At 41.0% G+C, this 57671-nt stretch carries 43 protein-coding genes and 3 pseudogenes (1 of these 46 running past the window's edge); 20 read left to right on the top strand and 26 right to left on the bottom strand.

Annotated features, from left to right (window positions below):
• The 13 genes from ACKTT2_RS28475 to ACKTT2_RS28415 form a co-directional block, all read right to left on the bottom strand.
• Positions 1-1965: the 5' portion of a heavy metal translocating P-type ATPase gene (locus ACKTT2_RS28475; protein ID WP_407892944.1), read on the bottom strand. It extends 321 nt beyond the left edge of the window; only the first 1965 of its 2286 coding nucleotides appear in the window; the start codon lies at positions 1963-1965; its stop codon lies beyond the left edge, outside the window.
• A gap of 209 nt (positions 1966-2174) precedes the next feature.
• A complete protein-coding gene (locus tag ACKTT2_RS28470) occupies positions 2175-2456 on the bottom strand; it encodes a peptidase (RefSeq protein WP_407892942.1) in 282 nt (93 codons plus the stop codon).
• 111 nt (positions 2457-2567) lie between these two features.
• Positions 2568-2762, bottom strand: a complete 195-nt coding sequence (locus ACKTT2_RS28465) for a heavy-metal-associated domain-containing protein (protein WP_407892940.1) — start codon at positions 2760-2762, stop codon at positions 2568-2570.
• Between the two features lie 12 nt (positions 2763-2774).
• Positions 2775-3311 carry a Crp/Fnr family transcriptional regulator gene (locus ACKTT2_RS28460; protein WP_407892938.1) on the bottom strand — a complete coding sequence of 179 codons (537 nt, stop codon included), beginning with the start codon at positions 3309-3311 and terminating at the stop codon, positions 2775-2777.
• A gap of 102 nt (positions 3312-3413) precedes the next feature.
• Positions 3414-4433 (bottom strand): alcohol dehydrogenase, encoded by a 1020-nt coding sequence (locus tag ACKTT2_RS28455; protein WP_407892936.1) that lies wholly within the window; start codon positions 4431-4433, stop codon positions 3414-3416.
• A 22-nt stretch (positions 4434-4455) separates the two neighbouring features.
• Positions 4456-4869 (bottom strand): DoxX family protein, encoded by a 414-nt coding sequence (locus ACKTT2_RS28450; RefSeq protein ID WP_407892934.1) that lies wholly within the window; start codon positions 4867-4869, stop codon positions 4456-4458.
• Between the two features lie 23 nt (positions 4870-4892).
• Positions 4893-6227, bottom strand: coding sequence for a cupin domain-containing protein (locus ACKTT2_RS28445; RefSeq protein WP_407892932.1), 1335 nt, complete (start codon positions 6225-6227; stop codon positions 4893-4895).
• A 149-nt stretch (positions 6228-6376) separates the two neighbouring features.
• Positions 6377-7654, bottom strand: coding sequence for an FAD-dependent oxidoreductase (locus ACKTT2_RS28440; RefSeq protein WP_407892930.1), 1278 nt, complete (start codon positions 7652-7654; stop codon positions 6377-6379).
• A gap of 113 nt (positions 7655-7767) precedes the next feature.
• Entirely contained in the window at positions 7768-8793 is a 1026-nt protein-coding gene (ltaE, locus tag ACKTT2_RS28435) for a low-specificity L-threonine aldolase (protein ID WP_407892928.1), read from the bottom strand.
• A gap of 69 nt (positions 8794-8862) precedes the next feature.
• Entirely contained in the window at positions 8863-9732 is an 870-nt protein-coding gene (locus ACKTT2_RS28430) for a class I SAM-dependent methyltransferase (RefSeq protein WP_407892926.1), read from the bottom strand.
• A 122-nt stretch (positions 9733-9854) separates the two neighbouring features.
• Positions 9855-11297, bottom strand: a complete 1443-nt coding sequence (locus tag ACKTT2_RS28425) for an NAD(P)/FAD-dependent oxidoreductase (protein ID WP_407892924.1) — start codon at positions 11295-11297, stop codon at positions 9855-9857.
• A 168-nt stretch (positions 11298-11465) separates the two neighbouring features.
• Positions 11466-12506: a 3-deoxy-7-phosphoheptulonate synthase gene (gene aroF / locus ACKTT2_RS28420; protein WP_407892922.1), complete on the bottom strand. Its 1041-nt coding sequence runs from the start codon at positions 12504-12506 to the stop codon at positions 11466-11468.
• Between the two features lie 667 nt (positions 12507-13173).
• Positions 13174-14133, bottom strand: coding sequence for a helix-turn-helix domain-containing protein (locus ACKTT2_RS28415; RefSeq protein WP_407892920.1), 960 nt, complete (start codon positions 14131-14133; stop codon positions 13174-13176).
• A 1124-nt stretch (positions 14134-15257) separates the two neighbouring features.
• Between ACKTT2_RS28415 and clpP the strand changes: the two genes are divergently transcribed.
• The 3 genes from clpP (at position 15258) to ACKTT2_RS28400 (ending at position 18277) form a co-directional block, all read left to right on the top strand.
• The gene (gene clpP / locus ACKTT2_RS28410; protein ID WP_407892918.1) at positions 15258-15911 is read left to right on the top strand and encodes an ATP-dependent Clp endopeptidase proteolytic subunit ClpP; all 654 of its coding nucleotides are present in this window, start codon (positions 15258-15260) and stop codon (positions 15909-15911) included.
• Between the two features lie 223 nt (positions 15912-16134).
• Positions 16135-17160: an NAD-dependent epimerase/dehydratase family protein gene (locus ACKTT2_RS28405; RefSeq protein WP_407892916.1), complete on the top strand. Its 1026-nt coding sequence runs from the start codon at positions 16135-16137 to the stop codon at positions 17158-17160.
• A gap of 514 nt (positions 17161-17674) precedes the next feature.
• Positions 17675-18277 carry a hypothetical protein gene (locus ACKTT2_RS28400; RefSeq protein WP_407892914.1) on the top strand — a complete coding sequence of 201 codons (603 nt, stop codon included), beginning with the start codon at positions 17675-17677 and terminating at the stop codon, positions 18275-18277.
• A 176-nt stretch (positions 18278-18453) separates the two neighbouring features.
• Here the strand turns inward: ACKTT2_RS28400 and ACKTT2_RS28395 are convergent, their stop codons facing one another.
• A complete protein-coding gene (locus ACKTT2_RS28395; protein WP_407892912.1) occupies positions 18454-20424 on the bottom strand; it encodes an ATP-binding response regulator in 1971 nt (656 codons plus the stop codon).
• A 410-nt stretch (positions 20425-20834) separates the two neighbouring features.
• On the opposite strand from ACKTT2_RS28395, the gene ACKTT2_RS28390 reads away from it, so the two are divergent.
• Positions 20835-24368 carry a DUF7379 domain-containing protein gene (locus tag ACKTT2_RS28390; RefSeq protein ID WP_407892910.1) on the top strand — a complete coding sequence of 1178 codons (3534 nt, stop codon included), beginning with the start codon at positions 20835-20837 and terminating at the stop codon, positions 24366-24368.
• Between the two features lie 338 nt (positions 24369-24706).
• Here ACKTT2_RS28390 and ACKTT2_RS28385 read toward each other — a convergent pair whose 3' ends face one another.
• The gene (locus ACKTT2_RS28385; protein WP_407892908.1) at positions 24707-25090 is read right to left on the bottom strand and encodes a hypothetical protein; all 384 of its coding nucleotides are present in this window, start codon (positions 25088-25090) and stop codon (positions 24707-24709) included.
• A 23-nt stretch (positions 25091-25113) separates the two neighbouring features.
• On the opposite strand from ACKTT2_RS28385, the gene ACKTT2_RS28380 reads away from it, so the two are divergent.
• Both ACKTT2_RS28380 and ACKTT2_RS28375 read left to right on the top strand, forming a co-directional pair.
• Positions 25114-25665 (top strand): SAVED domain-containing protein, encoded by a 552-nt coding sequence (locus tag ACKTT2_RS28380; RefSeq protein WP_407892983.1) that lies wholly within the window; start codon positions 25114-25116, stop codon positions 25663-25665.
• Positions 25666-25796: 131 nt separating this feature from the next.
• On the top strand, positions 25797-26618 hold the full coding sequence (locus tag ACKTT2_RS28375; protein WP_407892906.1) for an Rpn family recombination-promoting nuclease/putative transposase: 822 nt from the start codon (positions 25797-25799) through the stop codon (positions 26616-26618).
• Between the two features lie 409 nt (positions 26619-27027).
• Here ACKTT2_RS28375 and ACKTT2_RS28370 read toward each other — a convergent pair whose 3' ends face one another.
• Together ACKTT2_RS28370 and yidD are read right to left on the bottom strand one after the other, a co-directional pair.
• Positions 27028-28497 carry a Uma2 family endonuclease gene (locus ACKTT2_RS28370; RefSeq protein ID WP_407892904.1) on the bottom strand — a complete coding sequence of 490 codons (1470 nt, stop codon included), beginning with the start codon at positions 28495-28497 and terminating at the stop codon, positions 27028-27030.
• Between the two features lie 150 nt (positions 28498-28647).
• Positions 28648-28827 (bottom strand): annotated as a pseudogene (yidD, locus tag ACKTT2_RS28365) (membrane protein insertion efficiency factor YidD); the annotation flags it as partial.
• A 206-nt stretch (positions 28828-29033) separates the two neighbouring features.
• Here yidD and chlP point away from each other — a divergent pair.
• Together chlP and ACKTT2_RS28355 are read left to right on the top strand one after the other, a co-directional pair.
• On the top strand, positions 29034-30254 hold the full coding sequence (chlP, locus tag ACKTT2_RS28360; RefSeq protein ID WP_407892902.1) for a geranylgeranyl reductase: 1221 nt from the start codon (positions 29034-29036) through the stop codon (positions 30252-30254).
• Positions 30255-30741: 487 nt separating this feature from the next.
• The gene (locus tag ACKTT2_RS28355; protein WP_407892900.1) at positions 30742-31494 is read left to right on the top strand and encodes a choice-of-anchor K domain-containing protein; all 753 of its coding nucleotides are present in this window, start codon (positions 30742-30744) and stop codon (positions 31492-31494) included.
• A 167-nt stretch (positions 31495-31661) separates the two neighbouring features.
• On the opposite strand, the gene rpaA is transcribed toward ACKTT2_RS28355, so the two are convergent.
• Positions 31662-32408: a two component system response regulator RpaA gene (gene rpaA, locus ACKTT2_RS28350; protein WP_017743794.1), complete on the bottom strand. Its 747-nt coding sequence runs from the start codon at positions 32406-32408 to the stop codon at positions 31662-31664.
• A gap of 156 nt (positions 32409-32564) precedes the next feature.
• Between rpaA and ACKTT2_RS28345 the strand changes: the two genes are divergently transcribed.
• Together ACKTT2_RS28345 and ACKTT2_RS28340 are read left to right on the top strand one after the other, a co-directional pair.
• Complete coding sequence (locus tag ACKTT2_RS28345; protein WP_407892897.1) at positions 32565-33665, top strand: YheT family hydrolase; 1101 nt, start codon at positions 32565-32567, stop codon at positions 33663-33665.
• A 49-nt stretch (positions 33666-33714) separates the two neighbouring features.
• A pseudogene (locus tag ACKTT2_RS28340) lies at positions 33715-34155 on the top strand (WD40 repeat domain-containing protein); the annotation flags it as partial.
• A 327-nt stretch (positions 34156-34482) separates the two neighbouring features.
• Here the strand turns inward: ACKTT2_RS28340 and ACKTT2_RS28335 are convergent.
• Positions 34483-35430, bottom strand: coding sequence for an NAD-dependent epimerase/dehydratase family protein (locus ACKTT2_RS28335; RefSeq protein WP_407892895.1), 948 nt, complete (start codon positions 35428-35430; stop codon positions 34483-34485).
• A gap of 585 nt (positions 35431-36015) precedes the next feature.
• Between ACKTT2_RS28335 and purD the strand changes: the two genes are divergently transcribed.
• Positions 36016-37290 carry a phosphoribosylamine--glycine ligase gene (purD, locus tag ACKTT2_RS28330; RefSeq protein ID WP_407892893.1) on the top strand — a complete coding sequence of 425 codons (1275 nt, stop codon included), beginning with the start codon at positions 36016-36018 and terminating at the stop codon, positions 37288-37290.
• 616 nt (positions 37291-37906) lie between these two features.
• A complete protein-coding gene (gene nblS / locus ACKTT2_RS28325) occupies positions 37907-39838 on the top strand; it encodes a two-component system sensor histidine kinase NblS (RefSeq protein WP_407892891.1) in 1932 nt (643 codons plus the stop codon).
• Positions 39839-40013: 175 nt separating this feature from the next.
• Here nblS and trxA read toward each other — a convergent pair whose 3' ends face one another.
• Both trxA and rbp read right to left on the bottom strand, forming a co-directional pair.
• Entirely contained in the window at positions 40014-40346 is a 333-nt protein-coding gene (trxA, locus tag ACKTT2_RS28320) for a thioredoxin (RefSeq protein WP_407892981.1), read from the bottom strand.
• 501 nt (positions 40347-40847) lie between these two features.
• On the bottom strand, positions 40848-41147 hold the full coding sequence (rbp, locus tag ACKTT2_RS28315) for an RNA-binding regulator (RefSeq protein ID WP_038078962.1): 300 nt from the start codon (positions 41145-41147) through the stop codon (positions 40848-40850).
• Between the two features lie 451 nt (positions 41148-41598).
• Here rbp and ACKTT2_RS28310 point away from each other — a divergent pair, with 451 nt between their 5' ends.
• Together ACKTT2_RS28310 and ACKTT2_RS28305 are read left to right on the top strand one after the other, a co-directional pair.
• A complete protein-coding gene (locus tag ACKTT2_RS28310; protein ID WP_407892889.1) occupies positions 41599-41904 on the top strand; it encodes a P-II family nitrogen regulator in 306 nt (101 codons plus the stop codon).
• Positions 41905-42007: 103 nt separating this feature from the next.
• The gene (locus ACKTT2_RS28305; protein WP_407892887.1) at positions 42008-42181 is read left to right on the top strand and encodes a SulP family inorganic anion transporter; all 174 of its coding nucleotides are present in this window, start codon (positions 42008-42010) and stop codon (positions 42179-42181) included.
• On the opposite strand, the pseudogene ACKTT2_RS52390 reads toward ACKTT2_RS28305, so the two are convergent.
• Positions 42137-42347 (bottom strand): annotated as a pseudogene (locus ACKTT2_RS52390) (transposase); the annotation flags it as partial. The gene ACKTT2_RS28305 and the pseudogene ACKTT2_RS52390 sit on opposite strands and share 45 nt — an antisense overlap.
• Positions 42348-42545: 198 nt before the next feature.
• Here ACKTT2_RS52390 and ACKTT2_RS28295 point away from each other — a divergent pair.
• The 3 genes from ACKTT2_RS28295 to ACKTT2_RS28285 all read left to right on the top strand — a co-directional run bounded on the left by ACKTT2_RS28295 (position 42546) and on the right by ACKTT2_RS28285 (position 47599).
• Positions 42546-44375, top strand: a complete 1830-nt coding sequence (locus ACKTT2_RS28295; protein ID WP_407892885.1) for an NAD(P)H-quinone oxidoreductase subunit F — start codon at positions 42546-42548, stop codon at positions 44373-44375.
• Positions 44376-44455: 80 nt separating this feature from the next.
• A complete protein-coding gene (locus ACKTT2_RS28290) occupies positions 44456-46018 on the top strand; it encodes an NADH-quinone oxidoreductase subunit M (protein WP_407892883.1) in 1563 nt (520 codons plus the stop codon).
• Positions 46019-46471: 453 nt separating this feature from the next.
• Positions 46472-47599 (top strand): CO2 hydration protein, encoded by a 1128-nt coding sequence (locus ACKTT2_RS28285; RefSeq protein WP_407892977.1) that lies wholly within the window; start codon positions 46472-46474, stop codon positions 47597-47599.
• Between the two features lie 108 nt (positions 47600-47707).
• On the opposite strand, the gene ACKTT2_RS28280 is transcribed toward ACKTT2_RS28285, so the two are convergent.
• The 4 genes from ACKTT2_RS28280 to ACKTT2_RS28265 all read right to left on the bottom strand — a co-directional run bounded on the left by ACKTT2_RS28280 (position 47708) and on the right by ACKTT2_RS28265 (position 54593).
• Positions 47708-50359 (bottom strand): two-partner secretion domain-containing protein, encoded by a 2652-nt coding sequence (locus ACKTT2_RS28280; RefSeq protein ID WP_407892881.1) that lies wholly within the window; start codon positions 50357-50359, stop codon positions 47708-47710.
• Positions 50360-50455: 96 nt separating this feature from the next.
• Positions 50456-51085, bottom strand: coding sequence for a hypothetical protein (locus tag ACKTT2_RS28275; RefSeq protein ID WP_407892879.1), 630 nt, complete (start codon positions 51083-51085; stop codon positions 50456-50458).
• A gap of 218 nt (positions 51086-51303) precedes the next feature.
• A complete protein-coding gene (locus tag ACKTT2_RS28270; protein ID WP_407892877.1) occupies positions 51304-54129 on the bottom strand; it encodes a two-partner secretion domain-containing protein in 2826 nt (941 codons plus the stop codon).
• 35 nt (positions 54130-54164) lie between these two features.
• Positions 54165-54593, bottom strand: a complete 429-nt coding sequence (locus ACKTT2_RS28265; RefSeq protein ID WP_407892875.1) for a hypothetical protein — start codon at positions 54591-54593, stop codon at positions 54165-54167.
• 313 nt (positions 54594-54906) lie between these two features.
• Between ACKTT2_RS28265 and bchI the strand changes: the two genes are divergently transcribed.
• The 3 genes from bchI (at position 54907) to ACKTT2_RS28250 (ending at position 57524) form a co-directional block, all read left to right on the top strand.
• Positions 54907-56022 (top strand): magnesium chelatase ATPase subunit I, encoded by a 1116-nt coding sequence (gene bchI, locus ACKTT2_RS28260; RefSeq protein ID WP_407892873.1) that lies wholly within the window; start codon positions 54907-54909, stop codon positions 56020-56022.
• 96 nt (positions 56023-56118) lie between these two features.
• A complete protein-coding gene (locus tag ACKTT2_RS28255) occupies positions 56119-56415 on the top strand; it encodes a hypothetical protein (protein WP_407892871.1) in 297 nt (98 codons plus the stop codon).
• A gap of 80 nt (positions 56416-56495) precedes the next feature.
• Positions 56496-57524 carry a cyclic nucleotide-binding domain-containing protein gene (locus tag ACKTT2_RS28250; RefSeq protein ID WP_407892869.1) on the top strand — a complete coding sequence of 343 codons (1029 nt, stop codon included), beginning with the start codon at positions 56496-56498 and terminating at the stop codon, positions 57522-57524.
• Positions 57525-57671: the final 147 nt, after the last annotated feature.

Raw genomic sequence — 57671 nt, 5'->3', positions numbered from 1 at the left:
TTGTGCAAGGGCGGGTGCATCATTAATCCCATCTCCTACCATCGCGACAAGGGATTGTCGCAATTGCTCGCTCTGTAGAGACTGAATAACTTGAGCTTTTTGCTCGGGTCGAACTTCTGCAAACACTCGCTTGATACCTAGCTGTAAGGCGAATGCGATCGCAGATGCACGATTGTCTCCAGTCAGCATGATAACTTCTAAACCCATTTTTTGGAGGTTTTTGACAACTTCTTTTGATGAAGGTTTTAAAGCATCAGAGATTCCAATTAAGCCTTGAAGAGAACCATCTATCGCAATCCATACTAAGGTTTTACCTGTTGCTTCTAAGATGGTTTTTTGTTTGTGAAATCTATACGTATTAATACCTTGTTCTTCTAACCAACGTTGCGTTCCTATTTGAACGAGACAACCTGAAACTCCACCTTGAATACCCATCCCTGGAAATACTTGGAAATTTCTGGCTCGTAGAGACTGGATTTTTCGCGTGTCTATACCTTGGGATTCAGCATACTTTACGATCGCTTCCGCTAGAGGATGTTCGGAATCCTGTTCTACTGCTGCAACCATTTGCAGGAGTTTAATTTCGTTATTGAATTGCGTACCTTTAGTAGTGAAAAAGTCTGTAACAGTAGGTTTTCCCTCTGTTAAAGTTCCTGTTTTATCTAGCACAACAGTTTGTATTTTGTGCGCTAGTTCTAGGCTTTCAGCCCCTTTGATTAAAATCCCATGTTCTGCGCCTATACCCGTTCCTACCATAACTGATGTGGGAGTTGCTAAACCTAAAGCGCAAGGACAAGCTATAATCAGCACGCCTATAGCTGTTATCAAGGCAAGGGTAAAGTTACTTGCAATACTAAACCAAATCAGAAAAGTGGCGATCGCGATCGCAATAACTGCTGGTACAAACCATCCTGTGACTCGATCTGCCAAGCGTTGAATTGGTGCTTTTGAGGCTTGAGCGTCTTGAACTAGCTTCACGATTTGGGATAGTACTGTATCGCGTCCCACTCGCGTTGCTCGGAATATCAAACAACCTGTTTTGTTAATTGTAGCACCAATAACTTCATCTGGTGGCTGCTTTTTGACAGGCATACTTTCACCTGTAATCATAGATTCATCCACAGAAGAAATTCCATCAATGACTTCTCCATCTACTGGAATTTTTTCTCCCGGTCGTACCAAGATGACATCGCCAACAGGTACTTCTTGAATTGGGATATTAATTTCTACATTATCGCGGATAACACAAGCTGTTTTTGGTTGTAAGCCAATTAATTTACGTATAGATTTATAGGTTTGACTTTTGGCATGATGTTCCAACAACCGACCTAATAAAACTAAGGTAATAACAACTGTTGCCGCTTCGTAATACACATCCGCTACTAAACCATGAGATGTAAATAGTTTTGGAAATACCGTCACAAATAATGAATAAAAATAAGCCGCACTCGTTCCTAAAACAATTAATGTATCCATTGTTGCTGTACGACGTTTCAAAGCTCTCCAGGCATTACGATAAAAGAAAGCCCCACACCAGAATTGTACGGGTGTAGCTAATAGTAACTGTACCCAGGGATTACTTAGAACTGGTGGAATAAAAGATGAATGCAATCCTATCATATGTGGTAGCGACCCCAAGATAATTTGAAAGCTGTGAATACTTGCAAATATCAATTTACGTGTAATAATGCGCGATTGAACTAAATAGGCTGCACTTTTTTTATCTTCTTCAACAGAATTTATAACCCCATCTGATTGAGGGTAGGACGAGTATCCAGCATTAGCGATCGCTGCTTGAATTTTTTCCAAATTAGTTCGCCACTTGTGATAACGAATGGTTGCAATTTCTGCACCAAAATTAACATTGCATTGTAATACGCCAGGTACGGCACAAATTGCTTTTTCAACGCTGTGAGCGCAAGCGGCACAACTCATACCACTTAATTTTAATGTGATAGTTTCCATATAAGATTCAACCCTTAATCAGTATTGTAGGGTGGGCATTACCCACCACATGAAACTTTTGGTGGGCAATGCCCACCCTACTAGGAATGACTAATTGTTTAGTAGTACCAAATGACCAAGTACAATGTTTACTTTAGAAGCAACTAACTTGATTTATATAAACAAGAAACGGTTACATTCTTAACTGGTTACTGGTCACTGGTCACTGGTCACTGTCTCCTACGTCTATTAAATGGTCGTAGCATAATAAAACCTGTTACGAGTAAGCCTAACAACGCCAAACCACTTAAAGCTGAATAAACTACATAACCAGACCCAAAAAATATCTTGCCACTATGGATTTTCCGGATGAATTTGACTGCAGTATCAAAATGCATCTCTTCCAAGATAGGCGAAACAGTTCCTGTCAAAGCCATCAACATGAGAGGTAAGGATACCATGATTGATATCTGTCGATGATATTTACGAAATAAAGATGAAACAGTTGCCATAAATTATTTGGCTCCTTCAAGGGTGAAAACTGAAAAGTGAAGAGTAAAGTATATAATATGAAGTACGAAAGTTAATATTTACATTCTTTTATCCTTTACTCTTCATATTTTTTAAATAGCAGGATAACCAATTGTGACTAGTGCTTGCCTAATTGTGACTTCTGATGTTTTTGTAGTAATACTTACAAGCTTTAGTCTTGGGTCTGTTTGTACTTTAGCATTTGCATCAATAGCTTTAATAGCTTTGATAATCTTGTTTGCACAGGTAGAACAAGCCATTTTTGGAATTGTTAATTGGAATGCCATAGTCATACCTAATTAAGATTGCGAACCGTCATCAAAACTAATGTCATTGCATTTCAAGGAAACTGTATCTTGATGAACAAGCATAGCGGCTAGTGCTGTCTCAGTCTCGCGTAAACGTTGTGCAATCAAATAACTAAAACTTCGCTTTAAAGCGATACCAAGATTGATATTTCCATTCATAAATCGATGGAAAGCTTCAGCAGTCAATTCCCATACCACACAAGATGTTATAGCGACTACAGAAGATGAATGAGGTCTACTCTCAAGAAAGGACATTTCACCAAAAATTGCAGGAGCAAGTGTACGCCGTAAAGTAATTTCTCGAAATTGGCTCAATTCATGTTCTGGTGTAAGTTTGCGAACCTGACAAACTCCTTCAAATAGGATGAGAAGAATTGGCTCTGTGGTGCCTTCTTCAATCAATCTTTCTCCAGATTGAACTTTGCGTACTTTACCATGAGAAAATAGCTTTTGTCTCTGATTTTGTGGTATTGAGAAAAAAGGTAAGTCGTTGAATTGACTGAGTAAATTGATATCTACTGCGTTCATGATTCTTGTCAATTGAAGTGTAAGTAATTGAGTAAGAGGTGTAAGTCTGAGTAGAAAATACGAAGAATAAAATTTTATTTTTACTCTTATCTTTCATATTTTCTAGGAAGAAATTTGTAAAACTACTCGAAAACGAGCTTTGTTGTAGAGCATTCGTTTGTAAGCTTCTGCCACATTTTCTAATGAGAAGACTTCAATTAGAGGTCGGATTTCACTTATCATGCAAAAGCTTAAGGTTTCTTCTGAATCTTTAGCGTGTCCGCTATGCCATCCTTGAACGGATTTTCTGCCTTTAATTAACTGTATTGGAGATATTTCTAGTGGTTCTCCTGATGCCCCTACAATTAACAACTTACCATTGACAGTTAACCCATTTACTAAAGAAGATATTGCTTTGCTATTTGGTGCTGTAGCTAAGATAACCTTTGCTCCCCCCATATCAATGAGTGTTTGTGCGGGATTAACTAATTCGGTATCGATGTAATCAGTTGCACCCATTTCGAGGGCAAGTGTTTTCTTATCTTGTCCGCGTGATATTGCCACAGTCTTAAAACCCATCTTACGGGCAAATTGAAGGGCTAAATGTCCCAATCCACCTACTCCTTGTACGGCAACAATATCGCCAACTCTGGCTCCAGAATTGCGTAAGGCGTTAAAGGTCGTAATTCCGGCACATAATAAAGGTGCTGCTTCAATTGAACTCAAGTCGTCTGGAATTCTAGCTAGTGCTGAGCTTGGTACAACTGTGTACTCTGCATAGCCGCCATCGAAATCTATTCCTGTGATGGCAGAATTTTGGCAATTGCTAAAGTCGCCTTGAAGACAAGGTTCGCACTGGAAACAATGTCCACCATGCCAACCAACACCTACACGTTGCCCTTGTTGCCAAGTAGTAACTCCTTCTCCAACTTTATCAATAGACCCAACAATCTCATGACCTGGTATGCGAGGATATTTTAATCCGTGCCAAAAACCTTCTTTGACAAAGACATCTCCATGGCAGATACCACAAGCTTCTATTTTGACGCGGACTTGATTGTGTTGAGGTTCGGGAATTTCTCGTTCGACAACTTCAAAATCACCACCAGGTCTGCTGACCTGAACTGCTTTCATTAAAGCCATAGTAGTATTCTTTAATTCTGTGTCAATACCGGACAATTTGTCTCTTTGAATTTGCTAAAATGCTGCGACGGTCAAAACTTACTGCGCCCGATCCGTATTGAACGACCATCATCAATCCTCCTAAAATAGCCAAATTCTTCATGAAATGACCTACTTGCATATGGTCGGAAAAATTTGTATGGAAAATGAATGTGACGGTAATAAGAAACTTAATAAGTGCGATCGCACCCCAACGAGCTTTGTAACCCAGTAACACTGATAGTCCAGCAGTTAGTTCAAGGACAATCGCGCTGACTAAGAAGAACCTAGTGAAAGGTATTCCATAAGCAGCCATAAATTGTTGCGTTACAACGGGATGCAAAATCTTATTAACGCCAGATTCAAGAAAAACGGAGGCGAGTGAAGCACGTGCAATAAGTGGAATATACTTGAGCATATTCTGTACTACAAGCGATAAACTTAAACGAAAGACTCTGTTGAAATCATTGTACTGAGGTCAGATGTTAACGGAGGTTCCATAATAGACAGAGAATTAGCTCGGTCATTACCGCTCCCGGTACTTGCAATATATGTCTCAATTTCTGGAGATGTAGAGAATGCAAGTGTTCTTGCAGGTAACGTTCCTTGATTTGTCAGTGCAAAGGAGTTACCTTCAGGTAGGAAGACAAAAGTATCTTGGGCTGCTGTAAATGATTCATCGCCCAGTTCAAAAGTGACATTCCCATCTACGACATAAAATCCTAGATCGGTTGGAGCAGAGAGTAGAGATTCGTTTTGAGTTCCCGGTTGAACGGAAACATCAAATAGGGATATTTTGCCATCTGTATCTGCAGCAGTTGCAACGAAAGTATAGTCGTCGTTTCCTAAAGTAACTTTCAGACGTTCTTCATCGTTTGGTAGTATTGTTGGAAAACTATCGGGTTTATCCCCATTTTCCAAAGTGTAGGTATTGTCCTCTCCAAAAGTAAGAACAAGTTCATCTTGCAATAATCCAACAATAGCACCATTGGTAGGATTGGTAATAGCTAATTCAAGAGTGTCTCCAGGTAATTCAGAACCATCTACAGGAATCTCTACGGTTTTTGTTCTTTCTCCAGCAGCAAAATCAACTGGAATTGCAGTACCGTTACTCAGAGCTAGTGTCGCACTTACATCTGTATCTGCTTGACCGGGACGTAGTAATGTTACTTCAGGAGTACCAGTGAGTGTCTGATTGAGTCCAGCAGAAGGAAAGATGATTGAATTTTGAGCCTCTACTCCATATTCAGCTAAAACCTCTGTGTAATTATCTAAGATTTCGCTAGGAGGAATTTCGTTGGGAGGTGGTTCTAAAATTGAGCCAGGTACGCCAACTGTTGCAAATGCTTTCTCTAAGCCTGATGGTAAAGTAAACTCTAGATGTCGTGATGGTGTGTCACCCAAGTTGACAAATCCATGAATGTCATCTTGATGTTTGTAGAGAAATGTTCCGGGAGTTGCCGTGAGCACTTCATCGTCTAATTGGTAAGAAATTTCTCCTTCTAGGATATAAGCAAACTCATTTTCTGTCCGGTGGATATGGGGAAAGGGACCACCTTGGGGAAGAGTGTAGAAGTCAAAGAGAGAATATTGCCCGTTAGTATCTTCACCATCTGCCACAAAAGTAGCATGGTCTCCAACCAACCAGTATCCCGGTCTATTTTGGTCGGGTAGTACGACTGGTTCTTGAGAATTTCCTACCAATGTGTCTTCTGTGAGATCTTGTTGACTTGTGTTGTACGGATCTTGAAGTGTTGTTGTTCCATTATGTGCCATGGTCATTGTCCTTAAAAAATTTACAAAGTTAAACTAATACCAATTTGAAAAAAGAATGCGGTAGATAATTTGGTAAGAGTTAAGTCTAAGTAAGGCTTTCCCAATCCAAAATCTAAAATCTAAAATCCAAAATGGTATATTGCTTACTACTAATTTGAGAAGTTAGAGTAACTACTCGTAGTATTTTCAACTGTTGTCTGCATACTAGTTTTAAGCTTTAAATGAGATGGAAAAAGACCAAAAGCTAGTAATCGAGCCGGAATATCGCGTAAAATTGGTAAATGCAGGTAGTGTGGTAGTTTTAATGTGTTGTCCGATTGAAGGGCTTTTGCCGTGATATTAGTTTGGATAAAGGACTGAAAAGCTTGAAGGATTCGCACTGATGATTCGCGACGGCGCTGTACTTGCGAGAGGTGGCTCAGTCTTAACTGACCTTTTTTGAGTGGTTCGCCAAGGATGTTCGCTGCTGTTGCTGCATCCTGGATTGCATAGTTAATGCCAACTCCACCAACAGGTGAGATGACATGGGCTGAATCCCCAATGAAAAGAAGCCCAGGACGGAACCATTGCTTCAAACAACCAATGTCAACAGACAGAAGTGATGCTTGTTTCCAATCTTTGATATGATGCACGCGATCGCTAAACTCTGGCACAATTTCAACAATGGACTCTTGCAATGCTTCTATACCAGCCGCAAGTAGTTGATTGTAGTCGCCTTTGCGAATGAGGTAAGCAAATTGCCAATTACTATCATAGGTATTATACATAACTATGACGCGCTTGGCTCCAAAGCGTGCAATGAGACCTTGTGGCTCATGAGAGTGTCTTGGAAGACGCAACCAGAGTAAATCCATTGGAGCAGTTGTCTTATCTTGTTGCATACCCGCCAACTGACGGATACGAGAAAAGCGCCCATCTGCACCAACGACTAGCTTGGCTCTCACCTCATGCCAGCCACCGTTTCCTCGGTATCGAACACCACTGATAATTCCATCTTCCTCAATCAGTTGCTGTACGTTCGCTCCCATAATTATTTGAAAGTTTGGGTAGCGTTTTGCTTCAGCAACGAGGAATTCAATAAACTTTGCTTGAGGAATAATAGTAGCATAAGGGTGTCGAGATTTCAACCGACTAAAATCTGCAAATGTGACACTTTGTTGGGGTGTCATGAATTCTATTTTGTCCGTTTTTGTATGAGGTACTTCTTGGAGCAAGCGTTCAGTGACACCCAGTTCATCCATAATTTCCATGGCTTGCGCGTGGATAATATCACCTCGAAAGTCTCGGTCAAAACTTTTGTGTGCTTCTAGCAATGTGACGGTAACACCTTGACGTGCCAAAGCCAATGCGAGTACAGCCCCTGTCGGTCCGCCACCAACAATACAACAACTCGTTTGTTGTATGTCAACAATAATACGTTCTGTCATTGGTATATTTGCTGAAGAGGATTTCGGAGTTGATGTCATAGACTGAGAATTTAGGAAATTGTTAGTGGTTGGTAGGGGCGCAAGGCCGCCGCGCCCCTACCAACCACTAACGTTTACTGTGCAAGAATTTCACCCACTATCCCAGCTGCAATTACGCAATCATCTCGGCTAATATCAAGATGAGTGACGGCTCTAACGGCTCGCTTCCCTGAAGAACTCAGAAATACGCCGCGATCGCGTGCTGCAGCTACCAAAGTTGGAGCGTCTAGAACATTGGGTGCTAATTGAAACCAGATGATATTTGTTTCAACTGTTGCGGGAGCGAGAATAATTCCAGGCGTCTGTGCTAATATCTGAGCCAGTAACTGAGCGTTAGCGTGATCGTCTGCCAATCGTTCTACATGATGCTGTAGCGCATAAATTCCAGCAGCAGCCAGAATTCCTACCTGTCTCATAGCACCGCCAAACATTTTCCGCAAACGATGGATACGATGAATGTGCTCCTTAGAACCGCAAACAACACTTCCTGCTGGTGCGCCCAAGCCTTTGGATAAGCAAAACGTGACGGTATCAAATGGTTCTGACCAAGTTTTTACTGTCACGCCACTCGCAACCTCAGCATTAAAAATACGAGCGCCATCTAAGTGCAATGACATTCCATATTCGCGAGCAATAGAAGCAGGCGATCGCAACTCATCAATATCCCAAACCCAACCCCCTCCACGGTTGTGGGTGTTTTCAAAAGCAACAACAGTTGTTGGGCTTTGGTGATGATTATCTGGTTTGTAAGCAGCACTAATATCATTAGCCGTAAATCGACCATTGTTACCAATCGTTTGAAATTGCAAACCGTTGAGAGCAGCACCTGCTCCTCCTTCATATAAGTAACAATGGCTACCCAAACCTATAATCACCTCATCGCCCGGTTTAGTAAGCGCACCTAATGCGATTTGGTTTGCCATCGTACCTGTAGGAACAAACAATGCAGTTTCTTTACCTGTAAGATGGGCTGCATACTCCTCTAGCTGACGGACAGAAGGGTCATCTCCGTACACGTCATCGCCAACTTTAGCAGAAGCCATAGCTTGACGCATGGCGGAGGTTGGTTGCGTTACTGTATCACTCCGGAGGTCGATCATGATTGGGGATTGGGGATTAGCGATTGGTCAGGTGGTCAGGTGGTCACTGGTCACTGGTCACTGAATTATTTAAATTCCCAGTTCGTAAATAACAAAGCTTTGGTATTCCGGTGCATAGGAAGGACCAAAAACTTTCTTGGAGATTTGTCGGAAGTTACCGAGCCTAAACTCCTGCTCCACAATCAATGGAGACATTTTATGCTCAATACCTAACCCTGTAATTAGGTCATCATGAGTTGCTCGCAATTCTTCGATCGCAACACCAATACAGTTGCGATCCATAGCGAAGTCAACAACATATCTATACCAAGTCCACAGTGCTTGCTGCCGACGACGTTCGAGATCCAATGCTGCTTCTGGAATATGACCCGTTTGCTGATAATTCTCTACCTCTTCTACAGTGGTTAAAATATACCCATTAGCAATGTGGAGTAATTCAGCATTAGCTATGCGTTTTGCGTGATGGTTTTCGCAATACTCAGGGCAAAACTCATCACCTACAATGATAACACCATCTTGATGTAATATGTGCTTGGCATGAGACAAGTAGTTTTTCGGAAGATGGTGATGTGCTCCCCAAGAGAGAACGATATCTACAGTTTCATTCCACTCCTCAAAAGAACCGGAGAACACTTTAGCATTAGCATCAGTTGCTAAACGACGTTCTAATTTAGCGGTAATCTCTGGTTCATCCTCATTGGCAATCAGTTCTATTTCAGGTAGACGTTTTGCTAACTTTGAAGCAAAATATCCAGTTCCACACCCAACATCGAAGACGCGAATTGGTCGTCCCAATTTTTGAGAATGTTGTTTAATTAGCCTAATGATGTAAGCATCACCTTCAGGTATTTGGGGATGCCCTTTACGCATTTGCGCTGCAATATCGATTTCCTCAGACTGGACATCATTGGGAAGATTTTCAGATACAAAAACAGACATAAGACTCCTTAAGGTTTCAATTGGGCATTGGGCATTGGTCACTGGTCAGGTGGTCACTGGTCAGGTGGTCACTGGTCACTGGTCAGGTGGTCACTGGTCAGGTGGTCACTGGTCACTGGTTCCTAGACTCTACACAAACCTATATTTGGCTTAGTGACGACATATACGCCGTCAATAGCCCCTGCTGCTGAGAGTGAAAAGAACCCTTCAACTGCATTAAAGAAATTATTTGTGGCTTGGACTGAAGAATCGGTAGACTTGTCTTTTAATGCCAGAGCTTGTTTATCTTGGCGAAGCTCGTGGTTTTCTTTGATTCGCTTTGACATCTCGTTGACGGCAAACTCAGTAACGCCTTCTTGTGCATCTACTAAGTCTTCTACTCCAGACACTAGGTTTAGGAAAGCAAGTTTTAAATCGGCACCGCTAAAGTCATGGCGGCTTAATTTTTGTGCTTCCCAAAAATAGGAATCTTTACCACGGTTTTGGTCGTAGAAAGCTGAGACAAACACGAGAAAACGCAAGTATGCTTGTCTGTAGCTCTTGTCGTAGAATGTGGCGGCTTGTGCTTCGTCAATCTCACCACGCAAGATGCTTGCAACGCTTGCAGCTGCTAAGAGTGCGCTGTAAGTGGCAAGATGAACTCCACTAGATAATAGCGGATCTAAGAAGCAAGCTGCATCTCCTGACATGAAGTAGCCCGGACCTGAGAAGTAATCAGAGGTGTAAGAATAGTCTTGCTCGACTTTGACTTCTGATACTAACTGACCAGGCTCAATCATATCAGAGATGAGAGAGCATTCTTTAATGGCTTCTGAGTATATCTCCTCTAACTTCTTATTGCGTCTTTCTTTATAAATATCTTTGTGCATCACCACTCCGATACTCATAATCTCTTCATCTAGTGGAATTCCCCAGAGCCAACCTTCTGGAATAGAACCGACTGCGATCGCTCCTTCTTTACCTTGAGGTAATCTTTTAACGTTCTTCCAATAGCCCCAGATAGCTATATTTTGAAATACGTTATGGTTTCGGCGATTTTTTAGGTAGCGTGTTGATAAAACACCCGCACGACCGGAAGCATCAATGACGAAATCAAAAGAGATTTCTCCTGTTATACCATTGGATTGAGACCAAGTAGCGCTTTTTGGACGATTTTCATCAAAGGAGACTTGACGAATTTCCGTTCCCTCAAAGACTTTCACGCCTTGGCTTTTAGAATGTTCTAAAAGTAGGTGGTCAAAGTCAGCACGACGAACTTGAAAGCTATATGTGTGGTTGCCGCTAAGTTCTCCAAAATTGAGGCTCCACTTCTCTTTGCCCCATTCCAAATAGGCTCCAGGTTTACGCTGAAATCCTTGTGCTTCAACCTTTTCCCGCACGCCTAATAAATCAAATATTTCTAAAGCTGATGGTAGAAGCGATTCACCAATGTGATATCGCGGAAAAAAATCCCGTTCTAACAAAGTCACGTCAAAACCCTCTCGCGCTAATAAAGTCGCAGCAGTCGATCCAGCAGGCCCGCCACCGATGACTAAAATTTGAGTAGAATTTGGTATATTGGACATAACAGGATTCTTTTCCTTTATGGTTGTAGAGTTCTGAAAACAATGAATTCAGTTAACTTCTCCGTTAAGTAAGGCATAACAAGCTTTTCTCCAAGGCTGCTAAAACCTTTCTGAATGGAGAAGTTTTATCTAGGGACAAGTATGAAAGAATTAACGAGCCGTTATCCCTCACACTTTCTTCTTTTCCAAAGCATTAGCTACATTCGGCAAATCTCGCATTAATTCCTCAAATCCTTCCCATGTTAGAGATTGAGCACCATCAGAAAGGGCTTTGCTCGGATTGGGATGAACTTCAATCATCAAGGAGTCTGCACCAGCAGCAACAGATGCCTTTGCCATTGTTGGCACAAACTCAGATCTACCAGTAGCATGGCTAGGATCGACCATGATGGGCAAATGAGTGAGCGAGCGCAAAACCGGAATTGCAGATATATCAAAGATATTGCGAGTGTATTGGCGATCGAAACTGCGGATACCACGTTCGCATAGTATGACGTTGGGATTACCAGCAGCCAAAATATACTCGGCTGACATCAACCATTCTTCAATGGTAGCTGACAATCCGCGCTTCAAAAGAATAGGCTTTCCAGTTGCACCAACCTTCTTAAGCAGTGAGAAATTTTGCATATTGCGAGCACCCACTTGCAACACATCTGCGACAAATGCAACTTTCTCTATATCTGTTGTATCCATCACTTCCGTAATAATTCCCAGTCCAGTAGCTTCTCGTGCTTTGTTTAAAAGCGATAAAGCACTTTCTCCATGACCTTGGAAAGCATAAGGGGAAGTACGGGGTTTATATGCCCCTCCTCGAAGAAACTTAGCTCCAGCGATTTTTACTCTCCGGGCTGTTTCTACAATCATCTCCTCATTTTCTACGGAACAAGGTCCCGCTACAACTACCAAAGGATGATTTTGACCAAAAGTTACAGAGCCATTAGGAGTGTGTACAACTACATCAGTCGGTTGGTGAGAGTGAAATTCTAGAGAAGCCCGCTTAAAAGGCTTTTTCACCCGAATAACCTGCTCAATACAGTGACTCAAATTTTGAATTTGTTGCGGGTCAATCTCTGCTGTCTCACCTATTAAACCGATCGCCACTTTGTGCTGACCTACTGATTTTTCTGGAGTGATATTCCAACTGCGAAGTTCTTGAATGATTCGTTCAATTTCTTCTGATGGGCTACCAGATTTCATGACAACAATCATAGATTAAGAATCCTCCTAAAATAACAGTAGCTTATGGTGTTCTTGATTCAGTTGTTACCAGTTGTCTTTGTCTACTCCCCCTTTTTCTTTGTTTCTTAAAGCTTACTGTAGTTAAAAAGCGCTTGCCAACAGTCTATCTTTTGAAAACTAACAATTCTTTCGCTCATGTTTAATTTGAGACACGATAAATTAAATTTGCAATTTTTCCGGAGAGCATATATATGTTTAGTATTGTGCAATAAAGATGTTATAGATAAGAACCTTAACGCGAGAGTAAGTACTCTATATGAGTGTTTCAAAAAGAAAATAAGATTCCTATATGTAATTAAGTACTTTAAATTTGTAATATCTGGAAAAAAATAGAGATGATAAAATATTTTTATAGAAGGTTATTTAAAGATTAGAATAATATCTTATACAGTTTTCATATGAAGATGCTTAGAAAGAACCCCACCGCCTGCGGCATCTCTCCTTACCCCCCTTATAAAGGAGGGGAAACAGGAAATTTATTTTCCTCCCCTTTGTAAGGGGAGGTTAGGAGGGGTAAAAATAATGTGCAGCTTAATAGAGAATTGGTATTAGAGGATGTTTGTAAAGTCTACCGTTGTATCAAGATCCCCCCTAGTCCCCCTTTTGAAGGGGGATTTAGGGGAATCGAGAATAAGAGCTAACCATTTTGTTGCTCTTCCTTGTATTGGGCTTTGTACTGAGCAAGATGTGCTCTTCTCCAGGCTTGGGGAGTCGTACCATGATACTGGCGAAACTGACGAAAGAAATGAACTGTGTGATAATAGCCAACTTGAGCAGCGATTTCTTCTACTCTTTGATTAGTTTCCAAAAGTAGGGAACGTGCTGCTGCCATTCGTCGCTCGATAATCCAGCCTTGTACAGTTTGTCCTGTTTGTCGTCTGACAAGATTAGTGAGATAGGCTGGAGAATAGCCTACAGTTTCAGCTACATCACTCAAAGTTATTGGTTGGTTATAGTTTGCTTCAATGAAACGGAAGACTTCTTTCAAATCAGGATCGGATGGCAGAATTGATTGTGGCTCGTCCAATTTCACCGTGTTATTGGATGAGAAGTTTTGCTTTGCAGAAGGAACTTCCAGGCTTTTAGAACTAGAGTTTAGAAAAGTCTCAGTAGTTTTTGTTGAAGTATGTGTAGTAGCCGCAGACGCACTACAACTATCTTCAGAGAGACTTTCTGTTACTGATGCGGATGCTCCATACAATGTTTTCAGGAGAGCTTGTCTGTGCAAGCGAGTTGCGATCGCTTTGAGTAATTCATCTAACGTACAAGGTTTTGTGATGTAATCATCGGCTCCCAATTCCATGCCTTTACGGATATCAGTACGACTGACTTTAGCGGTGACAAAGATAAAAGGAATAATTGCTGTGGCTGGGTTTTGACGCAATGCCATCAGAATTCTAAAACCATCAAGTTTCGGCACTAAAACTTCGCTGATGATTAGATCGGGTAACTCTTGTTGTGCTCTTTGAAGTGCGATCGCGCCGTTTTCAGCACTAATCGCATGGAAACCTTCAGCTTTTAGGCATGAAAGAAAAAGTTTTCGGGTTTCTGCTTTATTTTCAATTACTAAAATTTTCTTCACCGTTTCCTTTGCCATCCAAGTACGGGTTTATGGACAATTCACAGGTGTACAGTGACAAACCACTTAGTCAAGTGACAAGTTACTTTATAATGTAGTGCTTTCCCAATATAAAAAATAAAGTCTAAAAGCTGAAGAATTGAGCATAAAAAAGTGCTAAAGCTAGCACAAGTACCCGAATTTATTCTAAAAGTATGCAGAATATAAAATCTAAGTTTGGAACCTATAGCAGTCATTACAATAGGGAGATAGTCACAAGAAAATTCGCGACTACAGCAACAGACCACTGTAGAAACTTGTATTATCTTCTGCAAAAGAGCTAAGCGCGTAGGATATCCGAAGGACATGGGGCGAAGTTGGGAGCGAGGAAAACCTTTTAGCCTACTTCTCCGTGCGAAGCACTGCCTCCTGAATTCATTCATAGGGTTAACTTCATACTTCATACTTCCGACTTTATTTTTGAGGTCACGTAAGTTATGGTTGTACAAAATATCGAGGCAATTCAAAAAAGATTGCCAAAATTTTTGGTTGTCATTTCACCGCGAATCCGCGATCTGAAGAGAAATGCTCTTGCAGAACTTTAAGGGAAAGGACAGACTCGTTGCGCGTCCGGTGTTCTCTTACAAACCAATTGATACTTCACCCTGGTTAGTAAGATTTCTGTTGCGGTAAGATTTGCCACACAGAAGGTTTGACGGAGCTGATTAATTCCCTTCGAGAGAATATCAGATTTCGTAATAACACACAAGTATGAGGTTGCCCCAGAATGTATTGTTTTTAATAGGAGTTGATTTAATTGATACTAAGTTTACATCATACCAATCGTTACTCTGACATAGAGTCACTTAAAAGCAAAAGTCAGCATTTGTAGACTTTATACTGCAAATCCTAAATTGCTTCTAACTTGTTAGTGTGACACACTGAGAGCTATGGTTGTACGTAAATTTAATAAATAATTTAAACAAATTAAGTAAATCTAACGAAACAAACAGAGGACAATTCCCGTAGTTGACATTTAAGCAAAAACTTAAATATAATCTGTATAGTTAAGTAAAAGCTTAACTATACAGATAGCTTCCAACTTACTTAGACGCCTGATATTCAAGCGCCTTATCCATGACATAAACTTTGGAGCAAAAAATATGAGTTCCACGAATTTCCCCATTCCCATTGTCATTCAACCGTCAGACAAAGGGGAGAGAGCTTTTGACATCTATTCTCGTCTGTTAGCAGAGCGCATTATTTTTTTAAAAAGTGAAGTGACTGATGAGATAGCTAATTTAATTGTTGCTCAATTGTTATTTCTGGATGCTGAAGATCCAGAGCGGGACGTGTTCTTGTACATTAACAGCCCTGGTGGTTCAGTCACAGCAGGAATGGCGATTTACGACACTATGAATCAAATTCACTCTGAAGTATGCACTGTTTGCGTTGGTTTTGCAGCTTCAATGGGTGCATTTTTACTTTCTTCGGGAGCAAAAAGTAAAAGATATGCTTTACCCAATGCTCGGATTATGGTTCATCAACCATCAGGCGGTGTTAAAGGTGCAGCAGGTGACATTGAAGTAGCAGCTAGAGAAATTTTGCATACCAAACAAACTATCAACAAGATATTGGCTGCAAATACTAATCAACCTCTAGACAAGATTGAACGAGATCTAGAACGAGACTTTTATATGAGTGCTGAGGAAGCAAAAGCCTATGGATTAGTAGATAGCGTTATTTTGAAGACTCTTACATCTGTTCCTCATTTAACGCACTCTTTAACCGAAAAATATCAATTGAATGGACACTAGACATTTCAGAGAAAGAATGTAAAGACGTGTCGTGGCATTTTTTCTACTCCCTTTCCGCTCTAAAATTACCGATCTTTGTAGGGTGGGCAATGCCCACCGTTCCCGCTTTGGTGGGCATTGCCCATCCTACGTGTTTGGGTAGTATAGCTGACAATTCAGGAGTAGATGAAAATGTGCCATATAAAATCTCACTCCCTACTCCCCTATTTCTTCAGAGGTTTTGATGAAAATTCTAGTTATTGGCGGTACAAATTTTATCGGTCCTCATGTTATACGCCATCTGTGTCAATTAGGACATGAGGTAACTGTATTTCATCGAGGACAAACCATCGCTGAATTACCGACAAATGTACGTCAGATTTTTGGCGATACCCTTCATCTCCAGAAGTTCAAAAGCCAATTTGAGGAAATAGCACCTCAAATTGTAGTCGATATGATTTTACTCACAGAACAAGATGCAGTGGCACTCATGAACACATTCAAAGGAATTGCCAAGCGTGTTGTTGCTATTAGCAGTATAGACGTATACCGTGCTTACAGCGTTCTTTTAGGACAGGAGTCTGAAGTCATTTCAGTACCATTGACAGAAAATTCTCCATTACGCCAACAACTTTATCCTTTTCGGGAAATGCCCGAAAGACCCCTCAATACACCAATAGATTACGAAAAGATTTTGGTGGAACGAGTAGTTATGTCAGAACCCACATTACCTGGAACAATTGTAAGGCTGCCAATGGTTTACGGTTCAAACGATCCCCTACGCCGTTTACATCCTTATTTACAAAGAATAGATGATAACCGCCCTGTCATTATATTAGAAGAAAGCTTAGCTCAATGGCGAGGTGCTTATGGATATGTTGAGAATGTAGCATACGCAGTAGCTTTAGCAATATGTCATGAAGAAGCGAGCGATCGCGTCTACCATGTTGCCGATCGAGAAGCCTTAAGTGAAGCCGAACGCATAGACAAAATTGGTCAATTAACAGGATGGCAAGGTCAAGTTTTGGCTGTACCCAAAGAAAAATTTCCCACTGAGTGGAAATTGACAGTTAATCCCAAACAACACTGGTTAATAGACTCAAGTCGCATCCGTGAGGAATTAGGATATACAGAAGTTGTATTTCCAGATGAAGCACTGTTAAAAACTATTTATTGGGAACGAGCCAATCCTCCAAAAAATTCTCATCAATCAGCATTTCCTTGGTTACTTGATTATGCAACTGAAGATGCAATATGGTGCTGCAATTGATGACTATATAAATAGCTTACTAACTTGAGTTTGAGCTTATGTTTTATCCCCCTTAGAAAGGGGGAAATGGAATTTCCAGTTCCCTCCCCTTTCCAAGGAAAATTATAAAGATCTATCTTATAATTTAATACAGGAAAATCGGATTTCCAGTTCCCTCCCCTTGGAAAGGGGAGGGTTAGGGTGGGGTACATTCGGCGTGTACGCGATAGCTTTTTAAGAATGGCTAAGAAGGATCTTGATACAACAGTAGACTTTACAAACAACCTCTAATAATAAAACCATCAAAAACAGTAGCTTGAAACACACTTCATCAAATCTTAAAAATTATTAAACAATAAATGTAAATTCAAATAATATCAATTTATACTGTTATTCAACAAGAGCTTTTATAAAGAGAAAAAATTAAATATTCTCCGGAGCAAGAAAGAACCAATGGAATAAAAAAGTAGAAGAGAGACATTTTAAAATCTTCAAGAAAAAAAGTGTCTCATTTTTTACTTATTAAGTTAAAAATATGCATACCCTTATTCATTGGCTTAGCGCATCCGCTATTCAAGCGTTTGCGTTTGTATCTTTTGTTGCCATAGCACAACAAAGTCCAATTCCGGAGCAACAAAAACCAATACAAAAACTTTGTTCCTTTGATACAGTAGAGAATTTATTGCCTCCCATAGCAAGCCAACAAAGTAGTTCGCCATTTGCTTATCTTGCACAACAAGGTTTTGTACAAGACGCAGAAGGTTCTTGGGTTTGTTACGTTAACGATTCAAAAAAAGAATGGCGTTACTATACTTTATTTAAAGTACAACAAATAGGTGAAAAACTCATTGCCACTTCTTTTTTAGAAAATGGTAATTGGGTAGATGGACAAGAAATCCGAAGCCTAAATTTATTTATGACCTTAATTGAGAAAAATATCCGTACAACTGAGGGCAATCGTCAAAGTATTCGCAACTACCTAGGAACTTTTATTTCTTTAGTTAAGCAAGGTAGGGTTCCACCTTTACCTCGTGGTTATCTTTTCGATCAACCAAATCGCGGTTTTGTGTCTTATCACTCCCTCGCTAGCGGAAAATTTAAAGGTACAGCCATTACGATCAATCTTAATATTAAATAGTTAGTTGTTAGTTATTAGTAGGTAGGGCATTGCCCACCACCAAGTCTTTTGGTGGGCAATGCCCACCCTACAGTACTCAAAATTATTTATAAATGATTTAGGATGGCTATAGTGGTTAGTAATTTTTTGTTAGTAGTTATTGCTTGTTATTAAGACTAACCACTATCTACTAACAACTAACCATTCAACACAAGCTGTAAATTACTTAACAAATCATCCAAAGAGAAAGGCTTCGGCAAAACAGTTGTGACATTATCTTTTAAAAATTTCAGCATCTCATGGTTCGATCCCAACCCGCTAAAACCAACTATCTTAATATTTGGATTAATTTTTCTTAAAATACGGATTGTTGTTGGTCCATCCATGGAAGGCATCATCATATCAATTAAGACAACGTTTATTTCGTGGATATGTTGCGTATATAGAGCGATCGCTTCCATCCCATCGCGAGCAACTAAAACTTTATAAGCATTTTTTTCTAACAAAGTTTTAGTCATTTCACAAATTGAGTCATCATCATCAACCACAAGAATCAACTCTCCATGCCCTAGCGGTAATTTCTCGTTATCTATTGTTAATGTATAGTCTGTTTCTACTGTTTGGTTTACTGGTAAATAGATCTGAAATTCCGTTCCTTTTCTTACCTCACTTTTCACGCTCGCAAATCCCTCATGGCTTTTAACAATACCCATCACTGTGGATAACCCAAGCCCCGTACCTTGCCCAACTTCTTTTGTTGTGAAAAAAGGTTCAAAAATTCTGTCTATAATTTCTTTGGGAATACCTATTCCCGTATCAGTTACTGCGATCGCAACATAAGGTCCCACTTTAGCATCCATATTTTTACGTGTATGCTCGGCATCTATCCAAACATTTTTTGCAGAAATTCGTAAAGTTCCACCTACTGGCATTGCATCGCGAGCATTTATACAGAGATTCATCAGAACTTGGTGAAGTTGAGTCGCATCACCACGAATACTCCAGAGGTTTGGTCTGGGAATATCTAAAACGATATTGATAGATTTAGGAAATGATTGCTTGATAATCTGCTCGACTTCTAAAATTAAATGCCTAACTTGTAAAGTAGCAAATTGTACTTCACTCCCTCGAGAGAAGTACAATACTTGTTTGACTAAATCTGCTGCCCGTCTTACATTATTTTCTAATAAAGCAATCCATTGCCGACTTTGCTCACCTGAAATTTTTGTTTCTAACAGTTGAATTATCATCATCATTGGGGTTAGGGTATTGTTGAGATCGTGGGCAATTCCACTTGCTAGAGTTCCCAAACTTTCCATGCGTTGCGCTTGCAGAAATTGTGCTTCTAGTTGTTTCTTCTCTGTTATATTGGTGTTGACAGTCAAGATAGAATTAGGCTGTCCTTCTATATTATCAATCGATGTCCATCGGCTAGCAACAATAATTGAGTTTCCTGTTTTTGTCACTTGATGTAGCTCACCCTGCCAAGAACCAGTCTCTGCCAAAGTTTGTTGGATATTATCGAGTTGAGAAAAAGTTTCCGATTTATACAAAACTTTACGAGCATTTTTACCAATAACTTCTTTGGCTGTCCATCCATAAAGATTTTCAGCCCCTTTATTCCAAAAACGAACGATCTCGTTTGTATCTCGAACAAAAATTGCATCTGTGGTAATATCAAGTAATGCAGCTTGTTCTTGAATTTTCTTTTCAGCTTGTTGGCGATCGCGAATTTCAGTTTCCAAACGAATATTTTGTTCTTGAAGTCTTTTTGTTAAATTTCTCAAGCTGAGATGAATTTTGACTCTTGCTAAAACTTCTTCATTTTCTAATGGCTTAGTAATGTAATCGACAGCCCCTAAACTTAAACCCTTAATCTTATCGGTTTTTTGTACCAATGCCGTTAGGAAAATGATAGGGATATCCTGAGTTGCTACATGACTTTTCAAACGGCGGCAAGTTTCAAAACCATCCATACTTGGCATCACAATGTCTAACAATATCAGATCTGGATAAGAAGTTTCCGCTATCTGTATTGCACTCTCCCCATCATCAGCTACTAAAACTTGAAAATCGTTATTTGATAGTAAAGCAAGCAAGATCTGTAGGTTGATAGGATTGTCATCAACGATAAGAATGGTGTTTTTTTCTCGATTACTAAGATTCATTGAATCCTCTAACAATTGATTTAAAAATTGTCAATTAATTTTTTTAGATTGATAATCATTATGTATAACAAGCATCAATTGCAGACGCTTGCTATTCAATTAATTTCTGACAACTCCCTTAGTTTTGTATTCATTACGTAATTGAAAGTTAAAATACTTAACGTTTAGTAAACTTAATTGAAGTGAGCGCTTACATATAAATCTTGTTTAATTTACATTAGACATCTCCAAAAAGTTAATTATGCATCACCCAAAAGTATTAGTAGGGGCGCGGCGGCCTTACGCCCTTACATCTCTTTCAGAGAGGTTTATAAATGAGTACCACTTCTTAATTCATTGTTAAAGCTGTGTTACTTAACACAGTACTTAGCAGATATTTAAAAACAAAAGTAATATTGGGGTAAACAGACATGGCTAAAAGTATTTACGCACTGCTTGTCGGTATAGATCGATACGACCCTAATTCAGTTTCCCAAGTTCCTTCATTACAGGGGTGTGTCAATGATATTGCAGCAGCGCAAGAATATCTAAAAGAACGAACAAAAGATGGTGAATGGCAATTGATAGAACCTTTGATTCTCAAGAACGAACAAGCGACTCGCGAAGCAATTATCAAAGGCTTTAAGGAGCATCTGTGTAAAGCTGACAGTAGTGATGTTGTGTTTTTCTATTATGCAGGTCATGGAGGTCAAGAAAAAGCTCCAGAGGAATTTTGGGTTTTAGAACCAGACCGTTTAAATGAAAGCTTGATTTGCTATGATAGCCGCACAGAGAATGGGAAAGACCTTGCAGATAAGGAGTTATCTTATCTCATCTCTCTAGTAGCAAAGAAAGAGCCTCATGTTGTCATTGTGCTTGATTGCTGTCACTCTGGTTCGGGAACGAGAGATTTAGCACCAGATGTGAGAGTGCGTCGCGGTCCCGTAGATAATCGAGAGCGGGATTTAAAGAGCTATTTATTTTATGAAGACCAAGCTGCATTGGACGAGATCTTAACGTCTTCTCGCAGTTTAAAAGAACAGAAAAAGACGACTGGTGTTGTTCTACCACCAAGAGGAAAGCATATCATGTTTTCCGCTTGTAGGGATTACGAGTTAGCTAAAGAGTATAAAGGCGATAACGGTGAACCAAGAGGAGTTTTTTCCTACTTCTTCCTGCAAACGCTTCAACGGACTAATGGTCAGATAACTTATCGAGATTTAGCTAGAAATATTAATGCAATTGTCAGTGGTAAAGTAAAGGAACAATCGCCACAAGTTGATGTAACCAATCCCCAAGAATTAAACCAGCCTTTCTTGGGTGGTGCTATTGGCGATCGCGATGTGTTCTTTGCCCTAACCTATAACAAGAATGAGAATGGTTGGGTCATTGATGGTGGGAGTCTACACGGTCTGAAAGCTTCTCAAGAAGCAGAAACTTTGCTGGCAATTTTTCCCATAACAGCTAATACAGAAGAGTTACGTAACCTTGATGCTGCTTTAGGGGAAGTAAAAGTCATCAAAGTACTTCCTCAACGGAGTAAAGTCCAAATTACCAAAGGTGAAGAAAAATTATCTAATAAAGAAAGTTATAAAGCTGTACCTATTAGCTTGCCATTTCCACCTTTAAAGATTTACTTTAAAACTAATGAAAGTGATGCTGTAGGTATAGAATTAGCACGGAAAGCCTTACAAACATCCGGACTGAGAAATCAACCTTCCTTGTATGTGCGTGAAGTAGAGCAAGCTACAGATGCCAATTACTATATAGTTGCCAATCAAAATCAGTACGGAATTTTACAACGTGAAGATTTAAGCCTAGCGATCGCTCCAATTCCAGAAGCTCCAAATCGCGAAGGTTACACATCCGAAATAGCTTCAGAACTCGTGACACGTCTAGAGCACATAGCCCGTTGGAAGAATGTTTTAGATCTCTCCACTCCTGCAACAAGCCGCATTAAACCTGATGATATAGAGATGGAGATTACAATTCTTTCAGGACAGCAAGAGTCGCCATCAAGTTCGGAATTGCGGGTAGAGTATACATATGACAGTAACAATAATGAGTGGCAAGGTCCAGTTCTTCTAGTTAGATTGAAAAATCGTAGTTTTAAAACTCTTTTTGCCAACATCTTACTGCTCTCAGAAGATTACGCAATCAATGCCGATCTGTTTGAGCAAAAAAGCAGTATCCGTTTAAGACCTAGCGATAGTGGAGAGGCTACATCTGTTGAAAGCGAACTCACTTTTTACATACCAGACGCATTTTTAGAACAGGGGATTACAGAGTATAAAGATATTTTCAAATTAATTGTCTGTACTACAGAATTTGATGCCAGTTTGCTACAGCAAGACGGATTAAATCCTCCCCCACAAGAGCGTTCATTAGAAGAGTATAGAGGAACTTTAGATCGGTTATTAGATGGAGTTCATACCCGCAATGCTGTGAGAGCACAAGGTAATTATGATGATTGGATGACAAAAGAGATTTCTGTCACTTTAATACGACCGCAAGACACCAGACAAATTAAATCTAATAGTAGTACTTCATTACAAGATGGTTTAGTTGAAGTACAACCCCATCCCAGCTTGCACGCGAAAGTAAATTTGACGACAGTACCCCAAGCAAGTCGAGATTTAGGTAACCTAATTTTGCCTGCTATACTACGTCAAGAACCCAGAGTTAGTCAATCTTTTGAGATTACAAGTAGCCGAGGAAGCGATCCGGGATTGAGCGCAATAGAGTTAAGCGATATCGAAGACTATACTGTCGTCAACAAAGATACTCCTTTGAAGATAGTACTTGACAAAGGTTTAGCAGAGGATGAATACCTCTTACCATTTGCTTATGATGGTGAGGATAAGTTTTTCTTACCTTTAGGACGGGGAAAAAGCACAGAAAACGGCAAAACGGAGATTGTTTTAGAACGTTTACCAAAACCAAGTACGAGCAGTCGTAGTTTGCAAGGTTCTATCAAAATTTTCTTAGAAAAAGTTGCTCATCAAAAATTTGGAACGCCGTACAGTTACCCTCGACTTTGCTCTGTAGTCAACGTTGACGATAAAGATAAGGTCACTTACGAAGGTGATAAGGAGAAAATTAAAGCACAAGTCGCTCAAGCACAAAAAATTATTCTCTTCATTCATGGTATTCTTGGGACTACACAAGGTAGTCTTTCCTCCATTAATAAAGCCAAAGTGACAGTTAATGGGCAAGAGCACATTTTGAAAGAACACTACGACCTAGTATTGTCATTTGATTACGAAAATCTTCAAACCACTATTGAAGAAAACGCAAAACTTTTAGAACAACGATTGCAAGAAATTGGATTGGGAGCTAATCATGGTAAAGAATTACATATAATAGCTCACTCTATGGGTGGTTTGATAGCTCGATGGTTTATTGAGCAAGAAAGTGGCAATGAAGTTGTACAACATTTAGTGATGTTTGGTACGCCTAACGGTGGTTCTCCCTGGCCTACCGTTCAAGATTGGGTATTTACAACTCTTAGTTTAGGGTTAAATCAGCTTTCATCCATTGTTTGGCCAACAAAAATTGTAGCTGCACTACTTGAACTTTTGGAAAATAACGATCTTTCTTTGGAGCAAATGCATCCAGACTCAGAATTTCTCAAAGCGATCGCATCCTCTGCAGATCCTCACGTTCCTTACACAATTGTTGCAGGTGACAGGTCATTAATACCAGAGGTTTTAGATGAGAAATCCGGTCAACTCCATCGATTAATGCAAAAGCTATTTGGTAAAGCAGTGGATAACGCAATTGATTTAGCGTTCTTTAAGCAACCCAACGATCTTGCCGTCAGTTTAGCTAGTATTACAAGTGTAAGTCGTGACAGAACACCGCCACCGAGAATATTAGAACCATATGTTGCATGCGATCACGTGACTTACTTTACTCTTCCGCCTGGGTTAGCAGCGCTATCAAGAGCGATCGGTGACCAGTGACCAGTGACCAGTGACCAGTGACCAGTGACCAGCGCTCGGTAGTCGATTCTCGTTCCCAGGCGGAGCCTGGGAATGCCTCTTCAGAGGCGGAGCCTCTTTTATTCACTTGAAGAACTCCGTTCTAACAGTACCATCTGGCATAATAGTGTTGCACAAGGTAAGATATTTTTTTAGACGTATTGACAAAATACACTTATTTTTAAGTTATTATTGCTCATATTTACGGCTTTGTGCCTAGATATGCGGAGGTTTTTAGAAGCGGCAGAAACCCTGGTTTGTATTGCTACTTAGTCTGTCCTTTTACTGATTAGTGCAGGATGGCGTCATCTGCCATATTCCTAACTTAACCTCTTACTCACCTGCTTATTTACCCATTCTGTTACTCTTTTATAAAATGTATCCTCTAAGAACAGCGCTTCTTTGAGGTTAGCTACAGACCTTTCTTGGCTGAATAGCAGTGCGGGTGGATGTGGTAATGGATGTGGGCGAGAACCGTTGAGTTCTTCTGTTCCAAAATATGCGTCAAAACAAAGTACTGCTTTTTCCTCATTCAAGGTTAGAGTAGCACTGGTGCGTAAGGTTTCCCCAAGCCACTCCGTCACACCCCACTCTCTCTCCCATTGATACGTTATTCCAGGTTCTGTAGACTCTACGATCGCGATCGTCGCTTCTCTACTTCTAGCATACTCAATTAGCAAAATGAGTGATTGTGCTGATACCATTTTAACTTTGTCTTAAGTGCAATCTGCATAGTATCATTAGCCACTCAAGAGTCAACAGTCAACTTTCAGCAGCAGTCGTCATTGGTCATGTTTTTCAAGATACCGGGGGATATACCTTGCAAGTAGAACAAAGAACCACAGGACAAAACGAATTGTGGCGATCGGATATTAGCCCATCAAATGCAAAGTTTAAAATTATCAAGGAAGTTGGCAAAGTTGGAGAACATCTTTTAGTGGCGTTGGGAATTACAGGTGATGCATCAAGAGATATAGAACAACTATGTAAAGATTCACCAATCCCATTCAGTGCTGTTATTTATGCAGAGCCAGAAGCTGGTACTGGAGAGAGAGCAATTAGTTCTAATGCAGATGCAACTGCACTCACAATTCATGCTAAAGAAATCATTCGCCAAGCTCGCAAAAAATACGGTGCAACCTGCACGCACTTAGTTCTGTATACTCCGATGAGTTTTTGTTTCTTCTTAGGTCAGCGATTAAGAGTCATTGGTGATGTCATTTGTTACGAGCATATTGCAGGAAACTACCAACCTTCAGTCAAACTTTGTACGGGTTAACAATTCAAAGGTACAGAGTTTCTCAACCAACCCTGCACTATTTTTTTATTCAGTCTGGTTGTAATTGAAACAAGATGATGGTATCGTAAAAGACAATTTTCGCTAACTTACCATAAGCATAGGAGTTACTTGTGAGACGCGATGCCATTTTTTATACAATTTTCAAGCGGTCTCCCAGATTGTTGTTTGAATTGGTAGAACAACCACCACGCACTGCTGAAAGTTATCGTTTTGAATCCGTAGAGGTCAAAGAACCCACCTTTAGAATTGATGGTGTGTTTTTACCGCCACCAGATACTTCACCTCAAACTATTTTTTTTGCCGAAGTTCAATTTCAGAAAGATGATTTGCTGTACCATCGCTTCTTTTCAGAATCGCTACTATACCTATATCGCAATCCATCACTGTATGATGATTGGTACGGGGTGGTAATTTTCCGCTCTCGCAGTCTAGAACCGCAAAAGACCAATCTCCATCGGTCACTCATCAATAGTTCACAAGTTCGACGTATCTATTTAGATGAATTAGGCAATCCCGAAGAGCAACCAGTCGCAATCAGCTTGCTACAATTGACTATAGCGTCGGAAGCGCAAATGGTAACACAAGCAAAACAATTAATTGAGCGGGTCAGGGCTGAAGAGCCGACCATATTACCGAAGGATGACATATTAGACGTAATCACAACCATCGCTGTTTACAAGTTTATTAATCTAAGTCGTGTTGAGGTGGAAGCTATGTTAGGAATTGATTTAGAGCAAACCAGAGTTTATCAAGAAGCGAAAGCAGAAGGTCGCCAAGAGGGTCGCCAAGAGGGTCGCCAAGAAGGTCGCGAAGCATTAAAATTGGAACTGGTACCGCGAATGTTAGCACGTGGGATGACACAACAAGAGGTAGCAGATTTACTAGGATTAACCCTTGCACAAGTCCGACAAATTTCCCAAGAAGAATCTTAAGAACTACTGAGGCTAAAGGCGTTATTCGCGACAATATTATTTGAAAAAATAATAATTTAGGAAGGATTGATACTTAAAAAATTTGTGCTGGTGTAATTTGATTATGCCTTAATGGCATTTAAAAGAATTCAGCAAGAAAAGTCCTTCGTCGTGCAACTTCTGTTCGTATTGACCAATTTTCTAGGTAAGTCCTATTTAGATATCCCTGGGAATGTATGGTTTTGAGCCACTCCTAAAAAATAAGCATTAAATAAGTTATAAAACTAACAATGTCCCCAAAATTAGTACTTGAGAACAGATTAAGCAACGCCCTGGTTTTATTAAGCTGAACGAAAAACAGAGAAAATACGTATTTTATCCACTCAAAAAAGCAACTTCCGATACAACTTAAGAGGCAATTGCCCCCTCCTTAGATATCGACAAACTCCCTTGCGATCGCGTTTTCTTCCTCAACGGTCAAATATTCTTCGTCAGCTTCGATGAGTCTGATTTTTGGCTGTTTGCTCAAACTAGATAAAGCTTTGTAAATTTCGTAACCTTTCATGTCTGGTACATCCCAAACAACCAAGGTTATACCCGACCAATAATTTAGCGGTGTAGGACGAACCAAATCACCAATAACCGCAATTCGTTTGATGTCATAATTGCTACGTAAAAGATGGGCGGCTTGACGTGCTAATTCCCACCATTGTGCTTTTCGCTTGTCGTCCTGCTGTTCGAGCAAAAAACGCTCTTCGATCGCACTTATCCAAGCTTTTGGTTGTAACACTCTGATGCTACTTGTTAAACCAAACGTCATTAACAGCATTCCAAGTAAATTGCGAATACCTGCTTCTCCTCCAATTTGAGGTCTACCGTCCCAAAATTCAAACTTTGCTTCTGGTGACCAGCAAATATATTGCTCGAAGCTAACGGTTGTTGGTTCGAGTTGTAAGTTGGGGTTAAACGTTAAACGACCCCAACCCAAACCATCATCTATACTTGGAATTTTACGAAAAGGTTGTTCGGGAACCTCCAGGGTAAATAGGGTTTGATGCAACCGACCTCGATACCAATCTTCTTCACACCAAAGTTGTTCTGGATGGAAAACCAAACCTGGGATGCTACTTGGACGATAGCAATTATCTCCATCCAGGGAACGCGCCTGGTAAACTCCATCAGTCAAACCCAAAAACTCTGTTTGTTGTGTTTTTGGGTCAATCAGCCAATATTCCGGTACTCCAGAAGCAGCGTAGATATCGCGCTTGAGAATACGATCGCTATATTCGTGACCAGGACGTAGAATTTCTATCACCAGTTCTGCTGGTCCGTTGAGATACCAAGAATGGAGTTGATTGTGGTGCTTGCCAGTACAAAATAGCACATCTGGTGTTAACCCCTTATTCCCTAGACGCATGACAAAATCTCGACTAAAGTAATTCCCCCCAAGAAGTTCAGCTACTTGCCATAATCCAGTTGAGATGTGCTGACGGATGGCATTATGGTTATTTTCTTCACCTCTGTATCCCGCAGCTAGGTTTTCAGGTTGGTATGATTTGCTTGCAGAGATAACTATTGACTTTAAATTATTTAAACTTTCAATAATGTTGTTTGTGGGTTGAAAATTTGTCACACCAAAAGCTGCTGCGATCGCCAAAACCCATTTTTCCAGTGGTGCGAGTGCTACAGCAGCACTTGCACCCCAACCTTGAAGAATATGTCGCAGCAACAACCGACTTCCAACTATGCTGTTACCAACAATTAACCGCGAGTCAATTAATTCCAGCTTCCCTTCAACACCAAAATCTAGGAAATCATCGAACAATTCTCTGATTGTTGGATATCCATCGTCTGGGTTGAGATGTTGGTTGTCATCTTCTCTTGAGTTTTCTGCAACCATGATTTTTTAACTTGGGAAAGTAGTTTTTTAGTAACTATAATTTTATCCCAATCGAGATCTACTTTAAATTATCAAAGAAAAACATGTTAGAACTATATAAATCTATCGAGTAATTCTTTCACTTCTTCCGTAATTAGATACATCAGCGCTCGCATTCCGCAAACCTTCTCGAGCAATGACTCGCTTAATGTACTGCGAACAAGATTCTCCACCATAAAGAATCCGATGAGCACAACTAAACCCTTTGTGAGGAGAAATATGTTTTTGATACTGAGTAATTGCCGCAACACTAATTTGTCTGCTAACTGAGCCAAACACTGAGATATGCATAAATTGAGTTATGAAGCATAGATGTTTCCTAATTAACTATTCCCAATGCCCAATGCCCAATGCCCAATGCCCAGTTCCCAATTCATAATTTGGAGAAATATTAAGGAATATTGCATTTAGTTCAGAGATTTAGAGGAAAGCGCAAAATCAATCAAAAGACCGTGATACCATTCTTTCGGTAAATGACAAAGATTGGGAGAAGACCTTTGACACTACGGGTTGCTGTTGTTGGGTCAGGTCCAGCAGGTTCATCGGCTGCAGAAACATTAGCGAAAGCTGGAATTGAAACCTACCTATTTGAACGCAAGCTAGACAATGCCAAACCTTGTGGCGGTGCAATTCCTCTATGCATGGTCAGTGAATTTGACCTGCCCCAAAATATTATTGACCGTCGCGTGCGGAAAATGAAGATGATATCGCCTTCTAATCGTGAGGTGGATATTAATCTGGAAAAAGAAGAAGAATATATTGGAATGTGCCGTCGCGAAGTGCTAGATGGTTATCTACGCGATCGCGCCGCCAAACTAGGTGCAAATTTAATTAATGCCACTGTTCATAAACTCGATATTCCCGCAAACAATTCTGACCCTTATACCATCCACTACATAGAACATACAGAAGGTAGTGCTCAAGGAATTGCCAAAACCCTGAAAGTCGATTTAATTATTGGGGCAGATGGTGCTAACTCCCGCATTGCCAAAGAAATGGATGCAGGAGATTACAATTACGCGATCGCATTCCAAGAGCGAATTCGCCTTCCTCAAGATCGCATGATCTACTACGAAGATCTCGCTGAGATGTACGTTGGTGATGATGTATCTCCAGACTTCTACGCTTGGGTATTCCCCAAATACGACCACGTGGCAGTAGGCACTGGTACAATGCACGTGAATAAAGCGAGCATCAAGCAGCTACAAGCTGGTATTCGCGCTCGTGCTGCTAGAAAACTTGCAGGTGGCAAAATTATCAAGGTAGAAGCTCATCCCATTCCCGAACATCCTCGCCCCCGTCGAGTCGTGGGTAGGATTGCTTTGGTAGGTGACGCGGCGGGCTATGTAACTAAATCTTCTGGAGAAGGTATTTACTTTGCAGCCAAGTCGGGGCGGATGTGCGCTGAAACAATTGTCGAAATGTCCAATGGCGGTAGCCGCATTCCCACAGAAGCTGACCTTAAAGTCTATCTAAAGCGTTGGGATAGAAAGTACGGATTAACTTATAAGGTTTTGGATCTCCTACAGACCGTATTTTACCGTTCTGATGCTACACGTGAAGCTTTTGTGGAAATGTGTGACGATATAGATGTTCAAAGGCTAACTTTTGACAGCTATCTCTACAAGACAGTTGTACCAGCTAATCCCTTCACTCAGCTAAAAATTACTGCTAAGACTATTGGTAGCTTGCTTCGCGGTAATGCTCTAGCTCCTTAATAAGGTGATGGGAGGCGAAATTTTCCTCTACTGTCTCTTGCTTTGTCAAACAAGGCAGTCGCGATGAAAAAATTTCATCATTGATTATAAAAAAGCTGAAGTAGGGTGGACATTGCCAAGCAACACCGTTAAACGGTTGGCAATGCCCACCCTACTCTCTATTTTCAAGCTAGACACCCACGGGCAGTTGCCGCTCTTCCCTCTACTTCCTACCCCCCTATTATTTTATTTTTTATAACAGCAAAAAAATATACTTATTCCAGATAGTGAGTAAAAAATAGATAAAACAGCTTAAGATCTGGTTAAAAAGCTAATAGGATAGTCATAATTAACTATTTAAAAAAAATTAAATTTGCTAAGAATTAGCAAAGCTAATATAAAGTTTTTATGAAAATCTGTAAAATTATTGTCATTCTCTCCGTAAATTTACTAATGTGGACTGGATGCTTACTTAAAACCAGCTCCTGGGTAGGAGTAAGGCTTAACCATGAAACTCACTTCAGTACTCACTACTGCTGTGTCTGCTTTAGCTGTGAGTGTCATCACAGCTCTTGGTTTCTCCAGTCAAGCTCTAGGTTTATCTATTACAGGTAAATCAAGTGGAACTTGGGGACAACCCATTAATTATCCAGGGAGCGCAAATACCGACCCACACTACACAGGTGTGGGAACCAGTACTTTTAAGTGGGGGGATAGTCAACCAAACCAACCAATTTACGGAACACCTGCAAATGAAATGTCCTTTACAGGGAATCCATTTCAAGCAAAAGATGGCATGCCATTTAAGATAGGCGATCTAACGTACTATAATGGAACAGTTCCTCAAGGAACTAATGTGGATTCTGTATCATTAAGTGTCGCTCTATTGTTCTCAGAGCCATTTTCATTCTCTGAGGTCTTCAAATACGAGTTGGAGTTAGAAAACACAACTAATGAGGGCGATCCAGAGAAAGACGCGGATTCTGTCATTGTTAAAAACACTTTTAGCGATCGCAGTTTTAGTTTTGGAGGAGATGACTATCTTCTGGAACTCATTGGCTTCAGCCAAGATGGCGGTAACACAGCCGTCAGAAAGTTTCGTGTCTACGAAAATCAAAACATTACAGCAGGTGTTTACGCTCGAATGACTCGGATTGCACCACCGAGACAAGTTCCCGAACCCACGAGTCTTGCTGGTTTATCATTAATAAGCATCTACCTTTTATCCCGTAGGAATAAAACCTTAAGGAATAAAAATTAATAATCTCAGGGTCTATTTAGTATTGTGGTAGCAAAACTACCACGGCACTGATAATTCTATAGCGAGGGTAATGGGGTCAATTTTGCCCTCTGTCTCATACAGAGACAGCGCCCTCGCTTGTTACGTTTAAAACGCAATAGGTGAAGACGCTGGTCACTGGTCACCGATCACTGGTCACTGGTCACTGTAGAAGCACCTTCAGTTGATTGAGGTGCGCTTGGCAGTTCCAAGCAATAACCCGCACCATACACAGTTTTGATGTAGCGAGGATGACGGGGATCGGGTTCTAACTTAGTTCTGAGGTGACGAATGTGTACGCGAATGGTTTCAATATCGTCATCCGGATCGTAACCCCAAACTTCTCGAAGAATTTCGCTAGGAGAAACTGTCTGTCCGTGGCGTTGAAGGAGACAGTGCAGTAGCTCAAACTCCAGATGAGTTAATTTCACCGTTTGACCAAACCATATCGCCTCAAAACGTTCTGGAACTAAAGTTAGAGGTCCGTAATTCAAAATTTCACTGTGCTTGGCGGCTTGAGGAATCCGGTCAGTACGCCGCAATAACGCTCGCACCCGTGCCAGCATTTCTTCGACTTCAAAGGGCTTGGTCAGGTAATCATCTGCGCCAGCATTAAAACCTTCCACCTTATCCTGTGTTTGGCTTAAAGCCGTCAGCATCAGCACGGGGATTTCAGCAGTGCGCTCATCCCGACGCAGGCGCTGGCAAACAGTGAATCCATCGACTCTCGGCAACATGAGATCCAGCATGATCAAGTCTGGTTGTAGCTGGAGAGCTAGTGCTTGACCTTTGATGCCGTCCTCGGCTTGGCTAACGTCGTAACCAGCCATCTCTAGGTTGACGGCTACGAGTTCTGAAATTGCAGGGTCGTCGTCTATGACAAGAATCCTCGGCATTATTAAAAAATTATTACTACTTATTAAGGATAAATAAGAACCTTTGGTAGATACAAAGATTGCTTTCCTGATTATAAAAAATAATTTAAATCTAACATAAAGATTAAAATTAAAGATTGTAAAACTAAATCTAAACTATACTAGATTCTTTATACCATGCGTTATCCCTCTTACAGTCCCTCGTGGTTCTTGCAAAATGGTGTGGTTATGACCGTTTATGCCGCTTTGCAAGGTGCGCGTTATTGGGAAAGCACGATCCGAGACCCAGAGCCGCTTTATCAGGAAATGATTTTTACAGGGGCGCAAGGAGTACCAATTTTTGGTAAGGTTGCCATTCCCAAAAATCCTCGTGGCACAATTGTTGGTACTTATGGGATTACAGGAGATTTGGACAATCAATGGTATCTCAAGATTTTAGGACGTAAAGCATATGCCCAAGGGTATGCAGTAGTATTGTTTGATTGGCGTGCTCATGGCAAAACAGCAGAATTGTCTCCAACGCTAACGAGTGATGGGTTGTACGAAGGAGAAGATTTCGCCCGCATTGCCGCCACTGCTAAACAGATGGGATGTCCCGGACGATTTTGGTTTACCGGGTACTCTTTAGGTGGACAGTTGGCACTGTGGGCTGTGAAAGCTGCTGTAGATCTTGCCAAAGAATATCCGAGCTTGGGGCTAAAAGATTGCGATATCGGCGGTGCAGCAGTCATTTGCCCGAATTTGGACTCTCGGCGATCGCTCGCTTATCTGGTCAAGCATCCTTTGGGGAGGCATCTCGAACGAGCAATTTCGCGGGCATTAGAAAAACTTGCACGGAAAATTCATGAAGCTCATCCTGGAACTCTTGAACTTGAGGCGATTAAGCGAGCTAACAGCATACGGGGCTTTGATGAGGAATTAATCGTTCAGCGATTAGGCTTTCCTACAGTAGAAGCTTACTACGATGCTAGCAGTGCTTTGCCAATACTACCACATCTTACTAAACCCACGCTCATCATATACGCTGAAGACGATCCCTTTTTTGAGCCTGCCATAATACCTGAATTACAAACAATTTGCCAGAGTAATAAGGCATTAGATTTGTTACTAACCCGTTATGGAGGTCATGTGGGTTACATCAGCAGTAAACGTTGCCAACGTCAGGCACAAGATCCAGATCCTTGGTGGGCATGGAATAGAACATTACACTGGTTGAACGAGAAAAACTGTTCTCAGTTAGCTGAAAATTTTCCTAACATTCATTATAAAAATTCTTAGCGAAATCCCGAAGTTTGATAATCGAAGAGTCGAATAAGGACACACAGCAGGTGTGCATAGCATCAGCATGACTCCAGACGGCAAGCAGCTTGTTTCTGCTAGTCGGGATAAAACCATCAAACTTTGGAGTTTGGAGTCTGGCAAGGAAATCACTACATTTGATGGACACACAGATAGGGTCATTGATGTTAATATTAGCCCTACTCCGCATACCAAAAAAGGCGTAATTCCAGACTTCAAGGTTGTCACGTCTATAACTCTTGCTGCAAGTCCACCCTCTGATTGCTACAGAACCACTGGAACTAAAGATTACCTAATTGAAACTGACACTCAACTTGAATCATCTCAAGTTGATGAACTACCAGTCATTAATGAACCAGAGACAACTACTGAGTCAAATAAATTTAACACAGGCAATACAACTATTGAGTCAAATGGAATTAATGAAAACTCTATACTCATCGATCCAACTCAATTAACTGAACCATAGTTCGCCCAACAACCCAGATCAAAGCACCAAGCGACCACTGGGTGCTTTGACTGTACCTCTGGTCTACCATCTATGGAAAAACTATGTCCCTTTCTACCGCTCAAAGGTTGGGGTGGGAGAAGTTGAAGAAATATGCACTTCAACCGTTTTAGTTTTTAGCAGTAAAAATCCTCCATCCGCTTCGTTAACTTTTTAGCTAAAAGCTTAGCAATTCAACGGTATCATAGCAGTACAGAGGATTTTAGTTTTGGGATTGTCCAGGGAGTAGGAGATATTCTTACATCATGGCAAGAATGTTTGATTGTGGCGTAATTTGTTGAGGAATCCCTAATACAATGACTTTACCCAATGCCATTCCTGAGCCAAGCCTTCAGCTAGAGAAACTTGAGGCTGGTAACCCAATATTCTCTTTGCTTTAGAGACATCTGCAGCTGTGTGACGGGCATCTCCCATAGCTTTTTCTACGTGGTTTCTCTTAATAGGTTTTCCAACAATTTCTTCCATGGTGTCTAAAACTTGAGTTAGCACAACTCGACTGCCACCGCCAATGTTAAATATTTCTCCTACTGCTTCAGGTGCAGTTGCTGCTGCTAAATTGGCTGCTACGGCATCACTCACAAAGGTAAAGTCTCGTGTTTGATAACCATCCCCATAGATAGGAATAGCTTCATCTGATAAGACAGATTTAAAAAACTTATGAAACGCCATATCCGGACGCTGCCTTGGACCGTAAACCGTGAAATAACGTAGCGCTACGTAAGGCACGCCAAAATTTTTGTGATAAAGTCGGCATAATTGCTCAGCGGCAAGTTTGGTAATACCGTAAGGAGAAACTGGTTTGGGGCATATCTCTTCATGAGTTGGTAGAGTCTCAGCGTCACCGTAGATGCTGGAAGTTGAAGCAAAAACTAGCCTTTTCAACTGTTTTGCATCCTTCGCTGCTTCCAACAGAATTTGTGTCGCACTGATATTACGTTCTGTGTACAGACGGAAACCTTGACCCCAACTTGCTCGAACGCCCGCTTGTGCTGCTTGATGGTAAACTACGTCAACATCTTTTAGAAGTGTTGACCAGTCTAAGGTGCGAATATCTTCCTCAATTAATGTAAACCCAAGGCGAGCGTGTAAGTGCGCGATATTCTTGCGTTTTAACGCTGGGTCGTAGTAATCATTAAATTCATCTATTCCAATGACTTCTTCACCTTGCTTCAACAAAGTATCTACAAGGTTGGAACCTATAAATCCAGCAACTCCAGTAACTATACTTTTAACCATGATTTGTACTTTTTTGGATACCGTTATTTATTTCAACTTCCAAGTTAATCTCTTCAGTCGTTAAACCGCCATCAATTTACAATTACTTTTTAATATTTGAGTTAGAAAATTATCAATTGATAAGAAGTCTATAATAGCTTTTACTTTCCACTGTCTTCAGGGAAATTATTGAAATTTAATATCTTAATATCATCAGTAAATTTACTTTTGATTTGCTGAAAAAATAAAATCAAAGACAATGTAAATACGTAAAATAACTGATACGATGCGTGGATTTTAGATTTTGCAGAAAGCAAGGTGAGCATTGCCTTGTGGTGCGGGCGAGACGCCGACCACAAATACAAGACGGGCGGGGACGCCCGTCCCACAAGATGGATAATTTATTTCTTGGGAATATCTGACTTATATCCTTCCGAAAAATAAGGGGCTTGCATAAGCATCCAAATTGGTGAAAAATTGTACGGCGAGTCGTCGTTACAGCGACCAGTGACCAGTGACCAGTGACTAGTATTAAATAGAACTGGTAATTCACTGATAACTGATAACTGATAACTGGTAACCGATCCCAAGCTTAAGAGGACATCAGTGAAAGTTTTAGTTGTAGGTAATGGGGGGCGGGAACACGCTCTTGCGTGGAAACTGTTACAATCAAAGCGCATCGAGCAGGTCGTGTGCGTACCGGGAAATGGCGGTACAGCAAGCATGAAACGCTGCCAAAACTTGTCTTTGTCTGTAGATGATTTTGAGGGAATCAGTCAGTTTGCCCAAACTGAGGGGATGTCTATAATTGTAGTCGGACCTGAAGTTCCGTTGGCAAAGGGAATTACAGATCGTCTTCAAGCCAAAGGTTTTATGGTTTTTGGTCCAAGTAAGGCAGGAGCGCAAATTGAAGCAAGCAAGGCTTGGGCAAAAGCACTCATGCAAGAAGCAAAAATTCCTACAGCACGCTCTGCTGTATTTACAGAGGTGGAAGCAGCAAAATCTTATGTTAAGGCACAGGGGGTACCGATTGTTGTTAAAGCGGATGGGTTGGCAGCTGGTAAAGGTGTTGTTGTTGCCGAAACAGTGGAACAGGCACATAAGGCAATTAATGCCATGTTTAGCGGGCAGTTTGGTAGTGCAGGACAATTTGTCGTTATTGAAGAGTTTTTGACTGGGCAAGAAGTTTCTGTTTTGGCATTGACTGATGGGATTTCAATTCGCCCTTTGCTACCGGCTCAAGATCACAAGCGCATTGGCGAGGGCGATACGGGAGAAAATACAGGCGGGATGGGTGTTTATGCACCAGCCCCTATTGTGACACCTGAGTTGATGGCAAGCATTCAGACAGCAGTTTTAGAGAAAGCGATCGCGACTTTAAGATCGAGAGGCATTGATTACAGAGGGGTATTATATGCTGGATTGATGATTAGCGCCCAAGGGGAATTTAAGGTGTTGGAATTTAACTGTCGTTTTGGCGATCCAGAAACACAGGCGATCCTACCACTTTTAGAAACACCCCTAGAAGAATTAATTCTTGCTTGCGTACAACAGCGCTTGAGTGAAATGCCACCTATTGTCTGGAAACAAGGAGTATGTGCTACGGTTGTTGCTGCTTCTGGTGGTTATCCAGGAAATTATGAAAAAGGAAAAGCGCTCGCGGGTATAGATCGTGCTGAAGCATCAGGAGCGATTGTATTTCACGCTGGCACTCAGTTCAACCAAGGGCAGTTAGTCACAGATGGCGGTAGAGTGTTAAATGTTACTGGAGTCGGAGAAGATTTTGATGCAGCACTCAACCAAGCCTACGCTGGAATACAACAGATTCATTTTGAGGGAATGTATTACCGACGGGACATTGGGTATCGGGTGAGGAAATAGGGATTGGGGACTGGCGACTGGGGAACTCGGGGCCCCCTCTGGGGATAAGGGGCAATGGGGACAAGGAAAACAAGGAAGACAAGGGGGAATGACTTATCTTCAACCCCCGCTTCCCCAATCGCCAATCGCCAATCCCTTCCTTATTTGTCAAAGAAACTGTTAATTTTGAGTAGTTAGGTTTATTTTCATTTGTAAATAAGTTTATGAAAACAAGAACTCCTCCCTACCGCTTTTAAAAATCTGTACAAACCTACCCACAAGTGGATAAACATGGACAATAAAAACTCAACGGTGTAAGTTACGCTACTCTAAGCGCCCGAAAGCTTGACTAATACCTGGCTTTTCGCTCGATATCAATCTTGACCTAAAGTACCCAGTTAGAGAGTCAATTTGACTGCTTTTTGTATTTATTTAGTTGTCAAAAACCAGTTTGTAGTACGTACTTGAACTTTTTCACAAGTTCTAGGCGTTACTAACCCGTACTGGTCAAACGTATACTGATACTATGTCAGTATACCTAAAAAGTCAAGTATTGGGTAAATATGTATAGAATTTAACGTACAGTGACTAACCCTAACCCCTAACCCCTAATCCCTTTTAATACGCTGAATTTAAGATGCTGGCTATTTTAAAAACAATCAAAGAAGCAATTGTCAATTGGTGGTCAGAGTTCACCCTCCAGACAAAGCTTTTAGCGGCTGCTACGTTAGCCGTGTCTCTGGTGATGAGTGGTTTAACCTTCTGGGCAGTCAATACAATTCAGCTAGATGCACGTCTAAACGATACGCGCTTTGGTCGGGATCTGGGGCTGTTACTTGCTGCTAACGTTGCTCCACTCATTGCCGAGCGCAATCTTACAGAAGTCTCACAATTTTCTCAACGCTTTTACAGCAGCACCTCCAGTGTACGTTATATGCTCTATGCCGATGAAAAAGGGAAAATTTATTTTGGTATTCCCTTTTGGGAACCAGAAGTGGAAACTTCCCTAGCTATCAAACGGCGCATACAGCTACCTGATGATTATGCTGCTGATGCTGATAAGCCAATGGTACGGCAACACCGCTCTCCTGACGGGGAAGTTACCGATGTGTTTGTTCCTTTGACGGTAGATGGCAAATATTTAGGCGTATTAGCCATTGGTATTAATCCTAACCCGGCTGCAGTCATCTCCACAAACTTCACTCGCGATGTCACCATTGCTGTATTTATCTCAATTTGGGTGATGGTGATTTTGGGAGGAGTGATTAATGCTTTAACCATTACTAAGCCCATAAAAGAGTTACTCGTAGGAGTCAAACAAATTGCTGCAGGAAATTTTAAGCAGCAAATAGATTTGCCCCTTGGAGGCGAGCTAGGGGAATTAATTCTTAATTTCAATGAAATGGCAGAACGCTTGGAGCGTTATGAAGAACAAAATATTGAAGAACTGACAGCAGAGAAAGCAAAACTCGAAACATTGGTTTCTACAATTGCCGATGGTGCCGTCCTTATCGATAATAATATGCAAGTCATTTTAGTAAACCCCACAGCTAGGAGGATTTTTAATTGGGAAGGTATTGAGGTTGTAGGAGAAAATGTTTTGCGTTACTTACCGCCTTCGGTAGAAATGGAAGTCAGGCGTCCTTTGTATGAAATGGCACTTGGAGAATGTGAAAGTGCAGAATTTCGCATTCTACTGAACCAACCTACACCAAGAACAATCCGCATTCTTTTAACAACGGTTGTTAACCAGCAACGGGAAAGTATTAAAGGGATTGCGATCACAGTTCAAGATATCACTCGTGAAGTGGAATTGAATGAAGCAAAAAGCCAATTCATCAGCAATGTTTCTCATGAATTGAGAACTCCATTATTTAATATAAAATCCTTTATTGAAACATTACATGAATACGGCGAAGATTTAAGTTCGATAGAACGTCGCGAGTTTTTAGAAACGGTTAATCACGAAACAGATAGGTTGACTCGCTTAGTCAACGATGTTCTGGATTTATCAAAACTGGAATCGGGTCGCAGGTACAATTTGGATGGAGTCGATTTGTCACAAGCAATTGAACAAACGCTTCGGACTTATCAATTGAATGCCAAAGATAAAGGAATTGAATTGATTCAGGAAGTCGCTCCTAAATTGCCGTTAGTTGTTGGTAACTACGATTTGTTGCTGCAAGTGTTAGCAAATCTGGTGGGGAATGCCCTCAAGTTTACCCAAGCAGGTGGAAAAGTTGCCATCCGCGCCTACCAACTCGAACCAAAAACGAATTCAAGCGATCGCCAGATATCTCAAGTTAGAGTAGAAATCTCCGATACTGGTATTGGCATTGCCCCAGAAGATCAAGAAGCTATTTTCGACCGCTTCTTCCGAGTAGAAAATCGAGTCCATACCCTAGAGGGAACTGGTTTGGGTTTATCGATTGTGAGAAATATTATGGAAAAGCATCATAGTAAAGTTCATTTGGTAAGCGAAGTTGGAGTTGGCACCACTTTTTGGTTTGACTTAGCAGTTTATGAAGAAGAAGCATCTCAAGTTGGGAAGTTGTCAACCGTAGCTTGAACTTTTACTACAGAATAGGCAAGTTTGACGTAAATCTTGCACTGGTGGGATGGTGCTCGCAGCTGGTTCCATAGAATAGATGGGTGGGGTCTTTGCGCTTAGGCTGGCTTTGTTTGTTTAGCCCCAAGCTTCTAGCCTGAAGGCAATATTGTGGAACAGCAATTCCTAAAACAAGTTAAAGAAGCTTCTCGATAGCGCTGCTGAACTGCTCATAAGGAGAAACCCCTATAATGGTTGTAGCTAACTCACTATCTTTAAAAATTAAAACTGCAGGAATGCTGCGAAGCCCAAATTTTTTGAAAATTGGCTTGTTGTTATCAATGTCTACTTTAATGACCTTAACGTGGCCTTTGTATTCCTCAGCAAGTCGATCCATCAAGGGACTAACAAGGCGACAAGGACCGCACCAAGTAGCAGTAAAGTCAACAACAACAACTTTTTCTTCACTTAAAAGAGTATCAAATTCGCTTTCTTGAACATAAGCCACTAAGTCGGTGTTACTAGACATTTTTATTTCCTCAGTATTAAACTCAAACTTTAAGAAAAACCAATATTGGACGTATGAAAAAGGCTCAAGCATTTTTGCCTGAGCCACTGCTAAATAAAATTAACGCTCTTCCATCATTTTTGCCAAAGAAGATTTGAAATCTGATTTTCATGTTACTCCCTTCCCGTTAGAAGATTACCTAATAGATGTAGGGTGAGCAATGCCCACCATTCTAATGTTGTGCGGCATAGCCCTACCTACAAAAATCGGTAATTTTACAGCGGAAAAGTAGTCCAAGTAGGCGGTGAATTTAGTCCCTACGGCGGGAAACCGGGCGTAGGGACTGGCTCTCTCGTTGGGTGAACCCGGAGGGACGAGCGTTTGTATCGCTGCTACTTCCAGTCGCCTCAATTATTCTCTCTAGAGTAATAAAAGAGCGTTAATTTGATAGAGCGATGAATTCCTTCAGTAATTCCCAGCTGGTTCGGGAGTGGTTAGGTCTTTGAGCTAAATTTACAAAGCTTAGTAGCGGTTACGAAAACTGCTGTTTCCCCGATTACCACCGAAAGAACCTCTTTCTTCTCTGGGCTTAGCCTTATTCACTTTCAAATCACGCCCCATCCACTCTGCACCGTTAAGCGCATCAATAGCAGCTGTTTCTTCAGCATCTGTACCCATTTCTACAAAACCAAAGCCGCGTAAACGACCTGTTTCACGATCTGTAGGTAGCTGAACTCGCTTGACAGAACCGTATTCTGCAAACACAGCATTCAGACTTTCTTCTGTAACTTCATAAGAAAGATTGCCTACATAAACTGACATACATTGTCTCCAAAATCATAAATGTGTGGAGATTTAAGCTTCGGAGAAAAGTTTGCCAATACCAAAAACAAAAAGCTTGTTAATACTAAAAACAAAAGCCGTTAACCGAATTAACTCTCATCTCTCATCATGGCATAGTAGATAACTTTACACAGAGGTAACGAGAAAACCGTTATATAAAGTTATATAAACAATTAATATCTAAGTAGTTAGGCGGAAATAAACAGAACTAGATTACAAAATACAGCGTTGACAGTGGCTACTTTACCAACATTATTGGTGGTTACTTTGACTACTTAATCGCTACCATGCAGTAGGGTTGTTGTTAACATGGGAGTTGACCGTTAGCCGACTCAGAAGACAAATCTATATCTTAGGGGTACAAGTTGTAGCGCCTGTTTTATGAAAAACTTAAGCTTTAGAAGCTAAAACCTATTCTTTGGAGTTCTCCATGTCAAACTTAGTCTCTCCCCTCCAACCCGCCGTCTTAATCACCATTATTGGGGAAACGGTGCTGAAAGACCGTATTGTCAAGCTACTGAAAAACCATAGTGTAAGCGGCTACACTATTAGTCAAGTTCAGGGTGAGGGCGGACACGGAAGACGCTTGTCAGACTTACCTGGTTATAACACTAATATTGAAATCAAGACTATTGTTTCATTAGAAGTATCTGATGCTATCCTTTCGGCACTGAAAGAGGAGCAGGGTAAGCATGCCTTGATCGCTTTCCGACACAGTATAGAAGCTTTCTATTAATTAACCTTTCTGATTCGGGCAGTTTTAACATACGTGGATGTTCCTTCCAACCTTCTAGAAGCCCTTCAACTTCCATCCCTAAGCACTTTACCACGCCTCATTCATGCCCCCATCTTATCTAGAAGCAATTGCGATCGCATTCATTGCCAGTGCAGAAAGTTTACTCTCACCCGCCGCAGTCGATAAACTCCATAGCGGTGAGAGAACAGATTTTGACAGGGAATTAGCAGCACAAGGATTTTGCTGCTGTTTTTTGCTCAATTCTTGCCCGGTTTAACTCAGAGATGAATCATTTTTGTAACGTGAAATCTGTCTACTGTTACCTCAGCATTTGGACAAAGTTTTTTCACTAATGATTTATAGTTACCAGTCATATCCATACTTACTTCTTCTATTTGGGATAAAACCTTTTCTCCCCATGAACGTATCACTTTCTCTATCTGTACTTATAAAACGCAATCGAAAAATTTATACCACCGGACATTCTTAATCAACAATTCAAATAGTTATGACTTAACGATCGCTAAAGTAGAGAATGTCAACACGGAACTGACGAAAAAACACTAAAGTGTGCAGTGTGAAGTAAGAAGTAAAAGATTTTTATAATTTCTTCCTTGTCCTTCATCCTTCGCTCGGCACTCATGACAGAACCTCTAATTCAAACGACATGGTTCATCCCGTTCTACGGCTTGCTAGGGGCAATACTCACCCTACCGTGGTCAATGGGCATTATCCGGCGCACGGGGCCTCGCCTTGCCGCCCACCTCAATCTCGTTACGACTTTCGGCGCTTACCTTCATGGTTTATTTGTCTTCAGCGCTATCTGGAACCAACCCCCTCAAGAAATATTTATCCACTGGTTTAAAGTGGCGGATTTAGACCTATCATTTGCCCTAGAAATCTCATCAGTAAGCATCGGGGCGATAGAACTCGTGACAGGTTTAAGTCTGTTAGCACAGTTATTTGCCCTGGGATACTTGGAAAAGGACTATGGGATAGCTCGTTTTTTTGCTCTCATGGGATTTTTTGAAGGAGCAATGAGTGGCTTGGCACTTTCCAATTCTTTATTGCTATCCTACGGTTGGTTAGAATTGCTCACACTATCAACATATTTACTAGTGGGATTCTGGTACGCACAACCTCTAGCGATAACAGCAGCCCGTGATGCATTTCTTACCAAACGAGTTGGAGATGTTTTACTACTTATGGGAGTTGTCGGGCTTTCAACTCTAGCGGGTAGCACAAATTTTCCCGATTTATATCAATGGGTGCAGACAACACAATTACCATCACAAACAATCGCACTGTTATGCTTGGCACTGATTGCAGGACCGACAGGAAAATGCGCTCAATTCCCCCTCCATTTGTGGCTTGATGAAGCGATGGAAGCCCCTAGTCCGGCATCAGTGTTACGGAACTCTTTGGTAGTTTCTTGCGGTGCTTATGTGTTGATAAAACTTCAACCAATTCTAGCAACTTCACCTATTGCTCTCACAACTTTAGTTGTCATTGGTACAATCACTGCTCTTAGTTCGTCACTGGTTGCTATTTCTCAAATCGATATCAAACGTGCTCTTTCTCATTCTACGAGTGCGTACATGGGGTTAGTTTTTATTGCAGTGGGAATGCAATCGACAAACTTTGCCTTAATGATGATTTTAGCTCATGCGATCGCCAAAGCTTTGTTATTTATGAGCATAGGTTGTGTTATTTCAACAACCAACACCCAAGACTTGACAGAAATGGGAGGGTTAGGAAAAACCATGCCCATTACAGCCTGTGCCTTTGCCATAGGTACAGCCGGACTCATTGGAGTCTTGCCATTCAGTAGTTTTGAAACATTCTCACAAACAATTGAGCCATTGCAATCAAATGCTGTTTGGTTACCTAGTATCTTACTTCTCGTAAATGCTCTAACCGCCTTTAACCTCACTCGCGTGTTTCGTTTAGTTTTCTTAGGTTCATCTCAAGCTAAAACTCGTCGTGCGCCTGAAGTAGGATGGCAAATGGCATTACCAATGGTGATTTTGGCAATAACAACTTTATCCGTACCCTTCATACTGCAAGATCTTGCTCTGATACCATCATGGAATGCCATGAATATTTCAGAAACTTTGCTGCAACTGCTTTCTATCGTTTTGGGTTGTGGCATAGGAGCGATCGTTAAATTGCGTCGGATCTGGTTAATACCAGTACAAAAAACAGCGAAGTTTCTACATGAGATGTTAGCTTATGACTTATATATCGATCGGATCTACCGGATTAGTGTTGTTTTTGCTGTCCAGCAGTTATCCAAATTCACAGCTTGGTTCGATCGCTTCATTGTAGATGGCTCAATCAACTTATTAGGATTAGTCACAGTTTTCACTGGTCAAAGTCTGAAATACAGCGCCCCAGGAAAATCTCAAATTTACGTTCTCACTATTTTATTAGGAATCGGGTTTTTAGCTATTTTTTCAATTTTTGGTTAGTAGTAGGGTGGGCATTGCCCACCACAAGATCTATATGGATGGTGGGCATTGCCCACCCTACCCCCTACCCCCTACCCCCTATGCTTAGTCCCTTAGTTTGGATCCCAGCAATAAGTGCTGCTGTCATCGCGTTTTTTCCCAAGATGACATCTCGAATTGCACGACGGATTGCGTTTGCGATCGCATTTCTGCTCTTGATTTGGTCAATCTTTTTAGGCAGCCAATTTCAATTATTTAATTCCGATTGGCAATTTCAAGAGTATATGCCTTGGTTGGAAACGTTAGGTCTTCATTACCATTTAGGAATAGATGGTTTATCTCTACCCTTGCTCATTCTTAATGAATTTCTGACAAGCATTGCTATTTACACAACTCATCCTCTCACCCATCGACCTCGCTTTTTCTATACACTTATCTTGCTTTTAAATGCGGGGATATCTGGTGCTTTTTTAGCTCAAGATTTGCTGTTGTTTTTCCTATTTTACGAAGCGGAATTGATTCCTTTGTACTTGCTAATTGCTATCTGGGGAGGAGACCGGCGCGAATATGCCGCTACAAAATTTTTGATTTATACGGCAATTTCTGGTATTCTTATAATTGCGGCTTTTCTAGCATTAGTTGGTATAAGCGGTGCTACTAACTTTGATTATAATCCCTCAGTTTCAAGTACTCTACCTTTGGCGATTCAAATACCTCTTCTCTTGACAATTTTGTTGGGATTTGCCATCAAAACACCTCTTGTTCCTTTCCACACATGGCTACCAGATGCTCACGTCGAAGCATCTACACCTGTATCCATACTATTAGCAGGAATCCTCCTTAAATTAGGGGCTTATGGTTTTTTACGGTTTGGCTTGGGTTTATTTCCCGAAGCATGGTCGGTTCTTGCACCTTGGTTTGCAACTTGGGCTGTGGTCAGCGTTTTGTATGGAGTGATTGTCGCGATCGCGCAAACAGATATGAAAAAGATGATAGCTTATAGTTCTATCGGACATATGGGTTATGTCTTGCTTGCTGCTGCTGCTGCAACTCCCATAAGTTTAACGGGTGCGATCGTTCAAATGGTGAGTCACGGATTAATATCTGGCTTGCTCTTTCTCTTAGTAGGGATTGTTTATGACAAAACCTGTAGTCGCAATTTAAATATCCTCAAAGGGTTACTCAACCCAGAACAAGGTTTACCCGTTATTGGAAGCCTCATGATAGTAGCAGTTATGGCAAGTGCGGGTATACCTGGTATGGCTGGTTTTGTTGGTGAGTTTTTGTGTTTCCGAGGTAGTTTTTCGGTCTTTCCCATCCAAACTCTGCTTTGTATGCTTGGTACGGGATTAACTGCTGTGTACTTCCTAACACTAATTAACCGTGCTTTTTTTGGTCGCCTTCCCGAAGCAATGGCTGAACTACCTCCTGTCAAATGGTCAGAACGCATTCCTGCAGCCATATTAGCAGCAATTATCATCCTCTTTGGAATTCAACCAGGTTGGCTCATTAGTAAAACTGAAGCAACCACATCTGCAATGAAATTGACTAGTTCTGAATTATTAGTTATCAAATTTACCCCCCTTAATCCCCCCATGGAAAGCTACGGTGTACACACATCTTTAGAGATCCCCCTAAATCCCCCTTACAAAGGGGGACTTTAAGGATTTTCCCCCCTTTTTAAGGGGAGCCAGCGCTGCAGGAGGGTCTCCCGAACTCACAGCGACTGGCGTGGGCTAGGGGGGATCGAAAATGCAAGAAGGCATTTTAGGAGACTTGTGTGTACACCGCAGTCTTGGAAAGGGGGGAGATTAAAGAAGCAGTTCCTTCCTTGGAAAGTGGAGAGATTGGAATGACAGTTCCCTCCCCAATACATCGGTCTGGGTTAGGGTGGGGTAAAAACAATACCAAAACCTGATTTGTAAGCTATGGCGGTTTTCAATCGGGTACAGGACATAAAAAAGTTATGGAACCGCAGCCTATAGCGGACGAACGCGGATGAATCAGTACTTTATTTAAGTGGAAACCGCTATATTACGGACTTGTATACATCACAGCCTAAAAAAGGGGATCTCTACGTAAATCCTATATTTATTACTTTCTAGGAAAAAACAATGATGGTTACTCTGACAAAACTCAACCAGTCCTCCCATCCCCTTAAAGAATATATTCACTGTTTGGAAGCAGGAGAAAGTCTCATATCTGATTCTCTAGAAAATTTGTTAGAAGTTGTTGGAATTTTACAGAGTTATGCAATTGTGTTAGATGCCTATTCCCAAAATCTTCTTTACATTGCTAACCATGCTTTCTTAGAACCATTTCCTCTCTTAAAATATTTGAATGGTGAAGCCACACCTAAAAATTTACTTCGCTACAGCTTGAACGATCGCTTAAATTTTGAATATGCCGAGTATTGTGCGAAAACAATGTTTTGGCATGGTGGAGGTAGTTTAGATATTTACTTAAATTCACTAGAATTTGAGCAAGCTGCCCAACAAGCAATACTTGCTAAATTTGAAGGTAATTTATTCTTCAGAGGGTTTCATCGTTTATTCAGCGCTTTCTTTCCAGAACAAATCAGGCAATTAGCATATTACACTGCTATGGGTCAATTCTGGAGAGTGATGAGCGATCTTTTTAGTGAGTTATCTCAGCTTTATAATAGTCAGGAAATTACTTCTATTTCTCAAGTCACAGAGTATATTCAGTCTGGTTTAACTACAGTCGCTAAATTGCCCATCATCTATAGTGTTCCTATTCGCGGAAAACTGTACAAAATTATTCCAGAAACAGCAGGGTTAAAATTTTTACAAGATGTAGCCTTGCCTTATGTAGAAACCATTTTCTTTCGAGGAACTCCTTTTTTTGGCACAACTTCTTACAATGCACAAGCACGGCAAATACCTCAAGAATTGTCTGAGTTTGCTTATGGTGTACTTTATGCTGACCCTCTTATAACAGGTAGTGCGGGTATTCCTCCTACTTTACTCATGCAAGATTTGCGCCATTTTTTACCTGAGTACCTGCATGAAGTATATATGCGATCGCCTCGAAAAGAAGACAATCTTCGCGTACAAATTTGCCGAAGCTTTCAGAAAGCTATGTTTTGTGTTGTAACGGCTGCTATTAAAGGATTATCGCCTTACCCTTTGGATACTAAAGAACCTTATCAACAACAAACTAATCGCACATACCTTGAAAGTTGGATGAATCGCTTTCTTGCTTCTCGTTTGTCTAATATCTAGTAGTCCACCAGAGAAATTTTGACAGGTTAAGTTAGTCTATTCTAGATCCCCGACTTCTTGGAAAAGTCGGGGATCTAGCAGGCTCGTTAAAATCAATACGATTGAGTACTAGCGATTTGTCAACTCACAATTGATGGATGAAAAAAGAGGCGCGTGAGCCACAAGAGATACTTCGCCGTTAGCACTTCTTACCCATCCCGTTGCTTCTACGATCGCTCCTGAATTTATGGAGGTTTGTTTTATGCTAGTAGATGAAGAACGGGTTTGAGTTTCAAATTGGGGAATTACCCAATCTACTTGTAAAGCATCAGCTATTAAGGGCTGGTAGGGACTTGTTGGAATGCCACCACGTTCTGTAACAACCAGTGAACTGGCTGTTTTGACGTTGCCTGGGTTGCAGCTGGTATCAATTTGTTGGCTTGCATCGACTAAATTGGCGGGTAGTTCGATTAATCCACTACTGGGATCGGTATCGGGTCTATTGATTTCTACAATACCATCTGTACCAAATCTAGAACTGGCGGTAATATCAGTGTCTGAAGAGAGAAACAGCCCTTGAGCCTTAAGGCTAATATTTCCACCTCGTCCAGAGAAAGCGTTAGCTGTGATATCGCTATTAGCTAAAGAAATCAAGAATTTAGTATCTATATTGATATTTCCGCCATTACCGCCTGCATTATCAGTACCTGCCGTAGCAGTTATATTACTATTGTCACGTAGAAAGATGTTACTTGCTCTAAGAGTGATATCTCCACCTTCACCGACCTTAGTCTCTGTTGAAATCTTTCCTTGGCGATCGAGACGGATAGAAAGAGCTGTTACATCTATGTTACCAGCTTGGCTTCCTCCTTCACTACTAACACTTATTTGACCTCTATCTTGGAGAAGAAAATCTCGAGCTGTGATGGTTAAATTTCCTCCGTCTGCTAACCCTGCAGTTCTGGCAGAGATAATAGCCCCTTCTCGAACAATCAACTTTGGTGTATTGATATCGATACCTCCCGCAGTGCCAAAATTGACTGTTCCCACAAGCAACCCGCTTTGTCTGGTGGGAGAAGATCCTACAAGTTCGATTGATTCGGAAGCATTAATCGACAAGGTTCCGCCTTTACCTTCGCCATCCCCAAACGTAGATGCAGAGATTTGCCCACCATTCCTGACCATCAATTTACCCGTCTGAATAGTTAATTCTCCAGCATCTCCCTTACTGTTTTGAGAAACTGCGTACAATCCACTAGAGTTACCCGCACTGGAAAAACCTGAGATGTCTATTGACTGAGCATCAACAAACAGTTTTCCACCTTGCCCACCTACACTAGATGCAGAAATTTGCGCTCCATCTCGTAAGGTAAGTGTATTAGTTTTGATGGACAAATCTCCAGCCTTTCCACCATTTGAAGTGCTGGTAAAGAAACCACTGGGATTGGCATTGGTAGCAGTGCCTAAAAGTTCTATTGACTTGGCATTAATAAAGAGTTTCCCCCCTTGACCACCATTACTTAAGGCTAATACTTGTGCTCCTTCTTTCACAGTAATATTATTTGTTTGGATAGTTATATCTCCAGCATCTCCACCATTTAAAGAGTTCGTAAATAAGCCACTTGGTTTGCCGTACTCATTAGTGCCAAATAAGTTTACAGATTCGGTGGCAATGACTACAAGATTTGCTGCTTTTCCTATACTTGAGATTCCCGTACTAATTTGCGAGCCATCACCTACAGTTAAGTAACCTGTTTGAATTGTCAAATTACCAGATAACCCAGTTCCTAAAGCTTCAGTGGAGAGTTGACTATTTCCCAAGACTTCTACTGATTCCGAGGCATTTGCTGTTAATGTTCCTGCAGTATTGGTTCCTGTGGCGATCGCAAATATTTGAGAATCGAGAACTGAAATACGTTTACCATATAATTGAATACTCGCTTCCGAACTGCGATCGTCTAAAGAAGTATTTTGAGGCAGAGAAACATCTATCAATGCCTGTTGAGAGAGTGCTATATTAGCTCGCGGAACATTGTCTGAAACGCTCAAACGGAGTTGATTATCTGTAGTTTGTAGATTAACAACTCCATTACCTGAAACTCCTGCTAGACCGATTTGACCGTTTGGTGCTTTGAGTTTACCTCCAATTAACTCTACATCACCACCCACTAATAATAAACTTTGATTGCGTCCAACTTCTAAACCTATCAAAGAGCGATTAGTAATTGATTGGGCTGAAATTTGATTGAATAGTAGTGCTGAAGGGTTAATAGTTAAAGTTGCATTAGGGCTTTCAGGGTTAGAAGTGCTGAACAAGCCTTTATCGCCAAACTGAATGGTATTAGCTGTTGTTGCCAGAAACGATCCGTTTATCGCTAATCTGGCATTGGGTCCAAAACTAATGCCATTAGGATTGATCAAAAACAAGTTAGCTTTACCGGGAACCGACAGCCTCCCCAATATGTTTGAGCGATCGCTACCTGTCACCCGACTGATAATATTCTTAATACCACTAGAGCTAACAAAAGAAGCAGTTCGTCCAGCATCGACATTGAATTTCTGGAAACTGTGAAACAGGTTACTGCCACGAGTTGCGCCACCACTAATTATATCAAGGGGTATAATGGGAACAGAGTTTACTCTTGAAGATTCCTGTCCCATGGTAGTATCAGGCACAATACTTTGAGCAACTGCACGTTTAATTATACCGAGTCCTATCAGTGCAATTAATGCTAAACAACTTGCTACACTGATTCTGCTTAATAAAATTCTGGTAGACATTACACATCAAAACCCAAAAGCTTCTCTGTAATAAGGTTGATTAGAACCCCGACTTCTTGGAGAAGTCGGGGTTCTGGACACTTAAATTTTCCCAAATTAGATAGGATTATAACTAAATATAAAGTTCGTTGCTCTTATATCAAAAATACTTGTATTTAAATGATTAATTGTATGGATATCTAGTTTATTCTCAAAGAGCGAATTTTGGAAGGGGTTGATGCTTCCTAGTGTTAAGTTTTTATTCAAGATGCCATTGCCCTTAATTTTACCTGGTGCTAGGCTTGTAAAGCCTAATACCTGTCTATATTCTATAAAGATAGGGGGATTGACAGGACCAGTGCCATCATGGGGAGGAACTTTAGTAAACGGATTGGCATTGGGGTTCGGAGAAATATTCTCTGCTACATAAATAGCATCTTCGTTCTCGTTAAAGTTCTCAATAATATCAATTCCCTCAAAACTGGTCACCTTAATTTTGTTAGATTCTATATATTCTACTTTAGCAGTAGGGTCGTTAAAGAAGTAGAAATCAGCACCCACACTTCCTTTTAACGTATCATTCCCCATACCACCAAAAAGCAAATCAATATCATTCCCATCACCACCATGTAGAGTGTCATCCCCTGCTTGACCGAAGATTTGTTCGTTAACCGCAGTTCCAAACAAATTATCGTTTACTCCGTCGGAACCTTGAATAAGCTTAAACTCAGTATTTAAAAGTGTCATTGTCAATGTCTCCTGTTTTAGCTTAGTAATGTGGTTACGGTTGATGCACAAAATTTTTCGTCCCACAACCACAGCGATTTAGAGAAAATGCTGCATTGCACAACATGACTGTAGTTCCAAGTTATATTTCAGGAGATTTTCTGATTTTTACGCAACAAATGAAATAAATTTCTCCGGAATGTGGAATGGCGTCCTACCCGTCCCTTACTAGTGGTGGGCTAAAAGCCCTCACTACAAGCGAAAGTTGAATATTTTTTTATTTGGAATGTCTTTGGTGTACGAGCAACAAGAGATATCTCTCCATTGCCGCTTTTTACCCATCCAGTTGCTTCAACGATCGCTTCTGGTACTGTAGGTTTGGCGATATACGTTTGCGTAGAGTGTCCGAAGGATTCAGCGTCAAACCTCCGGCTTGTTTCAGATAAAAAAGGGTCGGTTTGAGTTTCAAGCTTGGGAGTTACCCAATTCACTTGCAACGCATCAGCAATTAGCGGTTGGAAAGGGCTATCTGGTATTCCACCACGTTCTATAGCAACAAATGAACTTGCTGTCTGGATGTTGTCAGGATTGCAACTTGTATCAATTTGTTGGGTTGCATCAGCTAAATTTACAGGTAGTTCAACTAACCCACTACTAGGATCGGTATCGGGTCTGTTGATATCTACAACGCCGTCTATACCGAATCGAGAACTGGCAGAAATCTTAGTATCTGGTGTCAAAAACAAACCTCGAGCACTCAAGCGGATATTTCCACCTCGACCAATAAAGGCATTAGCTGTAATATCGCTACCTAAAGAGACTAATAGCTGAGTATTTATATCAATATTGCCGCCATTGCCACCCGCATTCTCAGTCCCTGCAGTGGCAGTTATCTTGCTACCATTTCGTAGTAAGATGCTTCTTGCCTTAAGAGTGACGTTCCCTCCTTCACCTGCTTTGGTTTCCGTAGTAATAATTCCTTGTTTATCGAGACTAATAAAAGGTGCTGTTACTTCTATATTGCCAGCATTAGCCACTTGATTTCCTTGAATGCGAGCAAACAAGCCACTATTAGAACCATCATTGTCTATCAACTCCAAACGATACTTCGTGAATCGAGCGATTAAAGTCGGATCGCTTCCAGAGATAGTTACAGTATCACTGGCATTGACTGTAATGTTACCGGCATTCCCACTACTAAAGCTACTAGTAACAAATTGTCCGCCATCAGTAAGCTCAAGGTCGTTAGTGTTAACTTTAATATTACCTCCAAAACCAGCACCCGTAGTTCTTGTACTCAACACTGCTCCTTGTGATACTTGCAAGATAGGAGACGTTACACTAATATCACCACCTTGTCCTCCCGCTTTCCCTTCGCTACTAGCAATCAATCCACTTATCAAATTTCCTGCAACTGGATTGACACCAGAAATGATAACGGAATCGGATGCATGAACTTGAATATCGCCTCCCTTCCCTTTTCCAGAAGTTCTGGTCAATATTTCCGCACCATTGGTTAAAAATAAGGTTTTTGCCTTGATATTTACAGTCCCTCCATCGCCTGCTCCAAAAGTATCGCTAAAGATAAAGCTGTCGTCAAAAGTTGCCTTCTGTTGAGCGACTATAGTCACATTTCCAGCCATCGATTGACCTTTAGTGAAGGTTTCCAAGGTCGAACCATTGGTTAAGGATATGTTTCCTGTTTGGATATTGATATCGCCAGCTTTGTTTGTTGCTGCACTTCCTGCTTTAGCTTGGATAAAACTTTTTGTAGACTCAAAATTATTAACCCGTATAAAAACTCCTACCGTGTTTCCCTGTCCTTCAATGTTGGCACTCAATGTAGTACGATTATTTAGGGAAAGTGACTCGGCTTTAATATCTATGCCACCAGTACTGCCAACTGCTGAATTCTCCACATTACTGGTAATAGTACTATTATTGGCAGAAACAGACCCACTAGCTCGAACAAATACGCCTGTAGTGCTTCCTCGACCATAGGTATCGGTACTCAGGTATGCGCCATCACTTAAAAACAGCGAGCCAGTTTTGAGATATATACCACCTGTATTGCTAACAGCTTGAGATGATGGTTTGGACGAGCGTGTTGTGTCACTACTGACTTCATTTCGGATAAAGCTTCTTGCGATCGCCATCTTACCAGTAGCATCAAGAAAAATATTTCCCTCTTGAGTGCTAAATGAGTTGACACCAGATGTTATGCGACTTCCTTGTAGAATATTCAGGTTACGGGCAGCGATCGCAATACTACCACCATTCTCAGCTAAAACTTTTGCATTGGTCAGCGACACATCTGCTCGCTCTAAATTATCGGGAACAATGAAATGCAAATTCTGACTCTCAACAAGCCCTACTGTTCCTTCGCTTGCTACACCTGCTAACTCGACCCTACCACCTTTAGCTTCTAAATAACCGCTATTTAAGTTCACATTCCCACCCAGTAGCAATAAACTTTCTCCTTGAGGAACTTTTAAACCTGCTGTCGATTGATTGGTAATTGAACTTTGAGCCGCAATTTGATTGAATAAAAAAGCAGAAGGTTGAACTGTTAGTAATGCAGGATTGTTTGGCAAAGAAGCATTGAAAAAACCTCGATTGCCAAATGCGATCGCATTTGCAGTTGTTGCGACAAATGAACCTCCTACATTCAAACTAGCTTTTGGTCCGAACAATATTCCGCTAGGATTAATCAAAAACAAGTTTGGATTAGCTCCCCCAGTCGTAGCCAGAGTCCCCATAATTTCTGAGCGATTCCCACCCGTTACCCGAACTAAAATATTCTCGATCTTTGCATTAGGACTGATAAAATTAACTCGCTCTCCTGCTTTAATGCTGAATTGCTTAAAGCTATGAAATAAGTTATTACCTGCTTCTGTACCTGCAGTTATGGTATAAATACTACTTTGTGGCGTAACAACGGTATTATTGGGTAGAGTTCCATCCGGGATAACTTGAGTTTCTTGAGCATGAGTAGAGTTAGCACCAATCGAACAACAGATGCTAAATCCGCCAATGATACAAAAGTGGAGAATATATCGTTTCATTCGGGCATTTAAGAATGGCTAATTGCTATTTTTCTTTATAATGCTGATGCACATCCTCCTGGAAGAATTTCGTAGTTTAATGTATAACTTACATCGTTTACTCCTAAAAATACAAGTGGAGTCATAGAGGTGACATCTGTAATTGAAACTGTTTGCCGATTTATGAATTCTCTGGCTCCTGAATTGATAGATTGACAAAGAGTAAGAGTCAAGGAAATTTGCAAACATCTCTCAATATTAAGTAGAGCCTCATTGCTAGAATCAAGATTAAATGGACCGAAAACCTCTATTGGACTTGAAATTTCTAGGTATACAGAAACAAAAGAACCATCTACGGGCGGTGATAGCCTTTTAATGGACTTTAAGAGTAATCTGACTGTTGGTGGAGAGATTTCATCAATCTGAGGGTTGTGGCTCTCGATATATGGAGATGAGGGTAGTTGTACAGTAGGTTTAACTTCCATATGAAAATGTTCCTGTGACAAGCTGAAAAAGGATAGGTATGTTTGGGAAATTGCCAATAAGTTGGCAATCTGCAAATGGTCGAAGCTACCCTGTATAAAAACAACAACTCAAAAAATCATAGCCCGTGTTTATATATCAAGTTAGTTTCAAACTTTTATGTTGCAATTCGACTAAATTTACAAAACTTGATGAATAAGGGCATTGGGGATTGGTGATCCTCCCCTATCCCCTATCCCCTATCCCCTATCCCCTACTCCCTACCTATGGCACAATAAAGACGGTAATCAGAAATATATAGATAAGGTAACAAGCGTGAGTCCAACTGCTCAAGCCACCGCAAGTGCGCGTCGCGTGGTATTTCCATTTACAGCAATTGTGGGTCAGGAAGAAATGAAACTGGCTCTGTTGTTGAACGTGATTGACCCAAAAATTGGTGGTGTTATGATTATGGGCGATCGCGGTACGGGAAAATCCACAACTATCCGGGCGCTGGCTGACTTGCTACCAGAAATTCCTGTCGTCGCCAATGACCCATTTAACAGCCATCCCAGCGATCCCGATTTGATGAGTGATGAAATCCGCCAACAATTAGAACAAGGAGCGGATATTCCCACAGTTCAGAAAAAAGTCATAATGGTAGACTTGCCATTAGGAGCCACAGAAGACCGAGTTTGTGGCACTATTGACATCGAAAAAGCTTTATCAGAAGGCGTCAAAGCTTTTGAACCGGGATTGTTAGCAAAAGCCAATCGCGGTATCCTCTATGTAGATGAAGTGAACTTGCTAGATGACCACCTTGTAGATGTGCTTCTTGACTCTGCAGCAAGTGGCTGGAATACCGTAGAAAGAGAAGGAATATCTATTCGTCACCCGGCGCGTTTCGTGCTAGTAGGATCTGGAAACCCAGAAGAAGGAGAATTGCGTCCTCAACTCCTCGATCGCTTTGGTATGCACGCTGAGATTCATACAGTGAAAGAACCAGCTTTACGAGTGCAAATTGTGGAACAACGGGCAGAATTTGACCAAAATCCTCCAGGATTTTTGGAAAAGTACAAATCTCAGCAAGAAGAACTACAGCAAAAAATCGTCAATGCCCAACAGCTTTTACCAAGTGTTACAATTGATTACGATTTAAGAGTAAAAATATCTGAAGTTTGTTCCGAACTCGATGTAGATGGATTGCGGGGCGATATTGTCACCAACCGCGCTGCTAAAGCAATAACCGCATTTGAAGGGCGAAACGAAGTCACCGTTGATGATATTCGGCGCGTAATTACTTTGTGTTTGCGTCATAGATTGCGGAAAGACCCCTTGGAGTCTATTGATTCTGGCTACAAAGTAGAAAAAGCCTTTGGTCGGGTTTTTGGCGTAGAAATCCCTGAAGATACTTCACAAAAAAACGGTACGGGACAAAAAGTTAGAAGTTAGTTGTTTGTCATTTGTCATTGGTCATTTAATCAGTGACCAGTGACCAGTGACCAGTGACCAATCCCTAATCCCCAATCCCTAATCCCCAATCCCCATATGAGATTTTGGCGCTTTTGGTTTAGCACGTTTATTTTATCGAGCCAGTACAACCCTCCTCGGTTTGTGGAGATGGTGATGGTTTTAGTGGCGATCGCATTACTAATAGTTTGGCAGATTACATTACAGTCTCCGTACATGATACTTGGTTGGAGTTTGGTGGTTGGAGCGTCATTTTCCATATTGGTACGAGAAGCCATTGCTCCTACACCAGAGACACGCATCAATCAATTAGCAGCATTTTTGTTTTTGATAATTAGTGGCTTTGGGTTTTTGTACGTATTTCAAACTTTATAACCACTTGCAACTGAAATATGTTGGATCTAAGTCTGGACTGGGTACTTTAAGAAGGATACCTAGTCTGTCTTATCTCAACTATGACACCTGTACTGACCCAACTTGACAATTTAAAAGTTTTGCACTCAACAGATTTAGAGTGGATTACTCAAATTGGGGTGCAGCAAGACCTACCGATTGCAAAGATTCTCATTCAGGAAGGTCAACCTTCTGACTCGATTTACTTTATTCTTGATGGTACCGTAGCAGTCCTCATTTCTCAACAAGGTTCTGACCTTGACCAGGAAATTGTTCGTTGCGGTCAAGGGGAAGTCATTGGAGAAATGTCTTTTGTTGACGATCGCTCTCCGTCTGCAACAGTCAAAACTGTTGAGCCAACGCGGGTACTGTCAATCTCCAAACGGCAATTGCAAATTAAAATGGATAGAGATCCGGATTTTGCAGCCCGATTTTATCAGGAGATAACTAGTATACTATCTTCTCGATTGCGGAGTCTCTCGAAATTACTAGCACAAAACAAAATTGTACCCAGTCAAGCCCTGAGAAAAGTGCTGTTTGTCTTTGCAGTTCTTAATGATAATGATATTGACTGGATGGTAACTCATGGTAGGCGAGAAGATGCAGTGATGGGAACTGTGTTGATTCAACAAGACCAACCAGTAGAGGCTTTATACATTTTGCTGAAAGGCAATTTGGTAGTGCTGTTTTCTATGATGAAAGATGGGCAATTAGTCGAACGAGAACTAGCTCGTCGAGCTAGTGGAGAAATTGTTGGCGAGATGTCTTTTGTGGAAGCCGGGACAGCATCTGCAACGATTAAATGTGCTGAAAACTCATTGCTGTTAGCCATACCCCAAGAAATGTTGAGAGAAAAATTGCAACGCGATCGCAGTTTTGCAACTCGGTTCTATCGCGCTATTTCCCTAGTGTTAATCGATCGTTTGCGAGAAGGCTTAGTGCAGCGTGGGTTTGGTCAACAAGCCTACAGTAAAGACCAACAAATGGTGGATGAAATTGAGTATGAAGATGAAATTCCTCTTGATGTACTAGAGCCAACACTATTAGCTGGTACTCGGTTTAAGTGGATGATGAATCGGGTGAGGGGTTAGGGGTTAGGGGGTAGGGGGTAGGGAACTTGTGCTCAATATTGATTTTCATACCCTTGGTGTACACAGTGTGTTCAAAGTTATTTATTAAGACTTTTTCATCCCAAATCCCCAACCCCAACCCCCTACCCCTACCCCTAACCCCTAACC

Source organism: Scytonema hankhaensis NUACC26 (assembly GCF_045865695.1).
GTDB lineage: Bacteria > Cyanobacteriota > Cyanobacteriia > Cyanobacteriales > Nostocaceae > Scytonema.
The sequence above is the reverse complement of the archived record's forward strand: the minus strand, read 5'-3'. Positions and strand labels throughout refer to the sequence as shown.

What these genes read in the sequence shown, in the direction of transcription:
- ACKTT2_RS28470 (WP_407892942.1), bottom strand. Translation starts at nt 2,456, where the DNA reads ATGGCAACTGTTTCATCTTTATTTCGTAAATATCATCGACAGATATCA.
- ACKTT2_RS28465 (WP_407892940.1), bottom strand. Translation starts at nt 2,762, where the DNA reads ATGGCATTCCAATTAACAATTCCAAAAATGGCTTGTTCTACCTGTGCA.
- ACKTT2_RS28460 (WP_407892938.1), bottom strand. Translation starts at nt 3,311, where the DNA reads ATGAACGCAGTAGATATCAATTTACTCAGTCAATTCAACGACTTACCT.
- ACKTT2_RS28455 (WP_407892936.1), bottom strand. Translation starts at nt 4,433, where the DNA reads ATGGCTTTAATGAAAGCAGTTCAGGTCAGCAGACCTGGTGGTGATTTT.
- ACKTT2_RS28450 (WP_407892934.1), bottom strand. Translation starts at nt 4,869, where the DNA reads ATGCTCAAGTATATTCCACTTATTGCACGTGCTTCACTCGCCTCCGTT.
- ACKTT2_RS28445 (WP_407892932.1), bottom strand. Translation starts at nt 6,227, where the DNA reads ATGGCACATAATGGAACAACAACACTTCAAGATCCGTACAACACAAGT.
- ACKTT2_RS28440 (WP_407892930.1), bottom strand. Translation starts at nt 7,654, where the DNA reads ATGACAGAACGTATTATTGTTGACATACAACAAACGAGTTGTTGTATT.
- ltaE (WP_407892928.1), bottom strand. Translation starts at nt 8,793, where the DNA reads ATGATCGACCTCCGGAGTGATACAGTAACGCAACCAACCTCCGCCATG.
- ACKTT2_RS28430 (WP_407892926.1), bottom strand. Translation starts at nt 9,732, where the DNA reads ATGTCTGTTTTTGTATCTGAAAATCTTCCCAATGATGTCCAGTCTGAG.
- ACKTT2_RS28425 (WP_407892924.1), bottom strand. Translation starts at nt 11,297, where the DNA reads ATGTCCAATATACCAAATTCTACTCAAATTTTAGTCATCGGTGGCGGG.
- aroF (WP_407892922.1), bottom strand. Translation starts at nt 12,506, where the DNA reads ATGATTGTTGTCATGAAATCTGGTAGCCCATCAGAAGAAATTGAACGA.
- ACKTT2_RS28415 (WP_407892920.1), bottom strand. Translation starts at nt 14,133, where the DNA reads ATGGCAAAGGAAACGGTGAAGAAAATTTTAGTAATTGAAAATAAAGCA.
- clpP (WP_407892918.1), top strand. Translation starts at nt 15,258, where the DNA reads ATGAGTTCCACGAATTTCCCCATTCCCATTGTCATTCAACCGTCAGAC.
- ACKTT2_RS28405 (WP_407892916.1), top strand. Translation starts at nt 16,135, where the DNA reads ATGAAAATTCTAGTTATTGGCGGTACAAATTTTATCGGTCCTCATGTT.
- ACKTT2_RS28400 (WP_407892914.1), top strand. Translation starts at nt 17,675, where the DNA reads ATGCATACCCTTATTCATTGGCTTAGCGCATCCGCTATTCAAGCGTTT.
- ACKTT2_RS28395 (WP_407892912.1), bottom strand. Translation starts at nt 20,424, where the DNA reads ATGAATCTTAGTAATCGAGAAAAAAACACCATTCTTATCGTTGATGAC.
- ACKTT2_RS28390 (WP_407892910.1), top strand. Translation starts at nt 20,835, where the DNA reads ATGGCTAAAAGTATTTACGCACTGCTTGTCGGTATAGATCGATACGAC.
- ACKTT2_RS28385 (WP_407892908.1), bottom strand. Translation starts at nt 25,090, where the DNA reads ATGGTATCAGCACAATCACTCATTTTGCTAATTGAGTATGCTAGAAGT.
- ACKTT2_RS28370 (WP_407892904.1), bottom strand. Translation starts at nt 28,497, where the DNA reads ATGGTTGCAGAAAACTCAAGAGAAGATGACAACCAACATCTCAACCCA.
- ACKTT2_RS28355 (WP_407892900.1), top strand. Translation starts at nt 30,742, where the DNA reads ATGAAACTCACTTCAGTACTCACTACTGCTGTGTCTGCTTTAGCTGTG.
- rpaA (WP_017743794.1), bottom strand. Translation starts at nt 32,408, where the DNA reads ATGCCGAGGATTCTTGTCATAGACGACGACCCTGCAATTTCAGAACTC.
- ACKTT2_RS28345 (WP_407892897.1), top strand. Translation starts at nt 32,565, where the DNA reads ATGCGTTATCCCTCTTACAGTCCCTCGTGGTTCTTGCAAAATGGTGTG.
- ACKTT2_RS28335 (WP_407892895.1), bottom strand. Translation starts at nt 35,430, where the DNA reads ATGGTTAAAAGTATAGTTACTGGAGTTGCTGGATTTATAGGTTCCAAC.
- nblS (WP_407892891.1), top strand. Translation starts at nt 37,907, where the DNA reads ATGCTGGCTATTTTAAAAACAATCAAAGAAGCAATTGTCAATTGGTGG.
- trxA (WP_407892981.1), bottom strand. Translation starts at nt 40,346, where the DNA reads ATGTCTAGTAACACCGACTTAGTGGCTTATGTTCAAGAAAGCGAATTT.
- rbp (WP_038078962.1), bottom strand. Translation starts at nt 41,147, where the DNA reads ATGTCAGTTTATGTAGGCAATCTTTCTTATGAAGTTACAGAAGAAAGT.
- ACKTT2_RS28310 (WP_407892889.1), top strand. Translation starts at nt 41,599, where the DNA reads ATGTCAAACTTAGTCTCTCCCCTCCAACCCGCCGTCTTAATCACCATT.
- ACKTT2_RS28305 (WP_407892887.1), top strand. Translation starts at nt 42,008, where the DNA reads ATGCCCCCATCTTATCTAGAAGCAATTGCGATCGCATTCATTGCCAGT.
- ACKTT2_RS28295 (WP_407892885.1), top strand. Translation starts at nt 42,546, where the DNA reads ATGACAGAACCTCTAATTCAAACGACATGGTTCATCCCGTTCTACGGC.
- ACKTT2_RS28290 (WP_407892883.1), top strand. Translation starts at nt 44,456, where the DNA reads ATGCTTAGTCCCTTAGTTTGGATCCCAGCAATAAGTGCTGCTGTCATC.
- ACKTT2_RS28285 (WP_407892977.1), top strand. Translation starts at nt 46,472, where the DNA reads ATGGTTACTCTGACAAAACTCAACCAGTCCTCCCATCCCCTTAAAGAA.
- ACKTT2_RS28280 (WP_407892881.1), bottom strand. Translation starts at nt 50,359, where the DNA reads ATGTCTACCAGAATTTTATTAAGCAGAATCAGTGTAGCAAGTTGTTTA.
- ACKTT2_RS28275 (WP_407892879.1), bottom strand. Translation starts at nt 51,085, where the DNA reads ATGACACTTTTAAATACTGAGTTTAAGCTTATTCAAGGTTCCGACGGA.
- ACKTT2_RS28270 (WP_407892877.1), bottom strand. Translation starts at nt 54,129, where the DNA reads ATGAAACGATATATTCTCCACTTTTGTATCATTGGCGGATTTAGCATC.
- ACKTT2_RS28265 (WP_407892875.1), bottom strand. Translation starts at nt 54,593, where the DNA reads ATGGAAGTTAAACCTACTGTACAACTACCCTCATCTCCATATATCGAG.
- ACKTT2_RS28255 (WP_407892871.1), top strand. Translation starts at nt 56,119, where the DNA reads ATGAGATTTTGGCGCTTTTGGTTTAGCACGTTTATTTTATCGAGCCAG.
- ACKTT2_RS28250 (WP_407892869.1), top strand. Translation starts at nt 56,496, where the DNA reads ATGACACCTGTACTGACCCAACTTGACAATTTAAAAGTTTTGCACTCA.